Annotated in this window: 55 protein-coding genes (2 of these 55 cut by a window edge); 37 read left to right on the top strand and 18 right to left on the bottom strand. The window is 35.3% G+C overall.

All coding sequences use genetic code 11. The features are described from left to right. Positions 1-1442 carry the 5' portion of a carboxy terminal-processing peptidase gene (locus tag G9C87_RS12875; RefSeq protein ID WP_172281739.1) on the bottom strand. 688 nt of this gene lie to the left of the window's left edge, so the window shows 1442 of its 2130 coding nt (coding positions 1-1442); it begins with the start codon at positions 1440-1442; the stop codon falls past the left edge of the window. A 146-nt stretch (positions 1443-1588) separates the two neighbouring features. On the opposite strand from G9C87_RS12875, the gene surE reads away from it, so the two are divergent. The 3 genes from surE to G9C87_RS12860 are packed head-to-tail and all read left to right on the top strand — an operon-like array spanning position 1589 to position 3020. Continuing rightward, positions 1589-2359, top strand: coding sequence for a 5'/3'-nucleotidase SurE (surE, locus tag G9C87_RS12870; protein ID WP_172281737.1), 771 nt, complete (start codon positions 1589-1591; stop codon positions 2357-2359). Further along, entirely contained in the window at positions 2359-2694 is a 336-nt protein-coding gene (locus tag G9C87_RS12865) for a hypothetical protein (protein ID WP_172281735.1), read from the top strand. The genes surE and G9C87_RS12865 overlap by 1 nt, the downstream gene beginning before the upstream one ends. Then, positions 2688-3020 carry a GNAT family N-acetyltransferase gene (locus tag G9C87_RS12860; protein ID WP_172282419.1) on the top strand — a complete coding sequence of 111 codons (333 nt, stop codon included), beginning with the start codon at positions 2688-2690 and terminating at the stop codon, positions 3018-3020. The genes G9C87_RS12865 and G9C87_RS12860 overlap by 7 nt, the downstream gene beginning before the upstream one ends. Positions 3021-3085: 65 nt before the next feature. On the opposite strand, the gene G9C87_RS12855 is transcribed toward G9C87_RS12860, so the two are convergent. From G9C87_RS12855 to G9C87_RS12845, 3 genes are read right to left on the bottom strand one after another with little or no spacing between them, the layout of a single operon-like run. After that, complete coding sequence (locus tag G9C87_RS12855) at positions 3086-4489, bottom strand: radical SAM protein (RefSeq protein ID WP_172281733.1); 1404 nt, start codon at positions 4487-4489, stop codon at positions 3086-3088. A gap of 9 nt (positions 4490-4498) precedes the next feature. Next, on the bottom strand, positions 4499-4735 hold the full coding sequence (locus G9C87_RS12850; protein ID WP_172281731.1) for a hypothetical protein: 237 nt from the start codon (positions 4733-4735) through the stop codon (positions 4499-4501). Positions 4736-4737: 2 nt separating this feature from the next. Beyond that, on the bottom strand, positions 4738-5493 hold the full coding sequence (locus tag G9C87_RS12845; RefSeq protein WP_172281729.1) for a prolipoprotein diacylglyceryl transferase: 756 nt from the start codon (positions 5491-5493) through the stop codon (positions 4738-4740). A 59-nt stretch (positions 5494-5552) separates the two neighbouring features. On the opposite strand from G9C87_RS12845, the gene G9C87_RS12840 reads away from it, so the two are divergent. After that, positions 5553-6593: a GMP reductase gene (locus G9C87_RS12840; RefSeq protein ID WP_172281727.1), complete on the top strand. Its 1041-nt coding sequence runs from the start codon at positions 5553-5555 to the stop codon at positions 6591-6593. Positions 6594-6645: 52 nt separating this feature from the next. On the opposite strand, the gene fabG is transcribed toward G9C87_RS12840, so the two are convergent. From fabG to G9C87_RS12820, 4 genes are all read right to left on the bottom strand, one after another. Then, positions 6646-7389, bottom strand: coding sequence for a 3-oxoacyl-[acyl-carrier-protein] reductase (gene fabG, locus G9C87_RS12835; protein WP_172281725.1), 744 nt, complete (start codon positions 7387-7389; stop codon positions 6646-6648). Between the two features lie 168 nt (positions 7390-7557). Next, a complete protein-coding gene (locus G9C87_RS12830; RefSeq protein WP_172281723.1) occupies positions 7558-9030 on the bottom strand; it encodes a WG repeat-containing protein in 1473 nt (490 codons plus the stop codon). Beyond that, positions 9031-9705, bottom strand: coding sequence for a 16S rRNA (cytidine(1402)-2'-O)-methyltransferase (gene rsmI / locus G9C87_RS12825; RefSeq protein WP_172281722.1), 675 nt, complete (start codon positions 9703-9705; stop codon positions 9031-9033). It lies immediately after the preceding gene. A gap of 8 nt (positions 9706-9713) precedes the next feature. Next, entirely contained in the window at positions 9714-11117 is a 1404-nt protein-coding gene (locus G9C87_RS12820) for a hypothetical protein (RefSeq protein ID WP_172281720.1), read from the bottom strand. 61 nt (positions 11118-11178) lie between these two features. On the opposite strand from G9C87_RS12820, the gene G9C87_RS12815 reads away from it, so the two are divergent. From G9C87_RS12815 to G9C87_RS12785, 7 genes are all read left to right on the top strand, one after another. Further along, positions 11179-11769 (top strand): thymidine kinase, encoded by a 591-nt coding sequence (locus tag G9C87_RS12815; RefSeq protein WP_172281718.1) that lies wholly within the window; start codon positions 11179-11181, stop codon positions 11767-11769. A gap of 185 nt (positions 11770-11954) precedes the next feature. After that, positions 11955-14402 (top strand): bifunctional UDP-N-acetylmuramoyl-tripeptide:D-alanyl-D-alanine ligase/alanine racemase, encoded by a 2448-nt coding sequence (locus G9C87_RS12810; RefSeq protein ID WP_172281716.1) that lies wholly within the window; start codon positions 11955-11957, stop codon positions 14400-14402. 4 nt (positions 14403-14406) lie between these two features. Next, positions 14407-16563 (top strand): patatin-like phospholipase family protein, encoded by a 2157-nt coding sequence (locus tag G9C87_RS12805; protein WP_172281714.1) that lies wholly within the window; start codon positions 14407-14409, stop codon positions 16561-16563. A 4-nt stretch (positions 16564-16567) separates the two neighbouring features. Next, a complete protein-coding gene (ybeY, locus tag G9C87_RS12800; RefSeq protein WP_172281712.1) occupies positions 16568-16978 on the top strand; it encodes an rRNA maturation RNase YbeY in 411 nt (136 codons plus the stop codon). Positions 16979-17160: 182 nt separating this feature from the next. Further along, positions 17161-19023, top strand: a complete 1863-nt coding sequence (mnmG, locus tag G9C87_RS12795) for a tRNA uridine-5-carboxymethylaminomethyl(34) synthesis enzyme MnmG (protein WP_172281700.1) — start codon at positions 17161-17163, stop codon at positions 19021-19023. 111 nt (positions 19024-19134) lie between these two features. Further along, the gene (locus G9C87_RS12790; RefSeq protein ID WP_172281698.1) at positions 19135-19956 is read left to right on the top strand and encodes a class I SAM-dependent methyltransferase; all 822 of its coding nucleotides are present in this window, start codon (positions 19135-19137) and stop codon (positions 19954-19956) included. An 861-nt stretch (positions 19957-20817) separates the two neighbouring features. After that, on the top strand, positions 20818-21699 hold the full coding sequence (locus tag G9C87_RS12785; protein WP_172281696.1) for a C1 family peptidase: 882 nt from the start codon (positions 20818-20820) through the stop codon (positions 21697-21699). A 69-nt stretch (positions 21700-21768) separates the two neighbouring features. Here G9C87_RS12785 and G9C87_RS12780 read toward each other — a convergent pair whose 3' ends face one another. Beyond that, positions 21769-22959 (bottom strand): phosphoglycerate kinase, encoded by a 1191-nt coding sequence (locus G9C87_RS12780; RefSeq protein WP_172281694.1) that lies wholly within the window; start codon positions 22957-22959, stop codon positions 21769-21771. Between the two features lie 551 nt (positions 22960-23510). Between G9C87_RS12780 and rpiB the strand changes: the two genes are divergently transcribed. The 7 genes from rpiB to tsaB all read left to right on the top strand — a co-directional run bounded on the left by rpiB (position 23511) and on the right by tsaB (position 30007). Further along, complete coding sequence (gene rpiB, locus G9C87_RS12775; protein ID WP_172281692.1) at positions 23511-23945, top strand: ribose 5-phosphate isomerase B; 435 nt, start codon at positions 23511-23513, stop codon at positions 23943-23945. Positions 23946-24196: 251 nt separating this feature from the next. After that, complete coding sequence (gene rnr / locus G9C87_RS12770) at positions 24197-26347, top strand: ribonuclease R (protein ID WP_172281690.1); 2151 nt, start codon at positions 24197-24199, stop codon at positions 26345-26347. A 66-nt stretch (positions 26348-26413) separates the two neighbouring features. After that, complete coding sequence (locus G9C87_RS12765) at positions 26414-27100, top strand: LysE family translocator (protein WP_172281688.1); 687 nt, start codon at positions 26414-26416, stop codon at positions 27098-27100. Further along, entirely contained in the window at positions 27097-28026 is a 930-nt protein-coding gene (locus tag G9C87_RS12760) for an LD-carboxypeptidase (protein ID WP_172281686.1), read from the top strand. Before G9C87_RS12765 ends, G9C87_RS12760 begins: the two co-directional genes overlap by 4 nt. Positions 28027-28075: 49 nt before the next feature. Further along, positions 28076-28447: a YraN family protein gene (locus G9C87_RS12755; protein ID WP_172281684.1), complete on the top strand. Its 372-nt coding sequence runs from the start codon at positions 28076-28078 to the stop codon at positions 28445-28447. Between the two features lie 63 nt (positions 28448-28510). Beyond that, positions 28511-29260 (top strand): SDR family NAD(P)-dependent oxidoreductase, encoded by a 750-nt coding sequence (locus G9C87_RS12750; protein WP_172281682.1) that lies wholly within the window; start codon positions 28511-28513, stop codon positions 29258-29260. A 66-nt stretch (positions 29261-29326) separates the two neighbouring features. Beyond that, complete coding sequence (gene tsaB, locus G9C87_RS12745; protein ID WP_172281680.1) at positions 29327-30007, top strand: tRNA (adenosine(37)-N6)-threonylcarbamoyltransferase complex dimerization subunit type 1 TsaB; 681 nt, start codon at positions 29327-29329, stop codon at positions 30005-30007. 16 nt (positions 30008-30023) lie between these two features. Here tsaB and G9C87_RS12740 read toward each other — a convergent pair whose 3' ends face one another. The 4 genes from G9C87_RS12740 to G9C87_RS12725 all read right to left on the bottom strand — a co-directional run bounded on the left by G9C87_RS12740 (position 30024) and on the right by G9C87_RS12725 (position 34553). Next, positions 30024-32645 (bottom strand): tetratricopeptide repeat protein, encoded by a 2622-nt coding sequence (locus G9C87_RS12740; RefSeq protein ID WP_172281678.1) that lies wholly within the window; start codon positions 32643-32645, stop codon positions 30024-30026. Positions 32646-32731: 86 nt separating this feature from the next. After that, a complete protein-coding gene (locus tag G9C87_RS12735; protein ID WP_172281676.1) occupies positions 32732-33286 on the bottom strand; it encodes a Maf family protein in 555 nt (184 codons plus the stop codon). A gap of 9 nt (positions 33287-33295) precedes the next feature. Then, positions 33296-33814, bottom strand: a complete 519-nt coding sequence (locus G9C87_RS12730) for a KdsC family phosphatase (protein ID WP_172281674.1) — start codon at positions 33812-33814, stop codon at positions 33296-33298. Continuing rightward, positions 33804-34553, bottom strand: a complete 750-nt coding sequence (locus tag G9C87_RS12725) for a Rossmann-like and DUF2520 domain-containing protein (RefSeq protein ID WP_172281672.1) — start codon at positions 34551-34553, stop codon at positions 33804-33806. The genes G9C87_RS12730 and G9C87_RS12725 overlap by 11 nt, the downstream gene beginning before the upstream one ends. A 95-nt stretch (positions 34554-34648) precedes the next feature. Between G9C87_RS12725 and G9C87_RS12720 the strand changes: the two genes are divergently transcribed. The 5 genes from G9C87_RS12720 to lepA all read left to right on the top strand — a co-directional run bounded on the left by G9C87_RS12720 (position 34649) and on the right by lepA (position 39406). Beyond that, positions 34649-35206 carry an RNA polymerase sigma factor gene (locus tag G9C87_RS12720; protein WP_172281670.1) on the top strand — a complete coding sequence of 186 codons (558 nt, stop codon included), beginning with the start codon at positions 34649-34651 and terminating at the stop codon, positions 35204-35206. Between the two features lie 13 nt (positions 35207-35219). Beyond that, the gene (locus G9C87_RS12715) at positions 35220-35756 is read left to right on the top strand and encodes a hypothetical protein (RefSeq protein WP_172281668.1); all 537 of its coding nucleotides are present in this window, start codon (positions 35220-35222) and stop codon (positions 35754-35756) included. A gap of 8 nt (positions 35757-35764) precedes the next feature. Further along, positions 35765-36274 carry a hypothetical protein gene (locus tag G9C87_RS12710; protein ID WP_172281666.1) on the top strand — a complete coding sequence of 170 codons (510 nt, stop codon included), beginning with the start codon at positions 35765-35767 and terminating at the stop codon, positions 36272-36274. 238 nt (positions 36275-36512) lie between these two features. Further along, positions 36513-37532, top strand: a complete 1020-nt coding sequence (locus tag G9C87_RS12705) for a hypothetical protein (RefSeq protein WP_172281664.1) — start codon at positions 36513-36515, stop codon at positions 37530-37532. A 77-nt stretch (positions 37533-37609) separates the two neighbouring features. Further along, a complete protein-coding gene (gene lepA, locus G9C87_RS12700; RefSeq protein WP_172281662.1) occupies positions 37610-39406 on the top strand; it encodes a translation elongation factor 4 in 1797 nt (598 codons plus the stop codon). A 37-nt stretch (positions 39407-39443) separates the two neighbouring features. On the opposite strand, the gene G9C87_RS12695 is transcribed toward lepA, so the two are convergent. Continuing rightward, positions 39444-39659 (bottom strand): hypothetical protein, encoded by a 216-nt coding sequence (locus tag G9C87_RS12695; protein WP_172281660.1) that lies wholly within the window; start codon positions 39657-39659, stop codon positions 39444-39446. A gap of 313 nt (positions 39660-39972) precedes the next feature. Further along, on the bottom strand, positions 39973-40605 hold the full coding sequence (locus G9C87_RS12690; RefSeq protein WP_172281658.1) for a DUF1579 domain-containing protein: 633 nt from the start codon (positions 40603-40605) through the stop codon (positions 39973-39975). Positions 40606-40739: 134 nt separating this feature from the next. On the opposite strand from G9C87_RS12690, the gene G9C87_RS12685 reads away from it, so the two are divergent. The 12 genes from G9C87_RS12685 to G9C87_RS12630 all read left to right on the top strand — a co-directional run bounded on the left by G9C87_RS12685 (position 40740) and on the right by G9C87_RS12630 (position 50971). Then, positions 40740-41417: an NUDIX hydrolase gene (locus G9C87_RS12685; RefSeq protein WP_172281656.1), complete on the top strand. Its 678-nt coding sequence runs from the start codon at positions 40740-40742 to the stop codon at positions 41415-41417. Positions 41418-41671: 254 nt separating this feature from the next. Next, positions 41672-42214, top strand: coding sequence for an NADAR family protein (locus tag G9C87_RS12680; RefSeq protein WP_172281652.1), 543 nt, complete (start codon positions 41672-41674; stop codon positions 42212-42214). A gap of 191 nt (positions 42215-42405) precedes the next feature. After that, on the top strand, positions 42406-43407 hold the full coding sequence (locus tag G9C87_RS12675; RefSeq protein ID WP_172281650.1) for an SPFH domain-containing protein: 1002 nt from the start codon (positions 42406-42408) through the stop codon (positions 43405-43407). Positions 43408-43462: 55 nt separating this feature from the next. Continuing rightward, entirely contained in the window at positions 43463-44368 is a 906-nt protein-coding gene (locus G9C87_RS12670; RefSeq protein ID WP_172281648.1) for an NAD(+)/NADH kinase, read from the top strand. 11 nt (positions 44369-44379) lie between these two features. Continuing rightward, the gene (locus G9C87_RS20950) at positions 44380-44664 is read left to right on the top strand and encodes a hypothetical protein (RefSeq protein WP_317168553.1); all 285 of its coding nucleotides are present in this window, start codon (positions 44380-44382) and stop codon (positions 44662-44664) included. 199 nt (positions 44665-44863) lie between these two features. Then, positions 44864-45289 carry an ADP-ribosylation/crystallin J1 gene (locus G9C87_RS12660; protein ID WP_172281646.1) on the top strand — a complete coding sequence of 142 codons (426 nt, stop codon included), beginning with the start codon at positions 44864-44866 and terminating at the stop codon, positions 45287-45289. After that, positions 45279-46106 carry a TIGR02452 family protein gene (locus G9C87_RS12655; RefSeq protein ID WP_172281644.1) on the top strand — a complete coding sequence of 276 codons (828 nt, stop codon included), beginning with the start codon at positions 45279-45281 and terminating at the stop codon, positions 46104-46106. The genes G9C87_RS12660 and G9C87_RS12655 overlap by 11 nt, the downstream gene beginning before the upstream one ends. Continuing rightward, the gene (locus tag G9C87_RS12650; protein WP_172281642.1) at positions 46103-46789 is read left to right on the top strand and encodes an SIR2 family NAD-dependent protein deacylase; all 687 of its coding nucleotides are present in this window, start codon (positions 46103-46105) and stop codon (positions 46787-46789) included. The genes G9C87_RS12655 and G9C87_RS12650 overlap by 4 nt, the downstream gene beginning before the upstream one ends. Then, complete coding sequence (locus G9C87_RS12645) at positions 46789-47733, top strand: ADP-ribosylglycohydrolase family protein (RefSeq protein ID WP_172281640.1); 945 nt, start codon at positions 46789-46791, stop codon at positions 47731-47733. Before G9C87_RS12650 ends, G9C87_RS12645 begins: the two co-directional genes overlap by 1 nt. 108 nt (positions 47734-47841) lie before the next feature. Beyond that, positions 47842-48384, top strand: a complete 543-nt coding sequence (locus tag G9C87_RS12640) for an RNA 2'-phosphotransferase (protein ID WP_172281638.1) — start codon at positions 47842-47844, stop codon at positions 48382-48384. Positions 48385-48386: 2 nt separating this feature from the next. Then, on the top strand, positions 48387-49118 hold the full coding sequence (locus tag G9C87_RS12635) for a metallophosphoesterase family protein (RefSeq protein WP_172281636.1): 732 nt from the start codon (positions 48387-48389) through the stop codon (positions 49116-49118). A 128-nt stretch (positions 49119-49246) separates the two neighbouring features. After that, positions 49247-50971, top strand: coding sequence for a hypothetical protein (locus G9C87_RS12630; RefSeq protein ID WP_172281634.1), 1725 nt, complete (start codon positions 49247-49249; stop codon positions 50969-50971). Between the two features lie 33 nt (positions 50972-51004). Here G9C87_RS12630 and G9C87_RS12625 read toward each other — a convergent pair whose 3' ends face one another. Then, positions 51005-51886: a cupin-like domain-containing protein gene (locus tag G9C87_RS12625; protein WP_172281632.1), complete on the bottom strand. Its 882-nt coding sequence runs from the start codon at positions 51884-51886 to the stop codon at positions 51005-51007. Positions 51887-52165: 279 nt separating this feature from the next. Continuing rightward, a complete protein-coding gene (locus G9C87_RS12620) occupies positions 52166-53047 on the bottom strand; it encodes a cupin-like domain-containing protein (RefSeq protein ID WP_172281630.1) in 882 nt (293 codons plus the stop codon). 276 nt (positions 53048-53323) lie between these two features. Between G9C87_RS12620 and G9C87_RS12615 the strand changes: the two genes are divergently transcribed. Further along, positions 53324-56026 (top strand): carboxypeptidase-like regulatory domain-containing protein, encoded by a 2703-nt coding sequence (locus tag G9C87_RS12615; protein WP_172281628.1) that lies wholly within the window; start codon positions 53324-53326, stop codon positions 56024-56026. 61 nt (positions 56027-56087) lie between these two features. Here G9C87_RS12615 and G9C87_RS12610 read toward each other — a convergent pair whose 3' ends face one another. Beyond that, positions 56088-56582, bottom strand: coding sequence for a DinB family protein (locus tag G9C87_RS12610; RefSeq protein WP_172281626.1), 495 nt, complete (start codon positions 56580-56582; stop codon positions 56088-56090). A gap of 238 nt (positions 56583-56820) precedes the next feature. Here G9C87_RS12610 and G9C87_RS12605 point away from each other — a divergent pair, with 238 nt between their 5' ends. Then, on the top strand, positions 56821-57671 hold the 5' portion of the coding sequence (locus G9C87_RS12605) for a GLPGLI family protein (RefSeq protein WP_172281624.1). It continues 55 nt past the right edge of the window; 851 of the gene's 906 nt are visible here — the first part of the coding sequence; its start codon is at positions 56821-56823; its stop codon lies beyond the right edge, outside the window.

Here is a 57671-nt window from a genome sequence, read left to right as displayed (position 1 = left end):
GAAAGCTCATTCTGCATAATCACCAAAGGTCCTGTCCAGATCGGAGTTTCATTCTTATTTTTTAACGTCTGAATTTTACCGTTCCCATCTTTTACCTGAACGTAAGGTCCTGCATTCATAAATAATCCCATGATATCACCAACTTCTGTTAATGAACCTCCTCCATTATTTCTCAGGTCTAAAACAATTCCTTCAATGTTCTGAGCCTTTAGTTTAATGATTTCATTTTTAATATCATCTGAAGCGTTTCTTCCCTTAGCGTCTTCGAAATCAGCATTGAAGCTCGGCAGATTGATAAAACCATATTTTTTTCCATTTGGAGCATTAACCACAATACTTCTTGCGAATGTATCTTCAATCGCTACTTCCTCACGGATCATCGTAACTTCTTTAATAGTTCCGTCTTTTTTCTGTACTGTAAGAGTTACCGGAGTTCCTTTTTCCCCTCTAATCAGTCTTACAGCTTCGTCAGAAAGCATTCCCACTACATTTACGGCATCTTCTTTTGGCTTGGATTTTACTTTCAGGATCTTATCTCCTTCTGAAAGCTGCTTGGATTTCCAGGCCGGAGCTCCTATGGTTAAAGCCCCCAGATAAAGATTCCCTTTTTTCTCCTGGATAATCGCCCCAATACCAATCACTTTTCCTGCAAACTGAGTATCGAAGTCTTCTTTGTCTTTTGGAGAATAATAGTTGGTGTGCGGATCAAAAACTTCAGTATAAGCATTCATATATACAGTAAACCAATCCATTTTCTTTCTTTTCTTAAACCTTGTAAAAGTTTCTTTTACAAGATCTTTAACTTCATCTGTTGCTTTTATCCTTTTCTGGTCAGGAGTAAGGATCTGAAGCTTGATGGTATCTTTCAGATTATATTTTTGTACAGAATCTTTTTTCTCTTTCTGAGCCTGCTCCTTACTGTTCATCGACTCAATTTCCTGAAGGATATTGTATTTGATGAATTTTCTCCATTCGTTATACTGCTCCTGCTTATTCGCGGGTACCTTTTTAAGTTTTGGTTCCAGTGTAAGGGTTTCATCTTCTTCCAGATTAATAGGCTTGCTGAAAATGTCCTGGGTAATCTGGTCAATTTCATCCACTCTTTGGTATAATCTGTCGATAGTTAATTTATAGAAAGTAAGGTCTCCAAGGTTCAGATAATCATCCAGCTTTGTTTCGTGTTTACTGAATTCATCCATATCCGACTGAAGAAAATATCTTTTTGCAGGATCTACCAATTCAAAATAATGCTTATAAACATCTTTTGAGTAGGCATCATTAATAGGTTTTGGGCTGTAGTGCAAATAAGAAAGTGTATTTTTCACGCTCACCATTATCGTCTGCATCTTTTCATCGTCATTCTTAGGCGAGTTGAAACAAAACATTAGACTTGTCAATGGAATTAGGAGTAAAAATTTATTAAGTTTAAAATTTTTCCACATAAATCTTTAATGTATTTTATTAATTTTTTTCTAAAATATATAAATTAGTAGTAACATTTAAATTACTGTTACAAACTATCAAATTTAATACCTTATTTACAAATATCGGATAGTTTTAAGTATTTTTGTTAAAATAAAATTTTTTTATGGAAAGACCTCTTATTCTGGTTACTAATGATGATGGAATTACAGCACCTGGTATCAGAAATCTAGTCAATTTTATGAATGAAATAGGCGAAGTAATCGTAGTAGCTCCCAATTCTCCACAAAGTGGCAAAGGACATGCAATTACGATCAATTCTACCTTAAGTTATGAAGAAGTAAACCTTGATGGTCCGCAGCAGGATTTTTCCTGTAGTGGCACTCCTGTTGACTGTGTAAAAATGGCCCTTGACAAAATATTGAAAAGAAGACCTGATATCGTGGTTTCCGGCATTAATCATGGAGCTAATTCATCGATTAATGTTATTTATTCAGGGACCATGTCTGCTGCCGTAGAAGCAGGTGTAGAAGGAATTCCTGCTATCGGATTTTCGCTGCTCGACTTTAGCTGGGAAGCAGACTTTACGCAGGCTAAAGAGTTCATTCAGAATATCGTAAGAAGAACCTTGGAAAACCCAATGCCACGAGGGATCGTTCTGAACGTAAACATTCCAAAACTTCCGGCTGAAGAAATAAAAGGGATTAAAGTATGTAAACAGGCACATGCGAAATGGGAAGAAAGCTTTGACGAAAGGGTCAATCCGCACGGAAAAAAATACTATTGGCTGACAGGGTATTTCAACAATATGGACGAGTCTGAGGATGCTGACGAAACAGCTTTGGCTAACGGATATATTTCCATTGTTCCCGTAAAGTTTGATTTAACAGCCTACGAATATATGAAAACCCTGGAAGAGGTAATGAATTTTGACTAATGTACGGTAAGCTAGACAATCCTGTTTATCATTCACTTAATGAATACCATAAAAAGTTTTGCTTAAACTTTGGAAATTCTAAATTTTACAATCCTGAGGTTGCTGCTTTTGGGGGCGCATCAGACATAGGAAAAGAAGAAGATATTGCAGAATATGCAAAAATCTGTGATGATTTTCTTGTTTTTGGCGCTAAACCCACAGGTAACTTTGCAACTGCATTATCTCAGCTTGTCTGTGATCAGTATGTTTTGGAAAATAAAATAGAAATCGACTTTACAGAAGATATTGTCCTTATTACAGAGGAAAATCATAAGGAACTTAACGATTTATCCTGAAATTTTATCCTTATTATTTTAAAAAGAGAACACCGGAACTTGGCCGCTATTTTGGAATTTTTAAAGATGAAAAACTGGTTGCCGTAACAGGTGAAAGAATGCAGATGGACGATATGACTGAAGTAAGTGCCGTGATTACCGATACGGATTACCTGGGAAAAGGTTATGCAAAACAACTTGTTGCTTTTGTTTCAGGAAAAATATTTGATGATAACAAAACCCCGTTTCTCCATGTAGCGGAAAGCAATATGGGAGCCAAAAAACTTTATGATAAGTTAGGATTCTGTCACAGGGGAAAGATCAATTTATGGGGTGTTAAACGATAGTTTTTCACCCCTTTTTATTTCTTGCTGATTTTGTTTAATCAAAGTGTATATAACAAGTCAGATTCTCAAAAAAGTACTTTATCCTCTTTTCTCAGTTCTTCAAGGTATTCTTTTTTTTCATCACGGTAGAAAAGATTCATGGTTTCAAAAGGGATTAATTTCAGGTCTTTGTTAACGATGTGCACGCAGGATTTTTTAACCGCACGAACATCAAAATCATGGGCATCCATAAAGTTCATAATAATGATCCTAAAGAGATTATCATAATCAAGATCAGGAGCTGAAACTTCAGGAAGACAGCAGAGTAACTGGTTAACTTTAGGTTTTACTTTATCTACGGAAATTCCTGTACTGAAAATATCCAAAAGCTGCATATGAAGCCCGGCATCCTGTTCATAGACAATCGTGTTTCTGGATTCATTATTCAGTAAATCAGCCGGATTGATATATCGGGTTAAAGGAATAATTTCACCCTCCAGCTTTAAGATATATCCCATTGCCAAGGCATCCGGATTACAGGGAACCGGAATAATATCATCTGAATTAAGCAACGGAAACTGATTCAGGATCTCTTGTCTTACTTCTGTTAACGTAATTTTTTCATAAGCAGAGTCTTCTCTGTTCCTCCCTGCTATCTCAACGGGCTGAAATGTAATTCCCCGCACACATTTCTGTTTTAAGGCAAAATCAATGATCTTTCCTATTTCATCAATATTTTTGTCCTTTTGGAGTACGATAACTAATGTCGTGGAAAGATTTAATTCATTCAACTTTTCAAGAGCCTTCATTCTGACATCAGTAAGATCTTTCCCTCTGAAATCCATTAAAACCTCCGGTTTAAAGGAATCAAACTGAAGATAAACCTCAAACTCGGGAGCATATGTGGCTAATTTTTCAGCAAAACCAGGATCATTCGCTATCCTTACTCCATTGGTATTTAACATTAAATGCTTGATCGGCTTTGTCTTTGCAATATCCATGATCTTAAAAAACTCAGGATGAATGGTTGGCTCTCCTCCACTGATCTGTACAACATCCGGCTCTCCTTCATTTTTTACAATGATATCAAACATCGCTTCGATTTCTTCCAGGCTCCGGTGGCTTCCGTAATGGGGTGATGACATTGCGTAGCATGTGGGGCAAGTAAGGTTACAACGGTCTGTAACTTCTACGATAGAAAGACAGCTGTGCTGTTCATGATCCACACAGAGTCCGCAATCATAAGGACAACCATATTCTACATCCGTACCAAAATGCAAAGGCATCTCCGAAGCTTTATTATAGTTTCGGATGTTTTTATAGTACTGAACATCCGAGGCAATTTTTGTTTTGAAAAACCCGTGATCAGGACACCGTTTAGTCATGAAAACGGCTTCATCCTCTATAATAACCTTAGCTCCCACTCTTTTAAGGCATTCGGGGCAAAGGCTTATTGTATAATCGTAATAGGTATAATTTCTTACCGGCATAATGTAATTTTAAAGTCCTCCACCACAAATATATCCGCTGATCAGTCCACAGATCAACAAACAGATAACCATGGTCTGTATGAATTGCTTTTTCGAAAATTTCCTTCCATCTTTTAATTCATAAATGATTTTTACAAATAAAGTGGCAATAAAAGAAACAAATAAGGCTCCAAAAACAATGATCGCAATGACCATTATAAAGACACCGGCATAATTGCCCCCTTCCAAAAAAGTTAATGGTATCATTTTCAAATATTTTGATGTGAATTTACACTTTTTGTCTGCTTGATTTTAAAAATATAATAAATAATTACAAGTATGCACACAATCTGAATTGTTCCCAGGTTTCCAACCAGCTCAACCCTCGGCTTAATAAAATCCAGGAAAAATCTGAATGTGAAATAATTCAGCATAAAAAGCTGGAAAATATATCCGGAAGGATATTCCGCCGTACTTTGCTTAATCTTTAAAACAACCCAGAGGCTGATTAAGAAAGCGATCTCGTAAAGCGCTACGGGATGTCGCAAATACCCATCCCCCAGATGGATTCCAAAAACAGAACCTGTAGGAAGACCATATGTTTCTTCATAGATTCCGGTAAGAAAACATCCTATCCTACCAATGATGATGGCAAGTAATAGAGGATACACAATCAAATCTCCCGTACTTTCCTTATGCCCCACAATTTTCTTAGCGAGCTCCACTCCTATCAATCCAAAGGCAAGTCCTCCGACAATCGTATTATTCGACCATATATTTTTAAAGCTGAAGTCATTAAAAAGCTTGTAAGGATTTTCAAGATTCCCGATCAATTTTGAACCGATCAAAGCTCCTGCAGTAGCACCGATGAGAATCGCCGCTGAAACATTGAAGGATAACTTTTCCGGGGATTTTCTTTTTAGGTAAAAGTAATAACGCATTCCCATGAACATTCCCAACGCTTCAAAAAGAGGATGCGCCAGCATTGTTTTACCAAAGATTTGAAAAGTAACAGGAAAATCCATGCTTTCAAAAATACTATATTTAATATTATTTGCTAATTTTAATATTCTAAATAATCACAATGCGTATAGAATATGACATAAAGTTAGGGTTCAAGGATGTAATGTTCCGCCCGAAAAGATCTACTTTAAAATCAAGGTCCGAGGTTGATTTGGAAAGGGAATTCACATTTCGCCATACAAAAAAGAAGTGGAAAGGAACACCTATCATTGCAGCAAATATGGACACTGTAGGTACTTTTGAAATGGCTGTTGAATTGGCAAAAGATAAAATTATTACGGCTGTGCATAAACATTATTCCATACAGGAATGGGATGAATTCCTGCATAACCAGCCGGAAAATATTCATCAATATATAGCTCTGAGTACCGGAACAGGTAAGAATGACGAGGAGAAACTAAAACAAATCCTCGAAAGGCACCCAAAAATCGAGTTTCTATGCATCGATGTAGCCAATGGTTACTCTGAACATTTCGTAAGCTTTGTAAAGCAAGCAAGGGCTAATTTCCCGGATAAAATCATTATGGCCGGTAATGTGGTTACGGGCGAAATGGTTGAAGAGCTTCTTTTAGTAGGTGCAGATATCATTAAAGTAGGTATCGGACCTGGTTCGGTATGTACTACCCGTGTAAAAACAGGAGTAGGATATCCTCAGCTTTCAGCGATTATTGAGTGTTCTGATGCAGCTCATGGATTAGGCGGCCATATTATTGCCGATGGAGGATGTAAAGTACCGGGAGATGTTGCCAAAGCATTTGGTGGCGGTGCGGATTTCGTTATGTTGGGAGGTATGTTTGCCGGTCACGATGAAAGTGGTGGTGAGATGATTGAAGAAAATGGAAAGAAATACCGGCTTTTTTACGGGATGAGCTCAAAAACAGCAATGGATAAGCATTCCGGTGGTGTTGCTGAATACCGGGCTTCGGAAGGTAAGACGGTAAAAGTAGCTTATAAGGGACCCGTTTCAGATACAGTAAAAGATATTTTAGGGGGTGTTCGCTCCACATGTACTTATGTGGGTGCTTCCAAACTTAAAGAACTTTCCAAAAGAACCACTTTCATCAGGGTTCAGGAACAGGAAAATCAGATATTTAAAGATTAAAACAAAAAAGCCGGATCGTTGATCCGGCTTTATATTTCTAATTAAGTTTTTTCTATGTCAGCATTCCTCCGTCAACATGTAAGGTTTGTCCTGTGATATAAGTTGACATTTCGCTCCCCAAAAATACACATGCATTAGCAACATCCTTAGGCTGTCCTCCTCTTTTCATTGGAATTCCGTCTCTCCATGCTTTCAGGGTTTTCTCATCTAACGAAGCCGTCATTTCAGTTTCGATAAATCCGGGAGCAATAGCATTGCAACGAATGTTTCTTGAACCTAATTCCAAAGCAATAGACTTTGTAAAGCCAATCACTCCTGCCTTTGAAGCAGCATAATTGGATTGTCCTCCGTTTCCTTTCACTCCTACTACCGAAGTCATATTGATAATAGATCCTGCTTTTGCTTTCATCATAGGCTTAATAACCGCCTTTGTAAGGTTGAATACAGAATCAAGGTTTACTTTGATAATGGTATCCCAGTCGTCTTTAGACATTCTCAGCAATAAATTATCTCTGGTGATCCCAGCATTGTTGACCAAAATATCGATGTTACCAAAATCAGCCATTACATCGTCCACTAATTTTTGGGCAGCATCATAATCCGATGCGTCTGATTGATACCCTTTGATCTGAGTTACAGAACTTAAAGTTGCTTCCAATTCTTTTGCTTTGTCTACAGAACCGGCATAAGTAAATGCTACTTTTGCTCCGTGTTGAGCAAAAACTTCGGCAATTCCTTTTCCGATCCCTCTTGTAGCTCCCGTAATTAGCGCTACCTTTCCTTCTAATAGTTTCATATCTATGACAATTATTTTCTTTCTGTTTTCTAACCTGTTGATTGACGGCTAATTTAAGATATTTATTTTTGTAAATAAACAGCCGCAAAGATATTATAATTTGTTATTCAACGCATTATTAATTGCAAATTACTTCAATATTTCCCGTTCTTTTTGGTTAGTATGCAATTAATCCCAAGCAGTTTTATCCTCTGAATGAGTAAAATACAAATATTCGGAATTCTTTCCTTTGATAAGTTTTAATCCTTTTCTATCAGAAGAATAGCTATCATATACAACCTCTTTAAGAGGTTCATTCTTATGATTGGTAACACCGAATTTACCATTCTTTTTTACAACCATCTCTTTGGCAGAAAGAAAAGTGACCATATCGTCGTAGATGGCAGGAATTACCTCTTTTCCGGTTTCATCAAGCATTCCGTATTTACCTTCTTTATTTTTGTAGATCAATCCGGGTAAAATTTCAAAAGGTTTTATGGAAACAACATCTGCTAATTCTTTATACTGCTTGTCTTTGGGTGAAAATCTATAAAATTTATTATCTTTCTTAACAATCAGATAATTGGCAAATATTTTTTCTATATCATACCCCTCCTCCAAAACATTTTTTAAATTTTTATCCAAAAGTGTTTCGGTATTGTTTTTCCGGAGATACATAAAATGATCTCCCGCAATTTTCAAGGCATCCACATCATCATACTCTTGTGGCAGTACGATTTCACCATTACTCATAATTACCGCAACTTTAGGATTTTTATGTTCAGGAACAGTCCTGAATAAACCTCCGAATAAATGATTCACATATTCAAAATCCGTTGAGTATACTTTTTTCTCTTTTTTAGAAAAGATGCTTACTTTATCATCCTTTTTAAGGTAAATGTATTCAGTTCCTACAAAAGCCTGGTCATAAATTTCCTCCGCAAGAACATTTTCCTGGGCATCTATAATTCCATATTTATCTTTGGGAATATTTTTGGTCACCATAAAAGGGTAAGAAACAATTCCATCAATATAATGATCCGAAATAGAGCTTATTGTCCTACCATTCTCATCAATCACCTCTCCTTTTCTGAATCCTGTAATGACATACACCCTTCCTTTGTAAAAATGCAGATTTTCATCAAATTCCCTGTCAGAAACCAGGCGACCATCGAAATCATAAATCTTCCATACCTTTCCTGTTTTTACAAAAAGTCTCTTTTCGTTGGCAAACTCAATTTTATCAGAAAAAGGGATGATCTGTTTTCCGTTGTAATCATAAAGACAGTCCTTTCCGCCTTTAGAATAAATAAGCCTTTCTTTGTTCTCCCAAGTTCTGAATTTAAAATTATCCAGGGGGATCAGCTGGTTTCCTTTGGTATCAATTAAAGCCATTTTTCCATTGGAAGAACCTTCTTTAACCTTTAATATAAACCTTTCCCTGGCTAACCTGGAGATCTCATTTTTATATGGGAAAGCGGCTGTAACAGTTCCAAGGGAATCTATAATGCCTGATTTTCCTGCCTCAGAAATTATTCCATAGCCTTTTGAGTAAAGGCGTACTTCTTTACCCAATTGTTTTGATAATAAGATCTGTTTATATTGATCGGTTTGCTGCGCGATACAAGCCGATGAAAGTAGTATAAAAAATAGCTTTTTCAATTAAATAGAATTATTCACGATAAGAACAATTTCTCCTTTTAAAGTTTTACTTTTGGAAAATTCAATTAATTCATTGATAGTTCCTCTTTTAGTCTCTTCAAATTTCTTGGAGATCTCCCGGCTCAGGCTTACTTTTGTATGCTCACCAAAGAACTCTTTGATCTGTTCCAGTGTTGTGTTTATTTTGTGAGGACTCTCATATAAAACGATTGTCTTTTTCTCTTCAGCAAGTTGCTTCAACTTCGTTTGTCTGCCCTTTTTCTGGGGAAGAAACCCGGCAAATAAAAATTCATTATTCGGGAGCCCGGATACCACAAGAGCAGGAACAAATGCTGTAGCACCAGGTAGACAGATCATTTCAATATGATGATCAGCTCCCGCTTTTCCCAATAAATATCCGGGATCAGAAATTCCGGGTGTACCGGCATCAGTAATTATGGCTACATTCTGGCCACTTTTAAGGTCTGAAATTACCTTTTCTGTTGCCTGATGTTCATTATGCAGGTGATAAGATTTTAAAGGTTTAGAAATCTCAAAATGTTTTAAAAGAACACCGGATGTTCTTGTATCTTCACATAAAATGTAATCCACTTCTTTCAGTACATTTACTGCTCTGAAGGTCATATCTTCCAAATTTCCTACAGGCGTAGGAACAAAATATAGGGTTCCGCTCAAAATTAGAATTATAAAAATTTATTTTCCACCAGTACCCATAACCTCTGGGCATATTCATCTACTTTTCTCCAGTTTTTGGAGTAATACAAATCACTTAAATACTCTTTTGCTTCTTCCAGTGTTCTGAAGCTGTTCAATTCGGAAATTACCTCATTAAGCTCGGACTGGCTTCCGTCAAAAAGCATTTTTGAAAATGCAATTCTGTCATTGAGATCCAATTTGAATTCAGGCTTTGACTTCTCAGCCTCCATAAAATTCGTTGGAATATTCGTTTTAAGCAAACTTCCACTCTCTTCTTTGATGTTTGTTTCAGTCTTTTCTTTCGAAATTTCCCTCTCTAACGGGTCATCATCAAACAGTGATTGAATGGATTTAAGTCCCTTGATATTAGCAAGCTTGATTTTCTTCTCCTGATTATAGGCATCCAGATTTTCAAAACTTTCATCAGAAGGATGTCTTTCCTTTTCAGGTTCATGCTGCCCATGATCTATATCAACGATTTTTCTCTTGTTATTTTCCTCTGAAGCTGTTTGTTCTTCCCTCTTTTCTTCGGTCTGAGCGTCATTTTTAATCTCTGTAACAATATTTTCAACATTAGACGTTTCCATTGCCATTTCTCCCTGCTCTATTGAAATATTAGAAGAAATAAACTGTGAATCAACCTCTTCAATTAGCATTTCATCATCTTCCAAAACCTCTGTATCAAAAATACTAGGGATTTTTTCATTCACCTCAGAAAAATTGCTGGTATCATTTATAAAAGCTTTTGCCCTGTATGTCGCTTCATCGTTTTCTATGCTATTCTGAATATTTTCTTCTTCGTCAAAGGAGTTATTACTAGATTCCTGATAATCAGAAGGCTCATTTTCAAATTCATTAATCTCATTCAGCTGGTTGGTAAAAATTACTTCTTCCTCTATCGGATCATCAAACGATTCTTCCGCTTTAAGATCAGCAGCTTTTTCTTCAGCAAAATGTACCATATTTTCATGGTATTCATTTTCAACTATTTCTGTCAATTGATTATTGAATATTTCCTCCTGTTCAGTCCCGTTTTCATCCGCCTGTTCATCATCATCATATTCCATCCCTTCATTTTCATCAATTTCATTCAGCTCGTTATTGAAAATCGCTTCCTCTTCCGTCACTTCGTGATTTGAATCCTGATTTTCAAATTCTTTCTGCACAGAAGATGTATGGTTTGGACTTTCCGAACTCTGTGATGAAGTATGGGGGATAAAATATTCAATATTTTTCTCTACCATTCTTAAAAAAGAAATCCTATTAGCAAGTTCATCCACAAGATCCTGCTTGGAAAGTAATTCATCCACGTTATTTATTTTTTCCAGTATATCGATGATATTCTTGGATTCGAAAAAAATTTTTTCCTTTAAATCTTGGATATTCTGCATATAAGATTCTTGTTAAAAATTGCGTACTTTTGATGTTAAAATATTACGGCTAATTTAACAAATGTTTTTAGAAAATACAATTAATCACTCCAAACAAAGCGGTTGGATGGAAGTTATTTGTGGCTCAATGTTTTCCGGAAAAACCGAAGAGTTGATCAGAAGGCTGAGAAGAGCAGAAATGGCAGGGCAAAATGTGGAAATTTTTAAACCGAAAACGGATACAAGATATTCTGAAGAAGATGTGGTCTCACATAATAAGAATAAAATTCGGAGTACAGCAGTAGAAAACCCAAACGAAATTCTCTTATTGGGTTCTAATTGTGATGTGGTGGGAATTGATGAAGCACAATTTTTTGATGAAAGCATTGTTGAAATTGCTAATGAATTGGCAAATAGCGGTATAAGAGTTGTTATTGCAGGATTGGATATGGACTTTTTAGGACGTCCGTTTGGGCCGATGCCTAATCTTATGGCAACTGCGGAATATGTAACCAAAGTTCATGCTATTTGCAAAAGAACAGGGAATCTTGCCAATTACTCGATGAGAACATCTCAGGGAGATAATCTGGTAGAGCTCGGAGAAACGGAAAGTTACGAAGCGGTAAGCAGAAGAGTCTTTATTGATGAAGTCCTGTTAAAAAAGAAGAAATAATTAAAATATATATTGGCGGAAACGCTGAAAAGACAATGTTGTAAAGTCATTAAACTGTTGAATTGTAAAATTGGCTTTTCTTGTAGTTTTATAAACCTACCGGAACCTTTTTACAATTTTCAGATTCTTTGATTTTGTAATTTTACACCTTTGCAGTTTCCTCACAAAGAGAAGAAAGAGCACCAATGAACTATACAGCAGACCAAATTGCACATATCACCAATTCAAAAGTAATCGGAGATGGTAATGCCATCATCAAAAATATTGCTTTTGACAGCAGAATCATCTATTCCATTAAAAACACTGCATTTATAGCTATTAATACCAAAAAAAATTCTGGTGAAAAATTCATTGAATCGGCGATTGACAGAGGTATAAAAATTATTATTTCCGAACATCAGTATCCTCAGTTTGAAAATATAACATGGATCATCGTCAGCAATTCTGTTGACTTTCTTCAAAAGCTGGCCAAATATCATTTTGAACATTCTCATCTGAAATCCATCGGAATTACCGGAAGTAACGGGAAAACTATTTTAAAAGAATGGTTATATCAATGTCTTTGGAATGAGTTCTCCACTGTAAAAAGCCCTAAAAGCTTCAATTCACAGATCGGTCTTCCCCTTTCTTTACTTCAGATCAACAATTCCTATGAGCTTGGGATCTTTGAGGTTGGAATTTCCAAACCTCATGAAATGGAAAAACTGGAGGATATTTTCAGCCCCGAAATTGGACTTCTTACTCATATTGGAACCGCTCACGCTGCAAATTTCGATTCCGAAGAGGCCTTAATTAATGAAAAGATCAAACTTTTTAAAGATTCCGGGGTTATCATTTACAATGGTGACAATTCCCTTGTTGATCAGAAAATAAAAACATTATACGCTTCTAAAAAATTGATTTCCTATGGCTTTAGAGATAATAATCAGGTATTTATTAAAAGTAATATTTCAAGAGAAGAAAATATAATTGTACAGTACTTTAATGAAGAAATAAGTTTTCCTGTACACCAAAGGGATGAAGCCACTTTAACCAATGCCATGGCTCTTATTGCCGTTTTAAAGGAGTTGAATATCGACAATAATAAAATTGTCGAAAAGATCAATGCCTTGAAGACTATTGAAATGAGGCTTGAAGCTATTGAGGGAAATAAAAATAACATCATTATTAACGATTCCTTTAATCTTGATCTTGATTCCCTGAAAACTGCACTGCAGTTCCTGAACGAATATAATAAGCCGAAAAAATCTTTGGTTTTAACAGATATTGTAGGAGTAAATTCGAATTCACAAGAATTGTATGAGGAAGTTTCTGAACTTGTCAATGAACAGAATTTTGACTCTCTGTTCCTTGTCGGAAATGAAATTACTGCATTCAGCCATCTTTTTAAATCTAAAACTTTTACTTTCATTAATACTCAGGAATTAATTGAAAGCAAACATCTTACAGATATTGAAAATCAGATTATCCTGTTAAAAGGTGGGAGAAAATTCGAGATAGAAAGGCTTAAAGATATCCTTGAGCTCAGAAAACATGATACTGTTCTTGAGATCAATTTAAATGCGATTCTTCACAATATTAATTATCACAAATCCCTGCTAAAACCTGAAACCAAAGTAATGGCAATGGTAAAAGCAAATGCATACGGATTAGGAAGCTATGAAATATCGGAATTTCTGCAGCACCATCATATCGATTATCTTGGTGTAGCGTACACTGATGAAGGAGTAGAGCTCCGAAAAAAGGGAATTACAACTCCTATTGTAGTAATGAATGCAGCTCAGCATAGCTATGATGCTATCATACAATACAACCTGGAACCTGAAATTTACAGCTTCAGGGTGCTGGAACTATTTAATGATGCGGTTCAGAAATCAGGATACGATCAAAAATTCCCTATTCACATTAAACTGGAAACAGGTATGCATCGTCTTGGTTTTAAAGGTTTAGAACTGGATCAATTAAGTGAAAACTTAAAAAATATGAATGTCCGGGTTCAGAGTATCATGACGCACCTTTCTTCTTCTGATATGCCGGATGAAAGAGAATTTACTTTAAACCAGTTCGATACTTTTGAAAAAAATTCCGGATACCTGATCGAAAAGTTGGGATATCAGCCGATAAGACACATCCTGAATTCATCAGGAATAACAAACTATTCTGAATACCAGTATGATATGGTAAGAATTGGGATCGGAATGTTAGGTGAATCACCAAATAGTGAAATACAAAAACAGCTGCAATCAACGGTTAGTTTTAAAACAGTCATTTCTCAAATATCGAATGTAGAAAACGGAGAATCCATTGGCTACAGCAGAAGATATAAAACAGATCACCGTACAAAAATAGCTACTATACCTGTAGGGTATGCGGATGGAATTCCAAGACTAATCGGAAATCAGATAGGTAATGTAGGAATACACAAAACATTAGCTCCTATCATCGGAAGTATCTGTATGGATATGATGATGATCAATGTAGATCACATTCCTAATGTAGAAGAAGGTGATACAGTGACTATTTTTAATGCAAAGCCAAGTTTAAAAGAATTCGCAGATTACTGCAAAACCATCACTTACGAAGTATTAACCTCCATTTCGCCTCGGGTGAAACGGATTTATATAAAAGACTAATCCTATGAGAAAACTCCTGGTCCTCCTGTTCATATTCCAATTACTTTTGCTGCAATCGCAGGTAAGAAAAGGACTCGTGATTCCAAAAAATCCAAGGATAGGACTTTCACTTGCCGGCGGAGGAGCTAAAGGATTTTCTCATGTTGGAGTATTAAAGGTACTCGATTCCCTGGGAGTAAAAGTTGACTATGTTGCAGGAACCAGTATGGGAGCTATTGTTGGAGGACTATATGCTTCAGGATATTCCGGAAAAGAAATAGAAAAAATCGTTATGGATACCGATTTCTATTCTCTGATCATGGATCCTAAATCCAGAAAGGAAAGCACATTCTTTAATAAATCTGTTGACAAATATCTTCTTTCCATTCCCATTAAGCATGGTAAGATCAATCTCCCCTCTTCTATCAGTACTGGACAGAAAAATGTTTACCTGTTAAAGGAACTGTTTAAAAATGTTTCGAACATTGATGATTTCTCCAAATTACCAATTCCTTTTATGTGTGTTGCTACCAATCTGGAAAGTGGGAATATGCAGATTTTTGAAAAAGGTGATCTCGTAGAATCTATTATGGCAAGTTCCGCATTTCCGTCTTTAATGGATCCGGTAAAAGTTGGCGACAGTATTTACATAGATGGAGCTATGACTGTTAACTATCCATCAAAGCCATTAAAGGACAAAGGAATCGATATCGTTATTGGTGTGGACCTTAACCAGGACTTATCAAAAAGAGAAGATTTAAACAATATTATAGCCATTCTTAACCAGGTTATTGATATGAATATCCACAAGGATACAAAACGTCAGTACAAGTACACTGATATTAACATCAAACCGGACCTTAAAGGAATGTCCGCGACCAGCTATGATGAAAAGAAAAAAATCCTGGATAGCGGATATGTTGAAGGACTCAAATATGTTGATATACTGAATCAGTTACCCAAGCGTTCTTTTGACCGCCTCAGACAGCGCGTAAATCCAATTTATTCCAACGTATATAAGATTGACAGCATTTCTTTAATTGGAAGCAAAATTTACGGTAAAAACTATGCTCTGGGGAAAATGGGATTACACCTTCCCTCTATGGAAACTTACGGTAGCATTAACAAAAAAATAGACCGACTGGTAGCAACTAATAATTACAAGTTCATCAATTATGATATTGTATCGGAAAATAATGCCAATTATCTTAAATTGTATGTAACCGAAGACGATGCCAGACATTTTTTTAAATTCGGATTACACTATGATGATGTCTTCAAAACAGGATTGCTTCTAAACTATTCTGCAAAAAGACTCTTATTCAGAAATTCAAATCTGTCGCTTGACGTTATTGTGGGTGACCAGCCGAGGTATTATCTCAATTATTTCATTGATAACGGATACATTCCGGGATTCGGAATCTACTCTTCGGGAATGAGCATTGATCTTAAAGACATCAATAATAATGTTGTTGACAGCTGGAAATGGTTAAGAAATGAAGCCTATATCCAATCCGTATGGAAAGATAAGTTTGCAATCGGCGGCGGGATCAGCCACGATTATTTCAGTGCTGACATGAATGGATCAAATGAAAGAGTAAGCCGTTTCCTTAATCCCTATGTATTTATAAAAAGCGATACTCAAAACGATAAGGATTTTCCTACAAAAGGAATTTATATAGCTGCTGAAGGAAAAGTGGTCGATCTGATGAAATCTGAACTTGAAAAAAGAATTGTTCAGGTAAAAGCTGATATCAGAATAAATATTCCTTTGGCAAAACAATTTACTTATCGTCTGAATTTATATGGAGGAATAACAATCGGTGAAAATCTTCCGGAATTCTATAAATATAAACTGGGAGGAATTTTTGAACAGAATGTAGTTAATTTCAGAAGTTTTGCAGGATTTTATTTTGCACAGCTAAGTACTAACAACGTTGTTTTAGTCTCTAATGATCTTCAGTTTAAATTCAACAAAAATTATTTCATAAGTGGAAACTTCTCTTTTGCGAACCTTTCCAACGATATAACTTTTGAAAATGCAGCTAAACTTAACTACAGTTCCCTGGGAATAACAGCAGGATATAAATCTCCGTTCGGACAAATTAAAATTAATTTCAGTCACTCTCTAAAAAATAATCAAAAAGGCATATTCAGTGTAATACTAGGACACTGGTTTTAAAAAAATGATACAATTCTTTTACGAAAACTTACCGGGATCTGTGAACACAGATTATACAAAATGGCTGGAAGATATCATTCTTTCAGAAGGAAAAAAATTGGGTGAAATCAATTACATCTTTTGTGATGATGAATATTTACTTAAAATTAATCAGGATTATTTACAACATGATTACTATACAGACATCATCACTTTTGATTATGTTAAAGGCAAAACAATAAGCGCAGAGATTTTCGTATCTTTGCAGCGCATTTCAGATAATGCTTCTACCCTATCAAAAAATTATGAAGAAGAATTAAGAAGGGTTTTAGGACATGGCATCCTTCATCTTTGCGGATATAAGGACAAGACTGAAGAAGAAGAAAAAGAAATGCGAAGTAAAGAAGATTTCTATTTAGCTAAATACATTGGATAATGTAGTTTGGCATTTGTAATCTTTACACCATGTTTTTTTTAATTTATTTTTTTGAATGAAACGAAATAAACATGGCGAAAAACAATGAATACAGGCTTATTAAAGCAGTATTTTAAAATAATGTTTCACGTGAAACATTTAGTAAAAAGATTAAAATTTAAGCCTTAAAACAGGTATAAAAAATGATTTCAGAAATATATGATGTAATAGTAGTAGGTGCAGGTCATGCAGGTTGCGAAGCTGCAGCCGCAGCTGCAAACCTTGGATCAAAAACCCTGCTCGTTACAATGAACATGCAGACCATTGGTCAAATGAGCTGTAACCCTGCTATGGGAGGAATAGCTAAAGGGCAGATCGTACGTGAGATTGATGCTATGGGAGGATATTCAGGAATTGTAGCTGACAAATCAGCCATACAATTTAAAATGCTGAACCTTTCAAAAGGTCCTGCGATGTGGTCACCCAGAACCCAGAACGATAGAATGCTTTTCGCTGAAGAATGGCGTTTAGCATTAGAAAATACACCCAATCTTGATTTCTTTCAGGATATGGTAAAGCAGCTTATTATCGAAAATAACCAGGTAGTTGGTGTGGTAACTTCTTTAGGAATTTCAATTAAAGCTAAATCTGTAGTCCTCACAAACGGTACTTTCCTTAATGGTTTGATCCACGTTGGCGATAAACAATTGGGAGGTGGAAGAATGGGAGAACCCAGAGCTTTTGGCATTACAGAACAATTGGTATCTTTAGGTTTTGAAGCCGGAAGAATGAAAACCGGTACTCCACCGAGAGTAGATGGAAGAAGCCTTGATTATTCCAAAATGGAAGAGCAAAAAGGAGATGAAAAACCACAAAAGTTCAGTTACTTAGATACTCCGAAGTTAACCAAACAATTAAGTTGTCATATCGTATACACCAACGAAACCGTACATGATATTCTACGCGAAGGTTTTGACAGAAGCCCTATGTTTAATGGTACCATTCAGAGTTTAGGTCCAAGATATTGCCCTAGTATTGAAGATAAAATCAACCGATTTGCTGAACGTACAAGACATCAGTTATTTGTAGAGCCAGAAGGCTGGAGAACAGTAGAAATATACGTAAACGGCTTTAGTTCTTCCTTGCCGGAAGATGTACAAATCAAAGCTATGAAACATATTCCAGGATTCGAAAATGTAAAGGTTTTCCGTCCCGGCTATGCCATTGAATATGATTACTTCCCTCCTACCCAGTTAAAGCATACTTTAGAAACCAAACTAATTGATAATTTATATTTTGCCGGACAAATCAATGGTACTACAGGATATGAAGAAGCGGCCGGCCAAGGTTTAATGGCAGGTATCAATGCCCATAATAAAGTACACGGTAAAGAAGAATTTATTCTTAACAGGGATGAAGCATATATAGGAGTTTTAATTGATGATCTTATTACCAAAGGTACAGAGGAACCTTACAGAATGTTTACCTCACGTGCAGAATACAGACTCCTTTTAAGACAGGATAATGCGGATATCAGATTAACTGAAAAAGCGTATCAACTAGGACTTGCAAAAGAAGAAAGATTAAGAAAAGTTGAGCAAAAAATAGCTAAAAGTGAGGAACTTGAAACATTCTTGCGAGAAACTTCTTTAAAACCCGGAATCATCAATCCTATTCTAGAAAGTGAAGAAAGTAATCCTGTAGATCAAGCCTACAGAGCTTCTCAGTTTCTTACCAGACCTAATATTACATTAGAAAAGCTTGAAAATATTGATATCATTAAAGAAGTAGCCTCTCAATTTGACGATGAAGTAAGGGAACAGGCTGAAATTAATATCAAATACAAAGGATATATTGAAAAGGAAAAAGAAAATGTTGCAAAACTGAACCGTTTGGAAAACATTAAAATTCCTGAAGATTTTGATTATCTAAAACTCTCAAGCTTATCATCTGAGGCTAAACAAAAAATGAATAATGTAAGACCAAAAACAATTGCCCAAGCAGGAAGAATCAGTGGTGTATCCCCTGCTGATATCAACGTTTTACTGGTCTATTTAGGACGATAATTACATTATGTTTCACGTGAAACATAATTAAATTTAAAACAAAAATTAAGGTATTTATGAGCTTTATATAAACTCTAAATATCTTAATTTTTACTATAAAAGAATATTTTAATGAAAATTAAAGATCACTTTCTGACTCAGGAAATATTTGAAATTAAAGAAACAGAAACTAAAGGAGTTTTCAAAACCTCCCCTATTCCATCCAACATTTCAAAATACTACGAAAGCGAGGATTACATTTCACATCATCAGGATTCAGGAAGCCTAAAAGAAAAAGTATATAAATTCCTTCAGTCTTTCAATCTTCAGTATAAGAAAACAATTCTCATAGATCGTATTAAAAAGAATTCAAAAGTTCTGGATTATGGTTGTGGCGCCGGAGAATTTGCAAAATTTATAGAAAATGATTTTCAGACGTTTGGATATGAACCTAATCCAGATGCAAGAAAAGCTGCCCAGAGCAAAGTAACAAAAGCTAAGATAATAGATAACGTTACTTCCTTAGAAGATAATAGTCTTGATGCAATTACATTATGGCATGTTTTTGAACATATTGAAAATCAGTCAGAGATCCTGGAAATCTTTCATAATAAATTAAAAGAAAAAGGACTTCTGATCATTGCCGTACCCAACCCTACTTCGTATGATGCAAAACACTACAAAGAATATTGGGCTGCTTATGACGTTCCAAGACATATCTTTCATTTTTCAAAAAAAGGGATGGAAAATTTAATATCAAAAAATCCAGATTGGAAATTAAGAAAAATCAAACCACTTGTCCTGGATTCATATTACATCTCAATGCTCAGCGAAAAATATAAAAAATCACCACTTTTTTGGCTGAAAGCTATCATCTACGGAACGATTTCTAACGTAAATGCCCTTTTTTCGAACGAATTTTCAAGTTTGATATACATTATCGAAAAAAGATAGAAAATCGATTTTTGATATATTTCTGAAGGTCAATTTTTGCCAAATTTGGCTCCAAAATAAAAAAGTGAAGAAATTAATAATTAAAAATTTAAGATAATTTTACAAATTATCTTGAATAAAAGGTCTGATAAAATATCAGACCTTTTTTATTTATTTACGTTTACTATTCAAAATATAAAATGTAATAAGAATCGACAAAACTTAAATCAATAAATAATTTTTATCTCCCATTCTCATTTAACATTATTTCAAACTCTGCAATAGATCGTTAAATCAAAATGAAAAATACATTTCCAAATTTTTCTCCTACCCTATCGATTTAAAAATACCCTGGGATTATTAAAAATCACCAACTTAATAAATCTATAGACAAATACCATCTCTCACTTTTAAACTTAGTATTTTAATTAATAAAATCAACCATATTAGAAATAATAAAAAACATATTAATAACACCACTAATTCACTAGAGATATTTAAAAAATTACCAAAAACAAACATTTAACACCATTTTTTTCATTTTAAAAAGGAAAAAATATGAATAAAATCAAAATTTCAGGTTAATACTTGAAAAAAAATATAAATATTTTAAATTATATAAAATAAATTATTTAGTTAAATAATTTATTTAAAGAAAAAAAATAAACAAAATAACTTAATTAATAATAAAAACACACCAAATATTAAAATATTTAAAATAAATGATAAAATACAAAAATAAAATAAACAGAAATGAAAAGAATTAAGTAAAAAATATTAATAATTACATTTTGTTTATCAATTCTTATGTTTTACATAAAATAAATCATTGATATGTGAAAATAATTTATACATTCACAGAACCATTTTAAATATTAATCAATGAAAAATTTTAAACTCGTAATGATAGCAATAGGAATGCTATCCATTACAGCATGCGAAAAAAGAGACGAAGATTTAAACACGCAATCTTCAGAAAAACAGCAACTTCACTCATTGGGAGCAAAGCTGATTGATCAAACTACTTACAACAATTTCGCTAAAGTAAACATCAATGAGCTAACCTTAAGACTAAAGGGTAAGACCGAAAAAGCAGCAAAAAATGCACTTGCTTCAAGTTATTTAATTCCCGGTCTTCCCGCAATTGGAGACCAGGGAGCAGAAGGTTCTTGTGTTGCCTGGGCAACAGCTTACACCACAGCTAGTGGTCTGGAATCTAATTTCAAAGGAGTTACTGCTAAAAGAAGTCCTGAATACGTTTATAATCAAATCAAGCTTGGATCTTGTGATGCAGGTGCGTACGTAAGTGATGGATTAAACCTGATTAAAAACCAGGGTGTTTGCAGTTGGGCGGAAATGCCTTATACAGATACAGGATGTTCTACTCAGCCAAATTCCTCACAGAAAAATGCCGCAAGCACTCACAAATTTACCACCTGGGCAACGGTTGATAAAACTGATATCAGTAATGTAAAAACACTTCTAAGCATGAATTTACCCATAGTTATCGCAGTAACAGTAGATTACAGCTTTGATCATTTAAGTTCATCTAACGGATGGATCTGGAAGTCACATTCAGGTAGCAGCAGAGGTGGCCACGCCATTGCGGTAATAGGATATGATGATGCCAAACAGGCATTTAAAGTACAAAACCAATGGGGAACAAATTGGGGGAACAATGGATATTTCTGGATCGATTATTCATTCTTTGCCAAAACAACTAATGGTGCGATTAACGAATGTTACGTAGCATATGTTCAATAAATAATGATTTCAAAAAAAATAACCCTCTCACATTGAGAGGGTTATTTTCTTTATATATAATAACAGTTTTTATTTATTGATCGCAGCAATACCAGGAAGTTCCAGTCCTTCAAGACTTTCAAGCATTGCTCCCCCACCGGTAGATACATAGCTCACTTTATTTCCGTAACCAAATTGCTTAACAAAAGCAACACTGTCACCTCCTCCTACTAAGGAAAAAGCTCCCAGCTTTGTTGCCTCAGCTATGCTGTCTCCAAGTGCAATAGTTCCGGCAGCGAAATTTGACATTTCAAATACTCCGATAGGACCATTCCATAAAATAGTTCTTGAATTCAATAGAACGTCATTAAACTGATCTCTTGATTTTGAACCTGCATCCAATCCCATCCATCCTTCCGGAATAGCATATATATCTACTTCCTTCCTATCAGCATCATTATTAAAACTTTCTGCAATGATCGTATCAGATGGCAGATAAACTTTCACATGATGCTCTTTTGCTTTAGCCAAAATTTCCAGTGCTAAAGGTAACTTGTCTTCTTCAACCAAGGAATTACCTATTTTACCTCCAAGAGCTTTAATAAATGTAAATGCCATTCCACCACCAATAATTAAATTATCAATGGCAGGTAGAATATTTTCTATAATGGTAATTTTAGTTGAAACCTTAGATCCTCCAAGTATCGCAGTTACAGGCCTTTCTCCATTCTTTAAAACTTTATTAATAGCTGTAAGCTCATTAGCCATTAGTAAACCGAAAAATTTAGTTGAATTAAAAAACTTAGCGATTACAGCTGTAGAAGCATGTGCACGGTGTGCAGTACCAAATGCATCATTCACATAGGCATCTCCTAATTTAGAAAGCTGCTCGGCAAAGCCTTCATCTCCTTTCTCTTCTTCATTATGAAATCTAAGATTCTCCAATAATAAAATTTCACCAGCTTTAAGCTCGGAAGCAGCCTGCTCAGCTTTTGGTCCGACAGATTCTTCTACAAATTTTACCTCTCTTCCTAAAACATTGGACACTTCCTCAAGAATATGCTTCAATGAAAACTCGTCTTTCACCTCTCCTTTAGGTCTTCCCAGGTGAGTCATTAAAATCACAGATCCCCCATCATTAAGAATTTTATCAATAGTTGGTTTAACCGCGGCAATTCTTGTATTATCCGTAACTTTAAGCTGATCATCTTGCGGAACATTAAAATCCACCCTTACTAAAGCCTTTTTGTCTTTAAAATTGAAATCATTCACTGTTTTCATAAATATCTTAGAATTTTCGTTTCACAAATGTAAGATTTTAAACTTTTGAAAAAGATCGAATAAAAAAAAGTTTTCAAAAAACTTCCCACAAGCCCAACACTCACTAACCAACAATTTTTTTTTTTTGATAAAAGAAGAATGAGTATTGTTGTTGAGTGTTGTGAGTTTCGGGGATAACTTTACCCTAAAAAGTTGATAACACTAAATTTTTATGTAATTCATATTTAATTCACAATATAATTTCTTGTAAATCTGATTATTTAGAGGGTTACTAACAAAAATCGTTTAGTTGTTAACAATTTTAATTATTAATTACTCATTTATGGAAAAGCTAATGAATTCTTCCAAAAAAGATTTTTGAAATTTTCCGTTGGCTTTCCAAAGATTTTTCTCATTAGTAAATTTTAGTATTGGAAAAATATTTAGTTTATAAAAGTTTTCCACAGTTATTCACAATGCTTTTCACAATTAACCAATGATCAACTAACAATTGATATTTAATACTTAAATTTGTAAGGAAATAAATCTATATAAAGTTTAATATAACTACTATGAAAAGAAAAATTGCGATCGCAGCCGATCATGCAGGCTTTGAATATAAGGAGATTGTTAAAAACTATTTTTCAGAACGATTTGATATTCAGGATTTTGGAACGTTTTCCACAGACAGTGTGGATTATCCTGACTTTGTACACCCTGCAGCAACTTCCGTAGAAAATGGGGAAAACGAATTAGGAATTCTGATCTGTGGAAGTGGAAATGGTGTACAGATCACTGCTAACAAGCATCAGAAGATCCGTTGTGCTCTTTGTTGGATGCCGGAGATTGCAACGTTGGCAAGACAACATAATGATGCCAATATGATTTCAATGCCTGCAAGATTTATCTCAAAAGAACTGGCGATCGAAATTGTAGAAAAATTTCTCTCTACCGGTTTTGAAGGTGGCAGACACCAAACAAGAGTAGATAAGATAGCATTTTGCTAAAAAGATATAAAGGCTTGTAAATCAAATTACAAGCCTTATTTATTTTAAAATACTTATCTTTGCACCGAACAAATAGAAACACATTCTTTATTCTCCCCTAGAACCTTTACAGATAAATTAAATTTATTTATACCAGGTTTTTCACTTCTCTTCTCCATTTTTGTATTAAATTTATACGAACTAAAACTTCCGTTGTTAAAAATTTGGAGGGAAAATAATGCTGTTGATGTTATTTAAACAATAATTAAAAAATGAAAAAAAGAAAATATATAAGTCAAAAAAATGACCATAAATTAATGGAGATCGGTAGATTGATCCTGAGGTTTATGAATGAAAATTCGTCCAAGATCTATAATTATAAGCAGATCGCAGACGGAATAGATTACAAGAATCCGAGACAAAGGGAACTTGTGATCCAGGCTTTGCACAAGCTGCAGGCTTCTGAAAAAATAAAAGAGACTGATAAAGGAAAATACATTATCAATTTAAAAATCGCCGGAACACTTACCGGTGTGATTGATTTTAACCAATCCGGCAACGCCTACGTAAATGTAGAAGGAATGACAGATGATATCTTTATCCATTCAAAAAATGTGAAGGATGCTTTACAGGGGGATAAAGTACTGATTGTTACTTACACTTACAAAGGGAAAAAATTAGAAGGTTCTGTTCTTGAAGTCCTGGAAAGAACACGTACAGAATTTGTGGGGACATTACAGGTGGTAAGCCATAAGGATTTCGGATTTGTAGTTTGTGATAAAAAGACGATCAATACAGATATATTTATACCGAAAGGAAAATTTGGCGGTGCTGAAGATGGTGATAAGGTTGTTGTGAAAATGACTGAATGGAAACCAGGAGATAAAAATCCCGAAGGGGAAATTATTAAGGTTTTAGGTTCTCCGGGAGAACATGAAACTGAGATCCACTCTATTCTTGCAGAATACGGCTTACCTTATGAATTTCCTGAAGAAGTAGAGCAGGATGCAGATAAGATTAACAGAGAGATTACAGATGATGAAGTTGCAAAACGTCGTGATATGCGTGGGATCTGTACTTTTACCATAGACCCTAAAGATGCAAAGGATTTTGATGATGCGTTATCCATCCAGAAACTAAAGAATGGTAACTGGGAAATCGGTGTTCATATTGCGGATGTTTCCCATTATGTAGTTCCCGGAACTATTTTAGATGACGAAGCTTATCAGAGAGCAACCTCTGTTTATCTGGTGGATCGTGTGGTTCCGATGCTTCCTGAAGTTTTAAGTAATGATGTATGTTCACTTCGTCCGAATGAAGATAAATATACATTCTCTGCCGTTTTCGAATTGAATGATAATGCTGAGATTCAGAAACAATGGTTTGGAAGAACAGTTATTCATTCCGACAGAAGATTTACCTATGAAGAAGCTCAGGAACGTATTGAAACACAGCAGGGAGATCTGGCTGAAGAGATTCTTGTCCTGGATAAACTGGCAAAAATCATGCGTGAAGGACGTATTAAAAACGGCGCAATTACTTTTGACAGAAGTGAAGTACGATTTAATCTTAATGAAAATAATGAACCCATCGGCGTTTATTTTAAGATAAGTAAGGATTCAAATCACCTGATTGAAGAATTCATGCTTTTGGCCAATAAAAAAGTTTCTGAATTTGTTTCTTTAACGAATAAAGGAGGAATGACCAATAATACCTTTATATATAGGGTTCACGATGATCCGGATCCGGCAAAACTGGAAGCATTAAGAGATTTTGTTTCCACATTCGGATACCAGATGAATCTTGCCAATACGAAGAAAGTAGCTGAATCCCTGAATAAGCTATTGTACGATGTAAAAGGGAAAGGAGAAGAAAATATGATCGAAACGCTAGCTATGCGAAGTATGAGCAAGGCAGTCTACTCTACTGAACCTATTGGACATTACGGTTTAGGATTTGAGTACTATTCTCACTTTACCTCTCCGATCCGTCGTTATCCCGATTTACTTGCACATCGTTTACTCCAGCATTATCTGGATGGTGGAAAATCTCCGGACAGAGCTGAATTGGAAGAAAAAGCAAAACACTGCAGTGCAATGGAAAGACTGGCAGCAGATGCTGAAAGAGATTCTATTAAGTTTATGCAGGTAAAATTCATGGAGAAACATCTTGGAGAAAACTTCAAGGGAGTGATTTCCGGAGTTGCGGAATTCGGATTCTGGGTAGAAATTCCTGAAAATGGAGCTGAAGGACTTATTAAACTAAGGGATCTTGTAGATGATTCCTATGTGTATGATAAGACAACCCATGCTGTTTATGGTTCACGAACAGGTAAAAAATATCAGTTGGGAGATGAAGTTCACATCAAAGTAGTGAAAGCTAATCTGATTCAGAAACAACTGGATTTCAAGATTGTTGATTAATTAAATCATAAAGTCTAAATTTGTACAAAATGAGATGGATTTTTTTCCGTTTTAAAGCCATATTAAATGTTTGAACTTGTACTTTCTGCTGTCATATTAGGATTCATGTTAAGCCTGGTTTTCATAGGACCTATTTTTTTCCTTTTAATTGAAACCAGCTTCTCAAGAGGTCCCAGACATGCTTTAGCGCTTGATCTTGGTGTAATTACGGCAGATTTGCTTTGCATTGTGGCCGCCTATTATGCGAGTGCGGATCTTGTGAACCTGATTGATAAGCACCCTGGATTTTACAGGATTACATCCATTCTTATTTTTGTATATGGGGTTGTTATGCTGGTTACCAAAACCAAGATGCATATGCCCGGTGAAGAAAGAATCATTGGTCAAAATTATTTTAAGACTTTTATTAATGGTTTTTTCTTCAATCTTTTAAATGTAGGTGTTATTCTTTTCTGGTTGGTTACTGTTATTTCGGTAAGAAACCAGTACCCTGACATCAGTAATTTTATTCTTTATATAGGGATTGTAATAGGCACCTATTTATGCATTGATCTTGCTAAAATTTTCCTTGCCAAACAATTCCATGACAGGCTTACTCAAAAGCTGGCCAATAAGATCAGAAGAATTGTAGGTGGAATTCTTATTATTTTCAGTTTTTTCATCTTTTTACAGAGCTTTAAAAAATTTAATCAGTTTGATAAACGTCTGGAAGAAGCAGAGAAAAAAGAAGTCAAATATCAAAAATCAAAATGAAAAAAAATATCTTTCCAAAGTCCCTTAAAAAAGGAGATAAGATAGCTATTATTTCTCCTGCAGGAGCAGTTGATGAATCCCAGCTCGAAAAAGGAATTTCCATGATTAAAGCGAAAGGTTTTGAACCTGTTTTAGGAAAACATTTGTATACCAGATATTTTAACGGATACAATTATGCCGGAACAGAAAAGGAAAGATTGAAAGATATAAACTGGGCCTTCAATGACTCCGAAATTTCTGCGATCTGGGCCTCCAGGGGCGGATACGGGTGTCAGCATCTTATCCAGCACATAAAACTTACACAGTTTTTAAAAGATCCAAAATGGTATATCGGATATTCAGACAATACAGTAATCCAAAGTTATTTACTGAAAAAAGGATTTGTATCTATTCATGGCCAGACAATTAAAACTTCCAGTTTCGGAGTTACAGAAGAAAGCTATGATTTAGTTTTTGATATTCTGAAAGGAAAAGCTCCAAAATATGGTTTACAGACCAATCAATTGAATAGAGAAGGCAATATTGAAGGCGAATTGATTGGGGGAAATTTAGCTCTGATCTATGCACTTTTAGCAACTCCCTACTCTTTTGATTTTAAAGGTAAAATATTATTTATTGAAGATATCGGAGAAAATTACTATGCCCTGGATCGAATGATCATGAGTTTGGAATTAGCCGGAGTTTTTAAAAAAATCAAAGGACTTATTGTTGGTGGAATGACCAATATGGGTGATGAAAAAGAGAATAAAAATTATGAGGAAAGTTTCGATGAATTTGCCTATAAACTAATCTCTGAAAGAATTTCAAAATATAAATTTCCCGTTATTTTTGGTTTTCCAAACGGACATATCAAAGACAACAGACCATTGATTATCGGTGGAAATGTGAAAATGAAAGTTGGAAGTAAAGTTAAGATAGAATTTTAATCAGGCATTAATTTTCACTTTTTTAATCTTTTAAATGTAAAAAAGACAGATGGCATCTCACAATGATTTTGGAAAAATAGCAGAAGATTTTGCCGTAGAACATTTGCAGAGAAACGGATATAAAATTCTTGCCAGAAACTATCGGTTTCAAAGAGCCGAGATTGATATTATTTCGGAAATAAAAAATCTGATTGTAATTATTGAAGTAAAAGCACGTTCTACAAATGCTTTTATACTGCCTCAGGAAGCTGTTACGAAAACAAAGATCAGATCTATTGTTAATGCTGCTGATCATTATCTCGAAGAGTTTAATCATGTGAAGGAAGTACGCTTCGATATTATTTCAGTTTTGCCGGATGAAAAAGGAAAATTGGTTCTTGAGCATATTGAAGACGCGTTCCAGGCATTTGACGCCAACTAAAATTTAATTCAAAATGTACCGTGATTCACTGATCGGGTTACGATGAAATTGCTACAATAAGATATGAAAACAATATTAATAACCGGAGCAACTTCCGGGATTGGAAAGTCAACAGCAGAGCTTTTTGCAAAACAAGGAAACAGGGTTATTATCTGTGGAAGAAGAAATGAAGTACTGGAGTCTGTACAAAGCGAATTATCAGCTTTTACAGAAGTACTCAGCTTAAAATTTGACGTTAGGAACCTGGAAGAAGTACAAAATGCAATCAATTCTCTTCCTGAGGAATGGAAAAATATTGATGTTTTGGTTAATAATGCCGGAAATGCGCATGGTTTAGATCCTCTTTCGGCTGGAAAAACGGACGACTGGGATTCTATGATCGATGGAAATGTAAAAGGACTTTTATATGTTTCTAAAACGATTATTCCAGGAATGAAAGAAAGAAATTCCGGACATATCGTTAATATCAGCTCAGTAGCTGCCAGACAGACCTACGTCAATGGTGTTGTATACTGTGCGACCAAAAAGGCAGTTGATGTCGTTTCCGAAGGAATGCGTTTGGAGCTCACTGAATTCGGAATAAGAGTAACTAATATTCAGCCGGGAGCTGTAGAAACAGATTTCTCTTTGATACGATTCAAAGGGGATCATGAAAGAGCTTCTACCGTATATGCTGGTTATGAGCCTTTAAAGGCTGAAGATATAGCAGATGCTATTGCCTATTGTGTAAATGCTCCAAAACATGTGAATGTGTCAGATATGACAATCTATCCGAGTGCACAAAGTGAACCGAGAACAATCTACAGAAAATAGATTTAAAAGGATTAAATTTGCAGATATTATTTAAGTGTATTTAAACCTGCCGATAAGCTTACAAAAATGAAAATATTATATCTAGAAACCTCTTCTAAAAACTGCTCAGTTGCCATTTCAGATAATGATAAACTCCTGTGTGTATGTGAAGAAGTTTCTGAAAACTATAAACAATCCGAAAGCTTGCATACCTTTGTAGAGTGGGCATTGGAAGGGGCAGGAATTTCCATTAAAGAGATTGAAGCCATATCCTTGGGAAAAGGCCCCGGCTCTTATACTGGATTAAGGATTGGTGCAGCTTCTGCAAAAGGATTTTGTTATGGTTTAAAAATTCCTCTGATTGCGGTGAATTCTCTCGAAAGCATGAAAGAGCCCTTTTTAGGACAAAACTATGATGTAATCATACCCTTAGTTGACGCAAGGAGAATGGAGGTTTATACGGCAGCTTATGACGGCATTACAGGAGAAGAGATTTCTTCTACGGAAGCTAAAATTCTTGATGAACAATCTTTTAGTGAATGGTCGGATAAAAAAATACTTTTTGTAGGAGATGGCGCTAAAAAAGCAAAAGAAATACTGCAGTTACCCAACGCAGAATATAATGAAGAGGTATACCCTTCCGCACAACACCTGATAAAGAAGACGCTTGAAAAAACAGAAAGTAAAGACTACGAAGATATTGCTTACTTTGAACCTTTTTATGTAAAAGATTTTCATGGAGTAAAGAAAAAGAAAAGCGAAGATTAAATCTTCGCTTTTTTATTTATTTTGGCCTTGGAGGCTGTGAATTCGGATTCTGCATTTGAAGATCCTGCTTATTCTGATCAGGATTCCCAAACCTTTTTGATTTTTTCTTTACAGGTGGCTGGCCATTAAAGTCCTGTATTTTTTGAGCATCGTTATTATCCGGGCTGGTAGGAACATTATTCTGTGAAGCAGGCTGTACTGGTACATTATTCTGGTTCTGAGGTATCGTATTTCCTTTGTTGTCCGTTGCCTGGAACGCAAGATCACTCTTCAGATAGTTAAGCATTTCCTTAGCTTTAATACCTTCCGGTGTTTTGGCATAATTTAATGCAATCTGTTCCAATTGTAGAATCATTACTTCTTTACCACTGGACTTTCCGGTATTGAAAGCATTCAGTAAATACAATTTTGGGACTAATGCATCTTTTGGATACTTCTCAATAGTCTGGTCAATGACATTCTTACTATCACTGAATTTTTCTGCTTCATATAATGCGTATGCTCTTTTGTACTCATTTTCAACATCTTCAGAGGACTTTACAAATGAATTATTTTTAGGATTTCTTGCAAATTCTGCATAAGAAGTATAAGGATAATCTGTCAACAGGATCTGTTTTGCCTTCTCTGATGCCTGTGGGTTTTTCTCATAATTCATTGCAAAAATTTCATACAACGCCTGCAATAGTACTTTTTCTTCCGGCTTTACATCAACCAGATCATACAGTGTTTTAGTAGCTAAAGGTGTGTTGGTAAAATAGTTCTGGTACATGATCCCTAATCCTAAAGAAGCCGTATCTCTATCCTTTTTCAGTTGTCCTAGTTTACCCGCATCCGTTGGAATCTGTTCAATATAGAAAGCAGGTTCAAAACGTCTCGGATCAGGAGCTGATGTTACTCCCAGCGCTTCATTCTTCATATCATCAATAGAAGACATTTTTTTAGAATAACGCCAGTTATCACTTAATGCCCTGTCGCCCCAAACCTGTTTAAATGAGGAAGTACCCTTGCTTACAGTTCCCGTATTGCTAAAATAAAATCCTTTAGGAGCTGTTCCGAAATCTTCAAAAGAAGTTGAACTATTGGCGAAAATAGAGTTGGAATTATAATCTCCAGTGTCAAAACCTTTACTTCTTTCAGCACGTCTTCTTTCCAATTCTTCTTTTTCTTCCTTGGCTTTTAATTTGGCAATATGCTTGGCAAAAAATTCAGTTTTTTGAGCATCGGTCATTTTTGCTAATGAAAGAATACTGTCATTTTTTTTGATCAGGTAATAGTTTCTTGAGATCTTTTTAATATTCTCGGACTGATCTTTTAAAAGGACTTTAGATGGTTCATAGGTCATAACAGCAAGCGCAGAGTCATAATATGCTCCGGCACCGATGTAATCATTTTTATCCAGGTAGTTTTTTCCTATCTCGTAATAAGCAAGACCGCGAACCTGCGGATCAGAAACCTTTTCCGTCAAAGATTTTCTGAAAAACTGTTGCCCCTCTTCTTTTTTACCCGCCTTGTTGGCCATAAGTCCTAAAGCATAATAAAATTCATTCTTTCTGGACATGTAAGTTCCCTTGTTACTGATTTTCTCCAGATAATTCTTAGCACCATTATAATCCCCTTTTCCATTGAAGGTTTTTGCGATTTCAATCTGCGATTTAACTTCAAATTCAAAATCATTCGCATATTTATAAGCAGCTAAAAAACTTTCTCTGGCCTTTTCATTCTGGCCCAGTCCTTCCAGGATTTGTCCTCTTAAATATGAAATTCGGCTTTTTAATTTACTGTTATTGTTAAGTTCAAATGCTCTGTCAAGTTCTTTTACTGCCTCTTCTTTTTTACCTGCATCCAAAAGAGTTTCTGAATTATAAATACTCAATAATTTATCATCATTTTTACTGATCCCCTCTCCTTTCAGCTTAGTGAAAATCTCCTGAGCTTTATGATAATCTTTCATCTGGGCATAAGCCTGTCCCTGATAAACCTTAGCTAATGGTAATCTTTTGTCTTCTTTCATATGAGTGAAAACATAATTTAAGGCATCAAGGGCTTCTAAAGGTTTGTCCTGATAGATCCGGGATTGAACAAGGATCATATAGGCATCAAAAATCTGTTTATTCTTTTCTTCCCCATTTCTCACTACCGAATACTTATTGATAGCTTTTAAAGCCTTTGATTCTGCAATTTGAAGCGCCGTAGCTCCTTTTACCTCAGGCTGATTGGAATCATTTCCCGTTACACCTGCAACAGCGGAATTAACTTTGTCTTTTACCATACCGGGAATATCCTGGAGACCAGGCTTACCCGGAGGCCCGCTTGCTCCCCTTCCGGAAGAATTAGAAGGCTTATTTACTTCGGCCATTTTCATAGAATTTTCTGCAAAGGCCGTTGATTGTCCAAGATCACTTCCCAAGGGCTGATTTTCATAGGTAAGTATAGGAATATAAGGAGCATAAAAGTTATCTTTATGCCCCTTATCTCTGGTCGTAAATTCACTGTTCAATGCATCTTTTGCATTAAATAAAGTGTTATAATATGTGGAAAAACCTTTTAAGAACTTTGATCGTTGCTCCGGTTTTTTTACCTTGGTGGCACAGGATACAACAAAACATGCTGCTAAAAGGAATAAAATATTCTTTTTCATTATTTCAATATAACTAGCTAATCTACTTTTTATTATCAAAAGTTTGATGATTTTGTAAAAATAATAAAATTTTATATTGGAAAAATTTATATTTCTTTCAATATTTTGTAAACCAGATGGGTTGGAAGCCCCATTATTGTATAAAAACTACCGGATAATTTTTTGATCTTTGCCATTCCCAGCCATTCCTGAATACCATAACTTCCTGCTTTATCAAAAGGTTTGTAATGGGTAATATAATAATCAATTTCCTCATTGGAAATTTCATCGAGTTCCACATCTGCAACATCCGTTTCTGTAAAAACCTGATCAACCGTCTGTATGGTAATTCCTGTATATACCTGATGCGTTTTTCCGGAAAGCAATCGCAGCATATGCTGAGCATCGGCTTCATCTTTCGGTTTTCCAAGAATTTGATTATTTAACGCAACAACGGTATCTGCAGTGAGTAAAACTTCACCCGCCTCAAGTGGACGGAATGAGTTTGCCTTTAATTGAGAAAGATAGGCAGCCGCATTTTCAATAGCCATATCATCAGGAATGATTTCTTCACAATCTATTGTTACTACTTCAAAATCAAATCCAAGGCTGGAAAGCAATTCCTTTCTTCTGGGTGATTGTGATGCTAAAAGTAATTTCATATCAAGTATTTATACAGATTGTGTGTTGTCATCATGCCAGTTTCCCTGCACCTTCATTACCTGCTCGATTACGTCACGTACAGCTCCACTTCCACCCTGCTTTGTGGAAATATAATCAGCGATGCCTTTGATTTCGGGAACAGCATTTTCTGGACAGGCTGCGATGGCTGAACTTTCCATAATATGCAGGTCAGGAAGATCATCACCCATTGTCAGGATCTCTTCATTTTTAAGATTGTATTTCTTTTTAAAATCTTCAAAATCAGCCATTTTATCATGTGATTTGGCATAATAATCTTCTATACCCAGATAATTGATGCGATGTTTTACCATTTCATCATTTCCTCCGGTAATGACCCCTATTAAATAATTATTTTTTAAAGCTTTTACTACTGCATAGCCGTCCAGAACATTCATCACTCTGCTCATATTTCCACCCGGCATCAGATACACACTTCCATCGGTAAAAACACCGTCCACGTCAAATACGAATGCTTTAATATCTTTTAATTTCTCTTTATAACCCATACATTTTTTTAATAGAATGATTCATTACTTTATATATTTCAAGGCTTTCATCCTTTAGCAATTGCTCATGAAGTTCCAATACCCTTACATCATTTCTTACAGCCGGACCCGTTTGCGCAAGCCTGGGTTCAATTTCATGAATTTTTTGAACGGTTTCATCAATTAACGGAAGAAAATAGTCGAACGGAATCTCCTGGGAATCCGATATTTCTTTGGCTTTAGAAAAAAGGTGATTCACAAAATTACAGGCGAAAACCGCTGTAAGATGGATATATTTTCTTTTGTCATGGCTACTTTCCATTACATGATCAGATATTTTGGATGCCAGCTCAAAAAGAATCTCTTTATCTTTTTCGGTTTCTGTCTCTATGAAAAAAGGGATTTTCTTGTAGGTGAGATCTTTGGATTTGGAAAATGTCTGTAAAGGATAAAAACTTGCTTTCCTGTACTCCCCTGCTAAAAGCTCCTTAGGAAGCGAGCCTGAAGTATGAGCAACAAGTGAATCTTTTTTAGTGATCATTGCTGAAACATTCTGTACAGAGTTATCACTTACACAGATAATATATAAATCGGCATCTTCGAGCTTTTCCGTGGAATAAGGAATATGTAACTCCGCAGCTATTTTTTCCAAATCCTTTTCATTTCGTCCAAAAATCTGAGCTAACGGAATGTTATTCAGAACAAAGGCTTTTGCCAGATGGTAAGCGACATTTCCGGAACCTATAATTACAATTTGCATATAACAAAGATAATATTTTATGAGTTTTGGACTGAAAATTGAACAAAGTATTTAACTTTTAGATATTTTTGTAATCCAAAACAGTGAAAGCATCTATGAAGATTAAGGACGCGGAAATTATTACGCTGATGCAAAATCCCCGAACTCAGGATAAAGGAGTTCGTGCCTTGATGGATGCTTATCAAAGTAGATTATATTGGCATATACGAAGAATTATTGTAGATGGAGATCTTGCTCAGGATACGTTGCAGGATACTTTTATAAAAGCCTATCAGAATTTTCACCAGTTCAAAAATGATAGCCAGCTGTATACTTGGTTGTACAGGATAGCTACCAACGAAGCATTACAGCAAGTTAATAAAATGAAAAAAATGCAGAAAACTGATGAAGATGCTGAGTATCATATGCAAAATCTTGTAGCGGATAATGCTGAAAAAGATGCCGATGAAATACAGGTTTTATTACAGAATGCTATACAGAGTCTGCCTGAAAAACAGAAACTCGTATTTATGATGCGGTATTATGATGATTTGCCTTACGAAGAGATATCAAAAATTGTTGATATGTCCGTAGGAACCTTAAAAACAAATTATCACTATGCCAAACAAAAGATAGAAGAATATATTAAAGAAAATTACGAGAATAATTTTTGATTAACATAATAAGATGAAAGAGTTCGATATAGAGAAATTAGAACGTAAAAACATTTACAAAGCTCCTGATGATATGTTTAATATGATCCAGGAAAGAGTGATGAATGACGTGAAGGCAAATAAAAAAGCACCCATATTTAAATTAAATTGGATGTATGCGGTTGCCGCGTCATTAGCTTTGATCTTTGGAAGTATTTTTGTTTTCAATTCCGATCAAAATACAATAAAAGATTCTGGTATTTCTGAAGTAAGTTATGCAAAGAATGACCAGGCTCCAAAGAGTGAAAGCGAGCTTGCCTACGAAACTTTGAAATCTGATTTAATTTCTGTGGAAAGCACGGATCAAATAGTTCAAAACAAGAAAAGTGCAGAGATAGACGATTCTCAGGATACTGAAGCAGAAACAGTTTCAAAACCCCAGAACGGAGTCGCTGTTTCAAAGCAGACTGAAACTAAAATGAACGAATATCTGGATTCATTTTCTAATTCTGAGATTGCAGAATTAGCCAAGAATTCAACAGAAGACGTTTATTTAGATTTATATAATTAAAAGAAGAGATGAAAAAGATATTATTTACCCTTTTTATTATTTACGGCTTTTGTTTACATGCTCAAAGGACGGATTATGACTGGAAAAAGATGGACCCTAAACAAAGAAAGGAGATCATCAATAACCTTTCTCCGGAAGAGAGAAAAGATCTTTTGAAAAAATTCAGAGATAATATGATGCTGGACAATCTGAATGTAGATGAGAAAGATAAAGCAGAATTTACGGCAATTTATAATGAATACATAGATAATCAGAAACAGATAAAAAGCCAGTTTAACCCTGATTTTGATCCTGATAAAATGTCTGATGAAGAAGCCAAAGTCAAGCTACAGCAAAGCTTTGAGCTGGGACAAAAATTACTGGATAATAGAAAAAAATATGCTGAGAAAATGCAGCGGGTAGTTCCCTGTCAGAAAGTACTGAAATTGTTCCAATCGGAGTGGAGGATGAGAGATAAGATGAATGACAGAAAGCCCCACGATCATAACAATTCGGGAACGCCGAAACAAAACCCATAATAGTTTATTTTTTTAATGTTGGACGACTCTTACGAATCTTTTTGTAAGAGTCGTTTGATTTTATGTTTGAAATGATATTTTGTGGGAGGCATTGTAAGAACAATTATCGTTACGGGAGACTACATTTTTTCAAAATAAGATTTAAAATAATATAGAGATTAATAACTTTTATGAATGTTTTTTGTTTGGTGTAGTTGGTTTAAAACTAATCTTTACTTTTGCAAAAAATATAAAAAAGATGAAGAAATTACTTCAGACTGCAAGCCTTTTTATTGCAATCACCGTATTATCTCAGGGAAAAGAATACATCAAATTCAAAGGGAGTATTCCAAATTACGGAAAAGAAACTTATAAGACTTTAACGGTTATTGATCAAAGAGAAGACAAAAAAATAGGAATTCTTCCTTTTGGAAATCAAAAAGAAGAGAAGGAAGTTGTTTTCCTTACAAGCCCGGGAAATGATTTAGGAAACTGGTATAAAAAAGGAAATGATGAGGGAGGAAGTGCAGACCTGGTTCTGATTTTAAAAAGGCTTAAATTAAGTGTTGGAGAAACAATTGGAAAAAATACTAGTGGGAGCATTGATTTTTCAGCCCAGACATTTTCAAAGGAAGGGGATCAATATCGTTTCCTATATAAAAAAGATACTGTAGTTACATTCAATAATAAGGAAATTGCAGAACTTTTAGTTAAGAATGTTCCTAATGTTTTTTTTGATTTATTCATGAGAACATACAGAAAGAGACCTGTTGGAAATGCAGTATCTATCAACGAGCTTTCTGATTATGAATCATTTGTCAGGAACAATTATGCAATATATAAGAGCGATCAGTTAAAGGATGGGATTTATTTGGATCACGTTTCATTCTTTAACCAGACTCCCGAGCCCGGAAATTATCTACTTGAAAGGAATGAAAAAGGGGAGGTGACTAAAGCACTCAAAGAGGAAAATGGTAAAAAGAATAAGATCCCTGCCTACAAAATGTTTGCTTACGTGGAAAACGGAAAGGCTTATAAAAAGGGATTATCAGGCTTTCTGGATTTAAATAGAAATGAAAAAGGATTTTATGTGGTAAGCAACAGAGGATATCTTTTTCCTGCAGCTTCTAATAATACATTAGGAATGTTTGGTTTAATTGGAGGTGTTGCTGATGCAATTCAACAGGGAGCAGAACAAAAGAAAATGAAAAAAGGGGATAAGTTTGAAATCTATATTGATCTTTTAACGGGAGAATACGATTTTCCTTCGGAATTATAAATTAATTTCACTGATTAAAATTAACAGCAATGAATTGTCTTGCTTTTTTTTATCTTTGCAAATTACAAGGTTCTTAAATGAAAAACATACGAAATTTTTGCATAATCGCTCATATTGACCACGGTAAAAGTACTTTGGCGGATCGTTTATTGGAATATACCAATACAGTTACCCAGAGGGAATTACAGTCTCAGACGCTGGATGATATGGATTTGGAGAAAGAACGTGGGATTACGATTAAATCTCACGCGATCCAGATGGATTATGAATATAAAGGGGAAAAATATATTTTAAATCTGATCGATACCCCGGGACACGTGGATTTCTCTTATGAGGTTTCCAGATCAATTGCTGCCTGCGAAGGAGCGCTTCTTATTGTAGATGCTGCTCAAAGCATTCAGGCACAGACTATTAGTAATCTTTATCTTGCATTGGAGAATGATCTGACGATCATTCCTATTCTTAATAAAATCGATTTACCTTCAGCCAATCCTGAAGAAGTGACTGATGAAATCATGAATTTAATTGGTTGTGAATATGAAGATGTATTAAGGGTTTCCGGGAAAACCGGTGAAGGGGTTCACCATCTGCTTGAGCAGATTGTGGAAAGAATTCCTGCTCCTGTAGGAGATCCTGATGCACCACTTCAGGCTTTGATCTTCGATTCCGTATACAATCCTTTCCGTGGTATAGAAGCCTATTTTAAAGTAGTAAATGGAAGTATTTCTAAAAATGAAAAAATAAAATTTTTTGCCACTGGAAAAGAATATGGAGCTGACGAAGTAGGGACTTTAAAGCTGAAGCAGGTTCCTAAAAAGACAATTGGATGTGGAGATGTAGGATATTTGGTTTCTGGAATTAAAGATGCCAGAGAAGTTAAAGTAGGAGATACCATCACTTCTTTCGATAAACCCGCAAGTGGGCCGATTGAAGGATTTGAGGAAGTTAAACCGATGGTATTTGCAGGGATTTATCCTATTGATTCTGAGGATTTTGAGGAGCTTAGATTTTCATTAGAGAAATTAAGGCTTAACGACGCTTCTTTAGTTTTTGAACCGGAAAGTTCTGCTGCTCTGGGCTTTGGGTTCCGATGTGGTTTCTTAGGAATGCTGCATATGGAAATTGTTCAGGAGCGATTGGACAGGGAATTCAATATGAACGTTATCACTACGGTACCGAACGTTTCTTATTTCGGATATACTAAAAAAGAACCGGATGTTCCTATTTTGATTAATAACCCGTCTGAAATGATGGATCCATCTACAATGGATAGAGTGGAAGAACCGTTTATTAAAGCTTCTATTATTACCAAATCTGATTTTGTAGGATCGGTAATGACTTTATGTATTGAGAAAAGAGGAGAGATCGTTAACCAAAGTTATTTAACTTCTGAAAGAGTAGAGCTGATATTCAATATGCCTCTGGCAGAAGTTGTATTCGATTTCTACGATAGACTGAAATCCATTTCTAAAGGATATGCATCATTTGATTATCATCCGATCGGATTCAGAGCTTCCAAACTTGTAAAAATGGATATCCTGATCAATGGCGATATGGTAGATGCCCTTTCTTCATTGATTCACGATAGTAATGCCTATCATATCGGTAAAAAGATGTGTGAAAAGCTTCGTGAACTGATCCCTAGACAGCAGTTTGATATTGCGGTTCAGGCTGCATTGGGAACGAAGGTTATCGCGAGGGAAACCATTAAAGCTCTAAGAAAAGATGTTACAGCGAAGTGTTACGGGGGAGATATTTCCAGAAAACGTAAGCTTTTGGAAAAACAGAAGGAAGGTAAGAAAAAGATGAAACAGATTGGTAGGGTAGAAGTACCGCAATCTGCATTTATGGCCGTATTAAAGCTAAACGATTAATATAAAAAAGACCGATATCATATCGGTCTTTTTATTTTTATAGATTTCTCTGCTTATCAATCAGGTTTCTCTGCACTACCAGCGCTCCTAATCCCAGAATAATTTCAACGATACCAAGCATGGTTATCAGTTTAGTACCGCATACAATACATTCAGGCTCAGGAAATGGTTTTTTGCCTATTACAATAATAATAACTCCGCCAATAACGACGATAATTACAATAAGTACTCTTAATAAATTTTTTGCATTCATGATAATGTTAGTTTGTTTTATGCCTACTTTTAAAGGTTTTCGGCCTGGACCTTTTTACTATATCAAATTTCTATAATAAAATAAGGTGTAGAATCAGGTAAATCACTGAAAATGAGGTGTGTTTTTTACTGTTGTTAATGTTTGCTGATAAGTATGATCATAAATATATGTTTTCAACTCCACAACAGGGACTTGGAGCGGGCAGGTCTACAACGTTAATTATTTAAACAATAATTTCAGCGTTCCGGTAACCAGTGCATCAGAAACCAATTAGCATAAAAAACCGCTTCAGAGGAAGCGGTTTTTTTATTTTCTATTTTTTACGGGTGAATTTTATTTCCATTGTTTTCATTTCCTTACCGGTTTTGGAGCCGGGACCATACATTTCCATGATTTGAGTGTTATCATCCACGAATGTAAAAACTTCCCTGACATCGCATTCTTTTCCAGGCCTTGCAATGTCAGGCATTTTACCTTTAAATTCAATTGATTTCTTTGATGCGTTCCAATCTCCTGTAGTATACATTATTCCTGTTCCCATATTGTCCATCCATGTACTTACAAATTTTTTAGTCGCATTATCGTATCCAACAATACTCCTTCCTTCAAAAGGCATTCCCCACATATTACCGGTGTGTACGCTCTCCTGATAGCGTCCGCCAAAGATCATTTTATTGGTACACTCAGATGTACTTTTGATAGGTTTTCCTCCTTCTTCCATCCACATAGTCGTTTCTCCGGTCCACTTCCCATCTGATTTAGCAAGCATTTTGTGCATCTCTCCGGGAGTAGCATATTCAGTCCATGCCTTTACAGCGGTAGCAGAATCTACAGGTTTCCATGCTGCAGAATCAGATCCTGTGGATTCCTTACCCATATTGGGTTTTCCTTTTTCGCAAGCTGTCAATAGAAAAGCTGCGATTACAATGAACATTAGATTTTTCATAAATGTTTAGTTTTAAGTTGGTTATAATTTTAAATTAAAGGTAAGAAATTTTATTTTGTTGGTTTTTGCCTTTTTAACGGTGGAGTTTTTAATTCAAAACATTAACTTTGTGTATTCACAACGCAAACTATATTATGCAGAATATTAAAGTAGCAGTAGATGCAGTTATATTTGGATACTTTGATAAGAAGGATCTTCAGGTTCTTTTGATAAAAAGAAAAATTGATCCTTTCAAAGGAGGATGGGCATTACCGGGCGGATTGGTTCTTGATGATGAAAATCTTGATGATGCTGTAAAAAGGGAACTGTATGAAGAGGCTGGCATAAAGCCCGATTTTCTGGAACAACTTTATACTTTTGGTAATGTGGGTAGGGATCCCAGGAACAGAGTCGTTTCTATAGCTTATTTAGGCTTGGTAAACCCTTCTTACTATGAACTATTTGCAGATTCCGATGCGGAAGACGCACAATGGTTCAGTGTTAATCAGCTTCCAAAGCTTGCTTTTGATCATAAAGGAATACTGGATATTGCGTTAAAAAGACTTCGTACGAAAATTCAATACCAGCCGATTGGTTTCAATCTTCTTAATGAGGAATTTCCGTTTTCTGATCTGGAAAACCTCTATAAAACAATCATTGGCCAGGAGATAGACCGCAGAAATTTCCGTAAAAAGATCATGAGCTATGGTCTTCTCAATGAAACCAACAACCTTAAAAAAGAAGGGAGCGGAAGACCGGGAAAACTATTTACTTTTAATCAGGAGAAATATAAGGAACTTGAGGAGCAGGGATTTTATTTTGAAATCAAATAGGAGTATAAACCACATATAATACATATATTTCTTAGTAAATACATAATAACAAATGATCATCATATCAAATGAAAAACGGGCTTTAGCCCGTTTTTTTATAAAACTATTCGATGGACTATTTAAAATGAAAATATACAGTAATAAATTAATTTAATTGAAAATCAATGCTTTAAATAGGTTAGTGTAAAATTAACGCAAATAAATTTGGAGGGAAATAAAGTATTCTCTTACATTTGTGTAATAATAACGCAATCATGAAATATAATCTGCAAAATATCATCCAAAAGTTTCAAAATAAAGAGGAGTTGGAATTCTTATTTTTCTGGGGTCATACAGCCAAAGATCAGATCACGAAGGCGTGTTTCAGTCAGTGGTATCCGGCTGAATTTGAAGAAGGAGGAGTTATTTATAAAACGGCAGAGCATTATATGATGGCAGAAAAAGCAAGGCTATTTAATGATGAGAATATCGAAGCTCTTATCATTGAAGCACAGGACCCAAAGGAGGCAAAGGGATTAGGAAGAAAGATTAAAAACTTTGATCATCATATCTGGGATGAGCATAAATATGAAATTGTAAAGAGAGGAAACTTTTTTAAATTTTCGCAAAACGCAGAGCTTAAAAAATTTCTGTTATCAACGGGTGATAAGCTTATTATTGAAGCAAGTCCTTATGATAAGATCTGGGGAATAGGAATGCTGGAATCAGATCCTGAAGCAAAAAATCCGCTTCATTGGAGAGGAGAGAATCTTTTAGGGTTCGCTTTAATGGAGGTCCGGGATGATCTAAAAGAATGATATGGTCCGGTACAGGGATTTATTATCCGTTAAGGCATTAAGGTAAGATAGTAATCAGCAGTGAAAATATGCATTCGGGAAGGATGTTATGTTCATCAATGAAGAATAGATTCTTTTAAACAAGATAAACTTATGTCCTGTTTAATTAGCGTAAAAACAACACAAATATTAACTCTTAAAAACGTAAAGCTATGTTTGGTTTCAGACACATCAAATTCGATTCAATGACTTACGTTCTTCATTTTAAAAATGGGAAAACCGTAAGAGAAGGAAGAGGGCTATCATTCTTTTATTTTGCTCCAAACAGTTCTATTGTAGCAATTCCGATGGGAAGTAATGATCTGCCGTTTATTTTTAATGAAAATACGTTTGATTATCAGACGGTAAAAATCCAGGGACAGATCAGCTATAAGATTATTGATCCAAAAGCTTTATCCAATACATTGGATTTTACGGTTAACGAATCAGGAGTATATAAGAAAAATGATATTGAGAAGCTTAACCAAAGAATCATTAACCTGGCACAGACTTCTACTTCATCATTTATCCATGAAATGAGTTTAAAAGATGCCATCCGCTCCGCTAAGAAGATTGAGGAACATATTTTAGTGGGACTTAAGGCTTCAGAAACTATCCAAACGATGGGCATTGAAATATTGGGAGCCAGTATTCTGGCGGTTCAAACCACTCCGGAAATGGCCAGGGCATTAGAAACGGAAACCAGGGAGAAACTCCAGCAGCAGGCAGATGAAGCCATTTATGAGAGAAGAAACTTTGCCGTGGAGCAGGAAAGAAAGATCAAAGAATCTGAGCTGAATACAGAGATAGCAGTTGAGGAAAAACAAAAACAGATCGAAGAAAAAAGAATGGAAACAGAGATCCAGCAGGAGGAAAATAACAAGATCCTTAGAGAAATGAAGATTGCTGCTGATATTTCCGTTGAAAATCAAAGAAAACAGCTGATAGAGCAAAAGACAGAAAATGACAGAAAAGAAGCTGAAACCCAGGGCTATGTGTTGGAAACCTCATTGAAACCATATAAAGAAATGGATTGGAGGGTTCTAAGTGCTTTGAGTGGAAACCAGGATGCAAGATCCAATATTGCACTGGCTTTTAGAGAGCTTGCTGAAAATGCAGGGAAAATAGGAAACTTAAATGTAAGCCCGGACTTATTGGAAAATCTCTTAAAATAGCATTAAGCGATGAAAGGAATGAAAAGTATTTAAAATAAGCAATTGAAGTAAAGCCATGAAACCAGAATACGCAATTATTATTAAGAACAAAACGAGATTGGAAGCTTTGATTGAACGGTTCAATACAAAAGCACAGGCCCGGTTTTATATCGAAAGTTCTGGGGGTGATTTTCAGGAATATGTTATTGAACATGAAAAGTTCTATCAGTCATTTCTTGAAGTCCAGACAAAACTTTCCAAAGTAATTAAAAATAAAGTGGTAGAACGAGAATTTATACCCTCCTTTATTTTCTCTGAAAAGAATTTAATTGTGGTGGTTGGGCAGGATGGACTGGTAGCGAATGTAGCAAAATACTCTAAAAATATACCTATCGTAGCAATTAATCCTGACCAGGAAAGGTATGACGGAGTACTGCTTCCTTTTAATACAAAGAATTTTCTGGATGGCATTCATTCTGTTATAAACGAAAATTTTAGTTCAAAGAGAATGAAGTTTGCTGAAGCCGTATTGAATGACGGGCAAAAGCTCCTGGCTGTAAATGATCTTTTCATCGGTGTTTCTTCCCATAGCTCAGCAAGGTATAAGGTGGTTATGAACGGAAAAGAAGAGATGCATTCTTCCAGTGGAATTATTGTTTCTACAAAGACAGGAAGTACCGGATGGCTAAGCTCGATCTTTAATATGGCCTATGGAATTTTAGGATCTAAAGAACTGGAATATCCGGAACTCAATGAAGATGATCTATACTTTACGGTGAGAGAACCTTTCAAAAGTAAAGCAACACAAACGGAAATTTGCAGTGGGCGCATAAAAAGAGGAAATAGGCTCGTTATAGAATCATTAATGCCAAATAATGGCTTTATATTTAGTGATGGAATTGAACAGGATTTTTTGCAGTTCAATAGTGGTGCAACCGTAGAAATTAAGCTGTCTGATGAAGAGGCGGTTTTGGTGATATAACAAAATAAAGCATGAAAGGGATACAGTATTTAAAAGGAGACGCAACGGACCCTCAAAAAGATGGGAATAAAATTATTGCACATATCTGTAATGATATAGGTGGTTGGGGAAAAGGTTTTGTATTAGCTATCTCCAAAAAGTGGAAGTATCCTGAAAAGGAATATAGAAATTGGTTTAAATCTGACATAAATTTCAATCTTGGAGAGATCCAATTGGTTAAAGTTGAATCAGAAATATGGATCGCTAATATGATAGGTCAACATAAAGTTATTACTAATTCTCAGGGTACGATATAAAGCTGTAGAACAATGTTTAGAGAAGCTATCTATTGAGGCTTTGAGGTTAAAGGCAAGTATCCATATACCTAGGATAGGTTGTGGCCTGGCCGGTGGAAAATGGGAGGAAATCGAACCAATCATTGGAAGGACATTGGTGAAGTATAAGATTGAAATATATGTTTATGATTTTGAATAAGCATTAAGAATAAAAAGAACAATGGAAACAATAACACTTTACAGACCTGTAGGAGAAAAGGAAATGATATTAATTATTAAAAGTGATTATAAAAAATTTCCACCAAGACTGGAATGGCAACCTATTTTCTATCCGGTATTGAATGAAGATTACGCTTCAGAAATTGCTGAGAAATGGAACACAAAGGATGAAGCTGGGAATTATCTTGGATTTGTAACGAAATTTGAAGTTCTCCGGAATGAGGTTGATAAATACCCAGCTGAGAATGTAGGTGCTAAAAACCATAATGAATTGTGGGTACCAGCAGAAAATTTAGATGAATTTAATCAGGCTATAATTGGTGAAATTAAAGTAGTAAAAGTATTTATTGGAGTTGATTATGTCACCTCTGAGTATAAAGAAATAACCAACCTGATATTAGATATAAACAACAACAATGACAAATAAAGGAATGGCTAAAAACACATTGGAAATTTTAGCTAATAAATATTATATAAATACGGAGGGAAAGAAGATAGAATTAAGTAATGAAATTGAAATTTGTAAAAAAGAAACAGTATTATTTACTTCAGATGAATTATCAATATTGTCCGAAACTATAAAAGAAAAAAACATTTTTGAAACACAAATTGAAACATGGAATTGTAGTTCTTTAAAAGCGATTTTGCAGTTAGCGATAGAAGAAGATGAGGAAAAGCTAATGTGTCTCAATTTTGCATCTGCTAAAAACCCCGGCGGAGGATTCATTAGTGGAGCCGAAGCACAGGAAGAAAGCTTGGCAAGAACTTCAGCGCTTTATATCAGTCAACTTGAAGCTGAAAACTTTTACAAAACTCATCGTGGAATGAAATCTTGTTTTTATACGGATAATATGATTTACAGCCCATATGTCCCAGTTTTTAGAAAAGATAAAGGAGAACTGTTAGAAAAGCCTATACTGTGCAATTTTATAACCTCTGCAGCTGTAAATGCAGGAGTTGTAAAAAGACAAGAACCAGAAAAGGCAGATCAAATTATAAATGCAATGGATGTAAGAATGGATAAGATGTTTGCTTTAGCACTTAATAAAGGAAATGAAACCTTGATTTTGGGGGCTTGGGGCTGCGGTGTTTTTAGGAATAATCCTAATGATATTGCTCAATTATTCAGAAAATACTTAGAAGGAAAATATAAGAATAGATTTAAAAGAATCATTTTTGCTGTTCTTACCAAGAATGAAGAGATGTTAAATTTATTCCAAAATTTAATAACCAAAAAACAATGAAAAAACTAACCATATTAAGCGGTGCAGGAATTAGTGCCGAAAGCGGAATAAAGACATTCAGAGACGGAGATGGTCTCTGGGAAAATCATAATGTAATAGATGTGGCTAGCCCTGAGGGCTGGAAGAGGGACAGAGCATTGGTTTTGGAGTTTTACAATCAGAGACGCCGCCAGCTTCACGAAGTAGAACCTAATGATGCCCACCGGCTGTTAGCAGAGCTTGAGAAGTATTTCGATGTACAAATCATTACTCAGAATATAGATGATCTTCATGAAAGGGCAGGATCAACCAACATCCTCCACATCCATGGAGAATTGTTTAAGTCATGTTCGAGTCATAACAAAGACCTGATCTATGAGCAAAAAGATGATATTAACGAGGGTGATAAAGCTGAAGACGGATCTCAGTTAAGACCATTTATCGTTTGGTTTGGAGAAGATGTGCCTTTATACAATGTAGCAAGAGAAAAGGTAAAAGAAGCAGATATTTTAATTGTTATCGGAACTTCTTTGCAGGTATATCCGGCAGCAGGTCTGATCCATGAAATTAAAGATGATTGTCTTTTGATCGTTATCAATCCCAATGAAACGGAGTTCGGATATGGTAAAAGAGCTGTAGTGATGAAAGAAAGTGCAACAAGAGGAATGAAATTATTGTTTGATAAGCTTGTAAATATGGCATAATGGAGAATGTGGTAAAATCTGGAATTTTCGGCGTTTGTGTTGGAGATGCGTTAGGGGTTCCTGTTGAATTTAAGAAAAGAGAAGATTTAAGGAAATCACCGGTTACCGGAATGAAAGCGTTCGGAACACATAATCAACCAGCAGGAACTTGGAGTGATGATAGCTCGTTAACGCTTTGTCTTGCAGAAGTGCTTGTGAAAGGATATAATTTAGAAAAAATAGGCCAAGGTTTTGTCAGATGGTATGAACATGGACATTGGACTCCACATGGAAGAGTTTTCGATGTAGGGATTGCAACAAGACAAGCAATTCATAAGATAGGTAGAGGGAACGTTCTTCAACTATGCGGAGGCAGCGGTGAAAAAGATAATGGAAACGGCTCCTTAATGAGGATTTTACCCCTATTGTTTTATATAAAAGGTTTTTCTTTGGAGCAGAGGTTTGAAATTATAAAAGAAGTTTCTTCCATTACCCATGCACATATTCGTTCAGTAATTTCATGTTTTATTTACTTAGAGTTTTTATTGGAAATATTACACAGAAAAAATAAACTGGAGGCCTATCAAAATATGTGTATTGTAGTAAATCAATTCTTAGATAATAATCCAATTTGCTCTCAGGCTGAAATGAATCTGTTTGAAAGAATTTTAAATAATAATATTTCGAAATGTGCAGAGGATGAAATTAAAAGCGGAGGATATGTTCTACACAGTTTAGAAGCTTCTTTATGGTGTTTTATGAATTCAGGAAGTTATTCTGAAGCGGTATTGAAAGCGGTTAACTTAGGTGAAGATACCGATACTACAGGGGCTATAACAGGAGGAATTGCTGGAATTTATTATGGTTTTGAAAATATTCCTGAAGACTGGATTTCACAATTGGTAAGGAAGGAAGATATTGAAAAACTATGTGAAAAGCTGGAGACAAAATATTTTAGTAAGTAATAGAGCAATGAATATTATAAGTGAATATTTTAAAGTATAATTGAAACAACAGGAATTCAAGTAAGATCTGATCCTGAAGAATATTATTGCTAAATAAAAAACATAATCATGAACGAAATAGAAAATAAAAGAATAAGTAAATTTTTAAGCCTGATTCTCCGTCATCAGCCAGAAACAATTCATCTGCATTTAGATGAAAATGGTTGGGCGGATGTGGAAGAATTGATTACAAAATCGGCCCGCAAAAGAGTACATTTTACGATGGAGGAATTAGATGAGGTCGTAGAAACAAATAACAAAAAAAGGTTTGCTTTTAACGAAGATAAAACGAAAATACGAGCTAACCAGGGACACTCTATTGATATAGATCTGGCATTGATTCCTCAGCAGCCTCCGGAATATCTCTACCATGGAACTGCAGAAAGTAATATCAGCTCCATTATGGAAAAAGGGATTGAAAAAAGAAGCAGGCAGCATGTTCATCTGAGTGCAGATAAAGATACTGCTACAAAAGTGGGAATGCGTCACGGAAAACCTGTAATTTTGACCATCCGGACAGGCAAAATGTCTGAAGAAGGAATTCAGTTCTATCTTTCAGATAATGGAGTCTGGCTGACGGATTTTGTTGACGCGAAATATATTTCAAAGTAAAAATGAAGAGAAAGTTAGTAATAGGGGATATTCATGGAGGTTTTAAAGCGCTGATCCAGGTTCTTGACCGGGCTCAGCTAAAAAGTGATGATCAATTAATCTTTCTTGGAGATTATGTAGACGGCTGGAGTGAATCTTCCCATATTATTGCCTTTCTGATTGAACTTTCAAAAAAGCAGGATTGTATTTTTATTAAAGGAAACCATGATGCCTGGTGTGAAGACTGGCTTTCTTTCGGGGAAACTCCTGAAGTATGGCTCAATAATGGGGGGAGAAAGACTATCGAAAGTTATGATGCCTATTCCGAAATAGAATTACAGCAACATTTGGAGTTTTTTCAGCATATGAAAAACTATGATGTAGATGATCAGAACCGTTTATTTATTCATGCCGGATATTCTTCAATGCACGGCCCGGAAAGAGAGGTCTATTCCAGCAATTACCGGTGGGATCGGACGCTTTGGGAAACGGCTGTTTGTATGGATAAAAAGCTAAGCAAGAACTCTGAATTATATCCTAAAAGGCTGCTTTTGTATAACGAGATATTTATTGGACATACCCCTACTATTGATCTGGGAAGCAAAGAACCTTTAAACAAAGCCAATGTCTGGAATCTGGATACCGGGGCTGCTTATACAGGATCATTGTCCATTATGGATGCAGACACCAAAGAGTTCTGGCAGAGTGATCCTCTTCCTGCTATATATCCTGATGAGACAGGAAGGAATGGGTAGCTGCTAATCGATAAATCAATGAAAATCAGAGATATTCTTACTTCTTAAAAAGAACCCCCCGGTCTTTATGATTAACCAAAAGATTCATCAATAATTTCAGTAATTTTATAATCTGAAATTTTATCTTCATGAAACTTAAATTTGTTCTATTATTATTTAGTTCTTCATTGTTTTTTTCACAGCAATCTTTTCAGACGCCTTTTGAAAAAGGAAATGGCAACCAGACCGTTACCTATGATGAGATGAATAACTATTACCAGGAGCTGGCTAAAAAATTTAATACAATTCAATACCTTAAAAAAGGAGAAGATGATAACGGAAAGCCCATCTATCTGGTTATTTATAATCCGTTTCCGGAAAAAGATATTGAAAAGCTGAGAAAAGAAAAAGCGATCCTTTTTGTTAATAATGGAATCCATCCGGGAGAACCGGACGGAATTGATGCAACCATGATGCTCATTCGGGATCTTGCCACAAAAAAAATAAAGACTCCACAGAATTTTATTATAGCAGCTATTTCGGCATATAACGTAAGCGGAATGCTGAACAGAGGGGCTTATTCCAGAGCGAATCAAAATGGTCCGGAACAATACGGATTCAGGGGAAACGCCAGGAACTATGATCTGAATAGGGATTTTATTAAAGCCGATTCTAAAAATGCCAGAAGTTTCCAGGAAATATACCAGTGGCTGAAGCCGGATGTCTTTATCGATAACCATGTAAGCAACGGGGCAGATTACCAATATACGTTTACCTATATTTCAACTTTTAAAGAACGCCTGGGAAATGTACTGGGAAATTATTTTTACAATGATTATCAGGCAAAGAACCTGCAGGATTTAAAAAAACTAGGATATGAGAGCACTCCTTATGTGAATATTCATGGGGATGTCCCTGAAATCGGATTTGCTGCCTTTGAGGATTCACCACGATACTCAACGGGATATACTTCTTTATTCAACTCATTGGGCACAGTTCCGGAAACACATATGCTCAAACCTTACGACAAAAGGGTTGATGCAACGTATAAGTATATGCTTGTTAACCTTCAGAATCTGGATAAAGAGTATAAAAAGATCAAAGACTATCGTATTGAAAACTTAAAGCAATATCAGCCAGGAAAACAATATGGTATCCGCTGGAAGATCGATTCTACAAAATTTTCCACGATGGATTTTAAAGGATATGAAGGAAAATATAAACCCAGTGAAGTATCCGGAAAACCAAGATTGTATTACGACAGGACAAGTCCTTTTACAAAAAATATAAAATTGTTTACGACAGCTGTTCCTACGGGTTACATTACAATTCCAAAATATTATGTCATTCCGCAGTCTCAGTACAGGGTTATTGAAGAATTCAAAAGAAATAAAATAGAAATGAAACCGATTCAAAAGGACAGTGCAATAGCGGTGGAGTCCTATAAGATCAATGATTTTAAAACGGTTAAAAATCCATACGAAGGACATTATCTTCATTATGAAACAACGGTTGATAAATCCGATAAAAAAGTGAATTTCCTGGCAGGTGATTATATAGTTTCTACACAGCAGCCGGGAGTTAAATACATTATTGAAACCCTTGAGCCGGAAGCATTGGATTCCTTCTTTAACTGGAATTTCTTTGATGGTATTCTGGCACAAAAGGAATATTTTTCAGCATATATCTTTGAAGATACCGCGGCTGAACTATTAAAAAAAGATCCTAAACTGAAAAAGGAGTTTGACGATAAAAAATCATCAGATAAAAAATTTGCAGATGATGGTGCTGCTCAGCTAGACTGGGTTTATAAACATTCTCCTTATTTTGAAGAACAGACATTCAAGCAATATCCTGTGTATAGGATTTTGTAAAAAGTAAAGGCGTTTCATCTGAAACGCCTTTTTTTATTTTGGTAAGCCTCTTTTTAAAGCATAATTGGCTCGTTCAACAGCTTTTTTCTCTTTCCAGTCCATATACCTTTTTTTGAAATTGGACTTCATGATATCATCAAATTTACGCTGTACCGTAAGATTCCATAAAGAGTGTGCCTTTACTGCCCAGGATTTATCCCAAGCCCTTAAGGAAATAGAGAAACTTCCGTCCAGATACTTCATCCAGTGCCACCATCCTGTAGGCATAAACAAGGTGTCTCCATGTTCAAGGAAGCATTCAATACCTTCCACTCCGTCAAGCGCCGGGAATTTAGTGAAATCAGGATTCTCAATATCGTAATCTTCCAGAGCATACGTAGCATAAGGAATCTGATAAAGTCTTTCTTTCCATTTGTAATCAAAGAGCATGATATGTTTTCTGCCATTGAAGTGCGTATGGAAGATATGCGCCATATCGATATCAAAATGAAGGAAAGTAACCGATCCTTTTCCTCCAAAGAACATATTCGGATATTTATCAAGGAACCCTCCCATTAATTCTTTGGGAGAAATATAATCTTCAAGAAGTTTTGGAGCAAATTTAATCGGATCAAAAAGGAAGATTCTAAGATCTGTAGGCTCTTTCTGAATCAAATCGATATAATCTCCAAATTTCATTTTGGCTGCAGATGCATTGATGGGAGCAGACGGGTCAGCCTTTGAGCTGTCATATAAGGGGACTTCTACATCACCTACCGTTTCCTTCATATAATCCATTGTCCATTTTTGATATGCAGGCCATTTTTTTGCCATGTTTTTGATGACAACGGGCCTTCTCGGCTTTAGATATTTTTCGTAGAAATCTTCTTTACTGATATCGTCTACAACATCTATAGGCTTTAAAATAATTCCCATTCTGTAAATTTTATGTTACAAAATTATTAAATTAAATAAATATAATATTGTGTTTAAGTTTTTTTTAATCTATGATTCAAATCACTATCATAAATATTTAGACCAGATAAAAATAATAAAAAGAAGTGTAATGCAATAGTATTTTATTTATCATGCCTAATAGCTAAAGGACTTCACAAAATTTAGAATTCAATACAAATAGTCTTAGTATCCAACAAAAAATTATGGGTTCCGATTGGATCAAAACCTATGATTAAGAATTTTGTAAAATAAGAATATTTACTTAGGCAGGCCTCTGCGTAAGGCTATTTCCGCTCTTTTTATGGCTATTTTTTCCTTCCAGTCCATATATTTCTTCTTGAAATTGACCTTCATGATATCATCGAATTTACGTTGTACCGTAAGATTCCAGATAGAGTGGGCCTTTACAGCCCAGGATTTATCCCAAGCCCTTAAGGAAAGAGAGAAACTTCCGTCCAGATATTTCATCCAGTGCCACCAGCCTGTAGGCATAAACAAGGTATCCCCATGTTCCAGAAAGCATTCAATACCTTCGATCCCATTCAGTGCGGGAAATTTGGTAAAATCAGGATTTGAAATGTCATAATCCTCCAATGCATAAGTGGTATAAGGGATCTTATATAATCTTTCTTTCCATTTATTTTCAAAAAGAATAACGTGCTTTCTCCCGTTGAAGTGGGTATGAAAAATATGGGGAAGGTCTATATCGTAATGCAGAAAAGTAACGGACCCTGTTCCTCCGAAAAACATGGAAGGATATTTATCCAGGAAGCCGCCCATTAAATCTTTTGGAGAAATATAATCGTCCAGCAGCTTATTGGCATATTTAATAGGATCAAAGAAAAAAATACGAAGATCGGTAGGTTCTCTTTGGATCAGGTCTATATAATCGCCAAACTTCATTTTTGTAGTAGGGGTATTGATCGGTGCTGAGGGATCAGCTTTGGAACTGTCATATAATGGAACTTCTACGTCTCCTACTGTCTCTTTGATGTGGTCCATTGTCCATTTTTGATATGCAGGCCATTTTTTTGCCATATTTTTGATGACAACAGGCCTTCTCGGCCTTAGGTATTTTTCGTAGAATTCTTCCTTAGTAATGTCATCTACAATGTCAATAGGCTTTAAGACAATTCCCATTTTATAAATTTTATGTTACAAAACTATTAAATAAATATTGATATTAAGTAAATTAAGATTTATTTAACCTATGGCTTTAATCATTTATTTTATTTAGTCAAAATAAAATGAAGCAAAACTTATATCCCTAAAATACACAAACAAAAAAAACCAAAAAAAATTATCACTAAAAACATAGTGAAAAACAATGTTTTAACTTATTTGCCTGAAATGCATCTCTATAGATGTGTAACAAAAAACACCGAATAATAACTAATTAAGCAAATAACTAGAATTATGAAAAAGAATATTACTTTATTTCTGATGATTTTTCTTTCTGTGCTTACTTATGCACAAAAGACGATTACAGGAAAAATCACAGATGAAGATGGTGTTCCTATTCCAAGCGCAAGTGTAACGGTGGAAGAACCGGGTAAAGATGCGATATTAGCTTATGGAATTACCAATTCAAAAGGGGAATATAAAGTAACTTTTACTACAGCAGAGTCTAATGTTGATTTGAAAGTAAAGGCATTTAACCAAAAACCATTAACTAAACAGATAAGCAACAGTGATCAGACGCTAAGTTTTAAAATGCAGTCTGAGGCTACCGAGATCAAGGAAGTTCAACTGAAAACCAAGATGATTACGGCGAGAGGGGATACCATTGCGTATGATCTTAAAGCTTTTGACAGTAAGAGTGACAGGACGCTGGCTGATGTGATGAAAAAGATTCCTGGTATTGAGGTTAATACGGACGGAACGATACTTTATCAGGGGAATGCGATCAATAAATTCTACGTTAATGGGAAAGACCTGATGGAAGGAGGATACGGAACGATTAATAATTCTTTACCAAAGGATGCTGTACAGAAAGTTGAAGTACTTGAAAATCACCAGCCTGTAAAAATCCTTCAGGATAAAGTACCTTCCGACCAGGCGGCAATCAATATTAAATTAAAGAATTCCGTTACCATGACTGGTAGAGGAGAAGTAGGAACAGGATTTGGAGAACCTTGGCTCTGGAATGTGAAACTGACCCCTATGTTCTTTGGACAGAAAAGCCAATGGGTAGTTAATTATAAAACCAATAATATGGGAGAGCAGGTTGAAAATGAAGGAAATATATTGGCTTTTGGAAACAGGTTCGAAGGAAAGAGGATTAATGCCTCACAAAATGACTGGCTCAATGTAGAAAATGCAGACACTCCCAGCCTTCCGGTAAAAAGATACTTATTAAATAATGTCCACTATTTATCCGCTAATTATTTAACCAATATCGATAAAAAGAAAGAATGGGAACTTAAGGCCAATGCCAACTATACAAATAATGCAGTAGAAAGAGAGGCTTATAACAGGAAAGATTATTTCGATGGAAGCTCCAATACAACTAATATTCTTAATAATTTTTATACGGATAAAGCTAAAGGAGAATTGATTTTTACAAAGAATGCAAAAAAAGGATTCTTCAAGAATACAACAAGCTTTTCTCAATACTGGAATGCAGACAGAGGACTGGTAGACAGAACCGACCTTACTTCCGGAAAACAAAGAAATGCAGGGGAAAGCCTTGAATCTCCTACGACATCATTTCAAAACTCCTTAAGTACGATTATACCATGGAAGGAAAAAATGGTGAACCTTTTATCCTATGTAAGCTATCAGACAGACAGGCAAACATTGGAAGTTTCTCCAACATCATATCTGGATATCCCTGGATTTAAAGTGTTACCGAATTCTGATTTTGTTACCCAAAACCTAAGGCTTAAAACTTTTGAGGCAAATCATTCTGCAAATATTGGATTTTCTAAAAAGGGATGGACCTTTACTCCTGAAGTAGGATTTAATTTCAAAACAACGGATCTGGTTTCAGACCTGTATAACATTGAAACAATTCCATCCACGAATCCGAATGATCTACCGACACTTCCTACCGCATACAGCAATGACCTTCGGTATTCCACAGCAACTCCTTACGGAAGTTTAGGGGTTAATTATAAGAATGATTCCTGGATGCTTTATGCCAACTTCCCGGTCAATTCTAATAATATTAAAGCGGAGGACCCGTTCAGAAATGTTTCTAAAACGGTTAATAAAGTTACATTTGAGCCAAGTGTTTTTGCTCAATATACATTTGCTTCATTCTGGAAAGCGTCGGTAAACGCGAATATCAATAATAATTTTGGAGAAATTAATACAGCATATTCAGGATTCTTGATGACTTCTCCAAGTGGAATTAATGCAATGGATCCAAAAAACCCGATTCCTCAGAACAACAATAAATCAGCAGGAACAAGAATTGAATACAGAAACCCGCTGAATAATTTATTCTTTAATGTAAACTACAGGTATTCCGATGCGAAAAGAAACCTGATTTCCAATCCTACAATCAATGGTGCGGGATATACAATAATGAATTACAAAGAACAGGATAATCATGTATTGAATAATGGATACAGTGCAGAAGTTGGAAAGTATTTTCCAAAGTTTAAAACCAATGCCTCCCTTAGCTATAGTAACAACACTGTGAAATCAGACCTGTTTTTAAATAATGATTCCTATACCAACAAGAATAACAGCCAGTCGTACGGAATTAAATTCAATAATACTTATTTCAGCTGGATGAGTATTGATTATAACGCAAGTATTTCCCGAACAAAACAGACCAGTGTTGGAAAGGTTAGCTCTAACGCTACCAGAACAGGCTTCACCCATAATCTTGGACTTTTCTTCTATCCTATAGAAAACCATACAGTCGGGTTCAATTGGGATCAGGTGAACACAAATGCAGCTGAACAGAAGTACCATAACGGATTCTACGATGTGTCCTATCAGTTTACCTGGGCTAAAAAGAAAATAGATTTCGAACTGAAGTGGATGAATATTGCGAATAAAAAGGTATTCGAAACCTATGATATTAATACGACCAATATTACCTATACGAGATATCAGCTTCGTCCAAGTCAGGTAATGTTTACCGTGAAATTTAACTTCAAATAATAAACTACATAAACAGAAAAAGCCAATCCCAAGGGATTGGCTTTTTCATTTAAACTATATTTTAAAAGCTTTGTACGTCTGCAGACGGACCGTAACTTCCCGGCAAAGGAATATCATTGAGCCTGTAGTATACTCCCAGCTGAGCTCTATGGTGGGTAATTTGATTTAAACTGTGGCGGATTGATGCATACTTGGTCCATTTTGCCAATTCATGCCCGTTATGTTTTAAAGCCCAGGTAGAATTCAGGTCATCTTCTTTTGCATTTTCCAATGCGTCGATACCCGATTTATAGTTCTCATCCAGTTTTTTTAATAAATCTTCTTTCGTAGCAGACGTGGTTGGATGTTGTGCGGTTCCAAAATCCAGTTCAGATGTTTTCAGCATGGTGTTGGGCCACTCAAAAACATCAGCAAGATGGTTGGCAAGCGATTTCATTTTCATGCTTTTTTCGTGAGGAGCATACTCATTTTTGTCATCGGGATAGAGGTCAAAAAATTTTCTGGTGGTTTGATACTCACTATCAAGTTCGGATTTTAATTGAGCTAATGTGTCCATATTAATTTTGTTTTTAGGTATTTAAAGTTAAAACTTTTATAGCTATCAAGATTTTGACGACATAATAATCTTAAAAATGAATATGAAAAAAGAAGATGCCACTGAAAATAATTTTTTATATAGCTATTAACCTGGCGGAGCCATATTTCCGGGGCTTACCATAAAGAACTTATAAATAAAGAGAAAAAAGTTGTAACATTTTTGATACAATAGCAACTAATAAGTAAACATTATTACAATGAAAAAGTTGCTTTCAGTATTCTTAATTGCTCTCTTTGCTTTTGTCAATGCTCAGGAGTCTAAAGAAACTGCAAACCGTTTCTTTTACGAACTTACTTTTAAACCTAAAAAAGATTCTACTAAAATAGATAAGGTTATTACGATATTGGATATTACAGATAAAAACAGATCGATTTATCAGGATTATACCATTATCGCACAGGATTCGATCCTGAAGGTGGAAATAGAAGCAATGCAGAAGGCAGGTGTGATGAAAGACCTTTCAAAAACAATCAGACAGCCTAAAATTTCTGCCAGGGTTTATAAATTTTATCCAAGCATGAAAGTGCAGTATGTTGATAAAATTGCCAGTGGATTTACTCCAAGTAATATAGGATATAACGAGGAGCCGAAATTCAACTGGAATATTCTTACCGACAAACAAAAAATAGGAGCTTATAATACACAAAAAGCAACCACAGAATTCGGAGGAAGAAAATGGACGGCATGGTTCAGTACGGATCTGCCTTTCCCTGACGGTCCTTACAAGTTTTCTGGTCTTCCGGGTCTAATTGTCAAGATAGAGGACGATGCAAAAGATTATTCGTGGGTGCTTCAGGGAAATAAGAAGGTGAAAGATTACACAGAATATTCATACGTAGAAAACCTGATGCAGGCGAAAGGAGGAAAGGTAAACGAACTGACCAGAGAAAAATTCGAAAAAACGTATAACGATTTCAAAAAAGATCCTTTTGCTACTCTGAGACCGATGATGACACAGGACATGCTTTCCAAGACCATACCGGGAATGGATGGAACTGTAGGTGATATGTTGAAGAAACAGGAAAAACAATACAAAGATTTCTTTAA

Source organism: Chryseobacterium sp. LAM-KRS1 (assembly GCF_013184525.1).
GTDB lineage: Bacteria > Bacteroidota > Bacteroidia > Flavobacteriales > Weeksellaceae > Chryseobacterium > Chryseobacterium proteolyticum.
This window is presented reverse-complemented; position numbering and strand designations above follow the sequence as displayed.

Bases quoted from the DNA above. Each gene is read 5' to 3' on its own strand.
- G9C87_RS12675 (WP_172281650.1), top strand. From the start codon at position 42,406: ATGTTTGGTTTCAGACACATCAAATTCGATTCAATGACTTACGTTCTT.
- lepA (WP_172281662.1), top strand. From the start codon at position 37,610: ATGAAAAACATACGAAATTTTTGCATAATCGCTCATATTGACCACGGT.
- rpiB (WP_172281692.1), top strand. From the start codon at position 23,511: ATGAAAAGAAAAATTGCGATCGCAGCCGATCATGCAGGCTTTGAATAT.
- G9C87_RS12660 (WP_172281646.1), top strand. From the start codon at position 44,864: ATGGAAACAATAACACTTTACAGACCTGTAGGAGAAAAGGAAATGATA.
- G9C87_RS12650 (WP_172281642.1), top strand. From the start codon at position 46,103: ATGAAAAAACTAACCATATTAAGCGGTGCAGGAATTAGTGCCGAAAGC.
- G9C87_RS12715 (WP_172281668.1), top strand. From the start codon at position 35,220: ATGAAAGAGTTCGATATAGAGAAATTAGAACGTAAAAACATTTACAAA.
- G9C87_RS12655 (WP_172281644.1), top strand. From the start codon at position 45,279: ATGACAAATAAAGGAATGGCTAAAAACACATTGGAAATTTTAGCTAAT.
- G9C87_RS12620 (WP_172281630.1), bottom strand. From the start codon at position 53,047: ATGGGAATTGTCTTAAAGCCTATTGACATTGTAGATGACATTACTAAG.
- G9C87_RS12630 (WP_172281634.1), top strand. From the start codon at position 49,247: ATGAAACTTAAATTTGTTCTATTATTATTTAGTTCTTCATTGTTTTTT.
- G9C87_RS12865 (WP_172281735.1), top strand. From the start codon at position 2,359: ATGTACGGTAAGCTAGACAATCCTGTTTATCATTCACTTAATGAATAC.
- G9C87_RS12695 (WP_172281660.1), bottom strand. From the start codon at position 39,659: ATGAATGCAAAAAATTTATTAAGAGTACTTATTGTAATTATCGTCGTT.
- G9C87_RS12785 (WP_172281696.1), top strand. From the start codon at position 20,818: ATGAAAAATTTTAAACTCGTAATGATAGCAATAGGAATGCTATCCATT.
- ybeY (WP_172281712.1), top strand. From the start codon at position 16,568: ATGATACAATTCTTTTACGAAAACTTACCGGGATCTGTGAACACAGAT.
- G9C87_RS12820 (WP_172281720.1), bottom strand. From the start codon at position 11,117: ATGCAGAATATCCAAGATTTAAAGGAAAAAATTTTTTTCGAATCCAAG.
- G9C87_RS12735 (WP_172281676.1), bottom strand. From the start codon at position 33,286: ATGAAATTACTTTTAGCATCACAATCACCCAGAAGAAAGGAATTGCTT.
- G9C87_RS12690 (WP_172281658.1), bottom strand. From the start codon at position 40,605: ATGAAAAATCTAATGTTCATTGTAATCGCAGCTTTTCTATTGACAGCT.
- G9C87_RS12730 (WP_172281674.1), bottom strand. From the start codon at position 33,814: ATGGGTTATAAAGAGAAATTAAAAGATATTAAAGCATTCGTATTTGAC.
- G9C87_RS12710 (WP_172281666.1), top strand. From the start codon at position 35,765: ATGAAAAAGATATTATTTACCCTTTTTATTATTTACGGCTTTTGTTTA.
- G9C87_RS12640 (WP_172281638.1), top strand. From the start codon at position 47,842: ATGAACGAAATAGAAAATAAAAGAATAAGTAAATTTTTAAGCCTGATT.
- G9C87_RS12670 (WP_172281648.1), top strand. From the start codon at position 43,463: ATGAAACCAGAATACGCAATTATTATTAAGAACAAAACGAGATTGGAA.
- G9C87_RS12615 (WP_172281628.1), top strand. From the start codon at position 53,324: ATGAAAAAGAATATTACTTTATTTCTGATGATTTTTCTTTCTGTGCTT.
- G9C87_RS12750 (WP_172281682.1), top strand. From the start codon at position 28,511: ATGAAAACAATATTAATAACCGGAGCAACTTCCGGGATTGGAAAGTCA.
- G9C87_RS12760 (WP_172281686.1), top strand. From the start codon at position 27,097: ATGAAAAAAAATATCTTTCCAAAGTCCCTTAAAAAAGGAGATAAGATA.
- G9C87_RS12790 (WP_172281698.1), top strand. From the start codon at position 19,135: ATGAAAATTAAAGATCACTTTCTGACTCAGGAAATATTTGAAATTAAA.
- G9C87_RS12840 (WP_172281727.1), top strand. From the start codon at position 5,553: ATGCGTATAGAATATGACATAAAGTTAGGGTTCAAGGATGTAATGTTC.
- G9C87_RS12815 (WP_172281718.1), top strand. From the start codon at position 11,179: ATGTTTTTAGAAAATACAATTAATCACTCCAAACAAAGCGGTTGGATG.
- rnr (WP_172281690.1), top strand. From the start codon at position 24,197: ATGAAAAAAAGAAAATATATAAGTCAAAAAAATGACCATAAATTAATG.
- fabG (WP_172281725.1), bottom strand. From the start codon at position 7,389: ATGAAACTATTAGAAGGAAAGGTAGCGCTAATTACGGGAGCTACAAGA.
- G9C87_RS12685 (WP_172281656.1), top strand. From the start codon at position 40,740: ATGCAGAATATTAAAGTAGCAGTAGATGCAGTTATATTTGGATACTTT.
- G9C87_RS12740 (WP_172281678.1), bottom strand. From the start codon at position 32,645: ATGAAAAAGAATATTTTATTCCTTTTAGCAGCATGTTTTGTTGTATCC.
- G9C87_RS12635 (WP_172281636.1), top strand. From the start codon at position 48,387: ATGAAGAGAAAGTTAGTAATAGGGGATATTCATGGAGGTTTTAAAGCG.
- G9C87_RS12810 (WP_172281716.1), top strand. From the start codon at position 11,955: ATGAACTATACAGCAGACCAAATTGCACATATCACCAATTCAAAAGTA.
- G9C87_RS12720 (WP_172281670.1), top strand. From the start codon at position 34,649: ATGAAGATTAAGGACGCGGAAATTATTACGCTGATGCAAAATCCCCGA.
- G9C87_RS12645 (WP_172281640.1), top strand. From the start codon at position 46,789: ATGGAGAATGTGGTAAAATCTGGAATTTTCGGCGTTTGTGTTGGAGAT.
- G9C87_RS12755 (WP_172281684.1), top strand. From the start codon at position 28,076: ATGGCATCTCACAATGATTTTGGAAAAATAGCAGAAGATTTTGCCGTA.
- mnmG (WP_172281700.1), top strand. From the start codon at position 17,161: ATGATTTCAGAAATATATGATGTAATAGTAGTAGGTGCAGGTCATGCA.
- G9C87_RS12625 (WP_172281632.1), bottom strand. From the start codon at position 51,886: ATGGGAATTATTTTAAAGCCTATAGATGTTGTAGACGATATCAGTAAA.
- G9C87_RS20950 (WP_317168553.1), top strand. From the start codon at position 44,380: ATGAAAGGGATACAGTATTTAAAAGGAGACGCAACGGACCCTCAAAAA.
- G9C87_RS12610 (WP_172281626.1), bottom strand. From the start codon at position 56,582: ATGGACACATTAGCTCAATTAAAATCCGAACTTGATAGTGAGTATCAA.
- G9C87_RS12705 (WP_172281664.1), top strand. From the start codon at position 36,513: ATGAAGAAATTACTTCAGACTGCAAGCCTTTTTATTGCAATCACCGTA.
- tsaB (WP_172281680.1), top strand. From the start codon at position 29,327: ATGAAAATATTATATCTAGAAACCTCTTCTAAAAACTGCTCAGTTGCC.
- G9C87_RS12855 (WP_172281733.1), bottom strand. From the start codon at position 4,489: ATGCCGGTAAGAAATTATACCTATTACGATTATACAATAAGCCTTTGC.
- G9C87_RS12850 (WP_172281731.1), bottom strand. From the start codon at position 4,735: ATGATACCATTAACTTTTTTGGAAGGGGGCAATTATGCCGGTGTCTTT.
- surE (WP_172281737.1), top strand. From the start codon at position 1,589: ATGGAAAGACCTCTTATTCTGGTTACTAATGATGATGGAATTACAGCA.
- G9C87_RS12845 (WP_172281729.1), bottom strand. From the start codon at position 5,493: ATGGATTTTCCTGTTACTTTTCAAATCTTTGGTAAAACAATGCTGGCG.
- G9C87_RS12780 (WP_172281694.1), bottom strand. From the start codon at position 22,959: ATGAAAACAGTGAATGATTTCAATTTTAAAGACAAAAAGGCTTTAGTA.
- G9C87_RS12765 (WP_172281688.1), top strand. From the start codon at position 26,414: ATGTTTGAACTTGTACTTTCTGCTGTCATATTAGGATTCATGTTAAGC.
- G9C87_RS12680 (WP_172281652.1), top strand. From the start codon at position 41,672: ATGAAATATAATCTGCAAAATATCATCCAAAAGTTTCAAAATAAAGAG.
- G9C87_RS12805 (WP_172281714.1), top strand. From the start codon at position 14,407: ATGAGAAAACTCCTGGTCCTCCTGTTCATATTCCAATTACTTTTGCTG.
- G9C87_RS12725 (WP_172281672.1), bottom strand. From the start codon at position 34,553: ATGCAAATTGTAATTATAGGTTCCGGAAATGTCGCTTACCATCTGGCA.